The 57,671-nt window shown below is 60.0% G+C and carries 50 protein-coding genes (2 of these 50 cut by a window edge); 28 read left to right on the plus strand and 22 right to left on the minus strand.

The features are described 5' to 3' along the window. The 3 genes from ACYSTU_RS24895 to ACYSTU_RS24905 form a co-directional block, all read left to right on the plus strand. Positions 1-32, plus strand: the end of a protein-coding gene (locus tag ACYSTU_RS24895) for a hypothetical protein (RefSeq protein ID WP_499002204.1). 1,903 nt of this gene lie to the left of the window's left edge; the window shows 32 of its 1,935 coding nt (coding positions 1,904-1,935); its start codon lies beyond the left edge, outside the window; its stop codon occupies positions 30-32. A 101-nt stretch (positions 33-133) separates the two neighbouring features. Then, entirely contained in the window at positions 134-2,065 is a 1,932-nt protein-coding gene (locus ACYSTU_RS24900) for a hypothetical protein (protein WP_499002207.1), read from the plus strand. 178 nt (positions 2,066-2,243) lie between these two features. Continuing rightward, positions 2,244-4,529 (plus strand): autotransporter outer membrane beta-barrel domain-containing protein, encoded by a 2,286-nt coding sequence (locus ACYSTU_RS24905; protein ID WP_499002210.1) that lies wholly within the window; start codon positions 2,244-2,246, stop codon positions 4,527-4,529. Positions 4,530-4,715: 186 nt separating this feature from the next. Here the strand turns inward: ACYSTU_RS24905 and ACYSTU_RS24910 are convergent, their stop codons facing one another. The 3 genes from ACYSTU_RS24910 to ACYSTU_RS24920 all read right to left on the minus strand — a co-directional run bounded on the left by ACYSTU_RS24910 (position 4,716) and on the right by ACYSTU_RS24920 (position 10,614). Then, positions 4,716-9,278 (minus strand): immunoglobulin-like domain-containing protein, encoded by a 4,563-nt coding sequence (locus ACYSTU_RS24910; RefSeq protein ID WP_264364735.1) that lies wholly within the window; start codon positions 9,276-9,278, stop codon positions 4,716-4,718. A 342-nt stretch (positions 9,279-9,620) separates the two neighbouring features. Beyond that, on the minus strand, positions 9,621-10,016 hold the full coding sequence (locus ACYSTU_RS24915) for a YbaN family protein (RefSeq protein ID WP_071171392.1): 396 nt from the start codon (positions 10,014-10,016) through the stop codon (positions 9,621-9,623). Positions 10,017-10,026: 10 nt separating this feature from the next. Then, positions 10,027-10,614 carry a UPF0149 family protein gene (locus ACYSTU_RS24920; protein WP_016771143.1) on the minus strand — a complete coding sequence of 196 codons (588 nt, stop codon included), beginning with the start codon at positions 10,612-10,614 and terminating at the stop codon, positions 10,027-10,029. A gap of 405 nt (positions 10,615-11,019) precedes the next feature. Between ACYSTU_RS24920 and recQ the strand changes: the two genes are divergently transcribed. The 3 genes from recQ (at position 11,020) to ACYSTU_RS24935 (ending at position 15,652) form a co-directional block, all read left to right on the plus strand. Continuing rightward, on the plus strand, positions 11,020-13,149 hold the full coding sequence (gene recQ, locus ACYSTU_RS24925; RefSeq protein ID WP_336341647.1) for a DNA helicase RecQ: 2,130 nt from the start codon (positions 11,020-11,022) through the stop codon (positions 13,147-13,149). A 132-nt stretch (positions 13,150-13,281) separates the two neighbouring features. Further along, positions 13,282-13,716, plus strand: a complete 435-nt coding sequence (locus ACYSTU_RS24930; RefSeq protein ID WP_016771142.1) for a MarR family transcriptional regulator — start codon at positions 13,282-13,284, stop codon at positions 13,714-13,716. A gap of 127 nt (positions 13,717-13,843) precedes the next feature. Next, positions 13,844-15,652 carry a motility hub landmark protein FimV gene (locus tag ACYSTU_RS24935; protein WP_217879525.1) on the plus strand — a complete coding sequence of 603 codons (1,809 nt, stop codon included), beginning with the start codon at positions 13,844-13,846 and terminating at the stop codon, positions 15,650-15,652. A 103-nt stretch (positions 15,653-15,755) separates the two neighbouring features. Here the strand turns inward: ACYSTU_RS24935 and ACYSTU_RS24940 are convergent, their stop codons facing one another. Continuing rightward, complete coding sequence (locus ACYSTU_RS24940; protein ID WP_136492179.1) at positions 15,756-17,945, minus strand: patatin-like phospholipase family protein; 2,190 nt, start codon at positions 17,943-17,945, stop codon at positions 15,756-15,758. Positions 17,946-18,016: 71 nt separating this feature from the next. Between ACYSTU_RS24940 and ACYSTU_RS24945 the strand changes: the two genes are divergently transcribed. Continuing rightward, complete coding sequence (locus ACYSTU_RS24945) at positions 18,017-18,304, plus strand: Rdx family protein (protein WP_016771139.1); 288 nt, start codon at positions 18,017-18,019, stop codon at positions 18,302-18,304. Here ACYSTU_RS24945 and ACYSTU_RS24950 read toward each other — a convergent pair. Beyond that, positions 18,298-19,191, minus strand: coding sequence for a DMT family transporter (locus ACYSTU_RS24950; protein ID WP_016771138.1), 894 nt, complete (start codon positions 19,189-19,191; stop codon positions 18,298-18,300). The two genes, ACYSTU_RS24945 and ACYSTU_RS24950, sit on opposite strands and share 7 nt — an antisense overlap. 177 nt (positions 19,192-19,368) lie before the next feature. On the opposite strand from ACYSTU_RS24950, the gene ACYSTU_RS24955 reads away from it, so the two are divergent. Next, the gene (locus ACYSTU_RS24955) at positions 19,369-20,184 is read left to right on the plus strand and encodes a UDP-2,3-diacylglucosamine diphosphatase (RefSeq protein ID WP_499002217.1); all 816 of its coding nucleotides are present in this window, start codon (positions 19,369-19,371) and stop codon (positions 20,182-20,184) included. A gap of 110 nt (positions 20,185-20,294) precedes the next feature. On the opposite strand, the gene ACYSTU_RS24960 is transcribed toward ACYSTU_RS24955, so the two are convergent. Both ACYSTU_RS24960 and ACYSTU_RS24965 read right to left on the minus strand, forming a co-directional pair. After that, entirely contained in the window at positions 20,295-20,885 is a 591-nt protein-coding gene (locus ACYSTU_RS24960; RefSeq protein ID WP_264364738.1) for an HD domain-containing protein, read from the minus strand. 14 nt (positions 20,886-20,899) lie between these two features. Next, positions 20,900-21,211, minus strand: coding sequence for an Mpo1-like protein (locus ACYSTU_RS24965; RefSeq protein WP_122611674.1), 312 nt, complete (start codon positions 21,209-21,211; stop codon positions 20,900-20,902). 165 nt (positions 21,212-21,376) lie between these two features. Between ACYSTU_RS24965 and ACYSTU_RS24970 the strand changes: the two genes are divergently transcribed. Beyond that, positions 21,377-22,438 carry an AraC family transcriptional regulator gene (locus tag ACYSTU_RS24970; protein ID WP_205869270.1) on the plus strand — a complete coding sequence of 354 codons (1,062 nt, stop codon included), beginning with the start codon at positions 21,377-21,379 and terminating at the stop codon, positions 22,436-22,438. On the opposite strand, the gene ACYSTU_RS24975 is transcribed toward ACYSTU_RS24970, so the two are convergent. Further along, positions 22,395-23,849 carry a TrkH family potassium uptake protein gene (locus ACYSTU_RS24975; RefSeq protein ID WP_038363735.1) on the minus strand — a complete coding sequence of 485 codons (1,455 nt, stop codon included), beginning with the start codon at positions 23,847-23,849 and terminating at the stop codon, positions 22,395-22,397. The genes ACYSTU_RS24970 and ACYSTU_RS24975 overlap by 44 nt on opposite strands. A 121-nt stretch (positions 23,850-23,970) precedes the next feature. Between ACYSTU_RS24975 and ACYSTU_RS24980 the strand changes: the two genes are divergently transcribed. After that, positions 23,971-24,537, plus strand: coding sequence for a nitroreductase family protein (locus tag ACYSTU_RS24980; RefSeq protein ID WP_073472838.1), 567 nt, complete (start codon positions 23,971-23,973; stop codon positions 24,535-24,537). Positions 24,538-24,767: 230 nt separating this feature from the next. Here the strand turns inward: ACYSTU_RS24980 and ACYSTU_RS24985 are convergent, their stop codons facing one another. Next, positions 24,768-26,108, minus strand: coding sequence for a sensor histidine kinase (locus ACYSTU_RS24985; RefSeq protein WP_130901632.1), 1,341 nt, complete (start codon positions 26,106-26,108; stop codon positions 24,768-24,770). Between the two features lie 176 nt (positions 26,109-26,284). Next, on the minus strand, positions 26,285-26,737 hold the full coding sequence (locus ACYSTU_RS24990) for a Spy/CpxP family protein refolding chaperone (RefSeq protein WP_016771130.1): 453 nt from the start codon (positions 26,735-26,737) through the stop codon (positions 26,285-26,287). A 262-nt stretch (positions 26,738-26,999) separates the two neighbouring features. On the opposite strand from ACYSTU_RS24990, the gene ACYSTU_RS24995 reads away from it, so the two are divergent. Continuing rightward, positions 27,000-27,473 carry a hypothetical protein gene (locus ACYSTU_RS24995; RefSeq protein ID WP_499002225.1) on the plus strand — a complete coding sequence of 158 codons (474 nt, stop codon included), beginning with the start codon at positions 27,000-27,002 and terminating at the stop codon, positions 27,471-27,473. 149 nt (positions 27,474-27,622) lie between these two features. Here ACYSTU_RS24995 and ACYSTU_RS25000 read toward each other — a convergent pair whose 3' ends face one another. The 4 genes from ACYSTU_RS25000 to ACYSTU_RS25015 all read right to left on the minus strand — a co-directional run bounded on the left by ACYSTU_RS25000 (position 27,623) and on the right by ACYSTU_RS25015 (position 29,724). Then, on the minus strand, positions 27,623-28,300 hold the full coding sequence (locus ACYSTU_RS25000; protein ID WP_016771129.1) for a response regulator transcription factor: 678 nt from the start codon (positions 28,298-28,300) through the stop codon (positions 27,623-27,625). A 7-nt stretch (positions 28,301-28,307) separates the two neighbouring features. Further along, positions 28,308-28,718: an SH3 domain-containing protein gene (locus ACYSTU_RS25005; RefSeq protein WP_016771128.1), complete on the minus strand. Its 411-nt coding sequence runs from the start codon at positions 28,716-28,718 to the stop codon at positions 28,308-28,310. Between the two features lie 108 nt (positions 28,719-28,826). Then, complete coding sequence (locus tag ACYSTU_RS25010) at positions 28,827-29,126, minus strand: YciI family protein (protein WP_016987935.1); 300 nt, start codon at positions 29,124-29,126, stop codon at positions 28,827-28,829. Position 29,127: 1 nt separating this feature from the next. Next, on the minus strand, positions 29,128-29,724 hold the full coding sequence (locus tag ACYSTU_RS25015) for a septation protein A (RefSeq protein ID WP_016771126.1): 597 nt from the start codon (positions 29,722-29,724) through the stop codon (positions 29,128-29,130). 87 nt (positions 29,725-29,811) lie between these two features. On the opposite strand from ACYSTU_RS25015, the gene ACYSTU_RS25020 reads away from it, so the two are divergent. The 6 genes from ACYSTU_RS25020 to rluB all read left to right on the plus strand — a co-directional run bounded on the left by ACYSTU_RS25020 (position 29,812) and on the right by rluB (position 34,816). Then, positions 29,812-30,675: a PHP domain-containing protein gene (locus ACYSTU_RS25020; protein ID WP_499002231.1), complete on the plus strand. Its 864-nt coding sequence runs from the start codon at positions 29,812-29,814 to the stop codon at positions 30,673-30,675. Between the two features lie 13 nt (positions 30,676-30,688). Then, positions 30,689-31,318, plus strand: a complete 630-nt coding sequence (locus ACYSTU_RS25025; RefSeq protein WP_499002234.1) for an L-threonylcarbamoyladenylate synthase — start codon at positions 30,689-30,691, stop codon at positions 31,316-31,318. Further along, positions 31,319-32,140, plus strand: coding sequence for a segregation and condensation protein A (locus ACYSTU_RS25030; protein WP_024012074.1), 822 nt, complete (start codon positions 31,319-31,321; stop codon positions 32,138-32,140). It abuts the gene before it with no gap. An 11-nt stretch (positions 32,141-32,151) separates the two neighbouring features. Continuing rightward, complete coding sequence (scpB, locus tag ACYSTU_RS25035) at positions 32,152-33,117, plus strand: SMC-Scp complex subunit ScpB (RefSeq protein ID WP_499002238.1); 966 nt, start codon at positions 32,152-32,154, stop codon at positions 33,115-33,117. Positions 33,118-33,261: 144 nt separating this feature from the next. Then, positions 33,262-33,453, plus strand: a complete 192-nt coding sequence (locus tag ACYSTU_RS25040) for a DUF1289 domain-containing protein (protein ID WP_016771121.1) — start codon at positions 33,262-33,264, stop codon at positions 33,451-33,453. Between the two features lie 142 nt (positions 33,454-33,595). After that, the gene (rluB, locus tag ACYSTU_RS25045) at positions 33,596-34,816 is read left to right on the plus strand and encodes a 23S rRNA pseudouridine(2605) synthase RluB (RefSeq protein WP_499002241.1); all 1,221 of its coding nucleotides are present in this window, start codon (positions 33,596-33,598) and stop codon (positions 34,814-34,816) included. Between the two features lie 297 nt (positions 34,817-35,113). Here rluB and ACYSTU_RS25050 read toward each other — a convergent pair whose 3' ends face one another. Next, entirely contained in the window at positions 35,114-36,079 is a 966-nt protein-coding gene (locus ACYSTU_RS25050; RefSeq protein ID WP_125917820.1) for a M29 family metallopeptidase, read from the minus strand. Positions 36,080-36,150: 71 nt separating this feature from the next. Beyond that, complete coding sequence (locus ACYSTU_RS25055; protein WP_003222780.1) at positions 36,151-36,288, minus strand: hypothetical protein; 138 nt, start codon at positions 36,286-36,288, stop codon at positions 36,151-36,153. An 892-nt stretch (positions 36,289-37,180) separates the two neighbouring features. Here ACYSTU_RS25055 and ACYSTU_RS25060 point away from each other — a divergent pair. Further along, entirely contained in the window at positions 37,181-38,593 is a 1,413-nt protein-coding gene (locus tag ACYSTU_RS25060) for an amino acid permease (protein ID WP_056783743.1), read from the plus strand. Positions 38,594-38,818: 225 nt separating this feature from the next. After that, the gene (gene arfB / locus ACYSTU_RS25065) at positions 38,819-39,232 is read left to right on the plus strand and encodes an alternative ribosome rescue aminoacyl-tRNA hydrolase ArfB (RefSeq protein ID WP_016771119.1); all 414 of its coding nucleotides are present in this window, start codon (positions 38,819-38,821) and stop codon (positions 39,230-39,232) included. Here the strand turns inward: arfB and ACYSTU_RS25070 are convergent. The 6 genes from ACYSTU_RS25070 to phhA form a co-directional block, all read right to left on the minus strand. Then, a complete protein-coding gene (locus ACYSTU_RS25070; RefSeq protein WP_038861083.1) occupies positions 39,229-40,416 on the minus strand; it encodes an MFS transporter in 1,188 nt (395 codons plus the stop codon). The two genes, arfB and ACYSTU_RS25070, sit on opposite strands and share 4 nt — an antisense overlap. 112 nt (positions 40,417-40,528) lie before the next feature. Then, entirely contained in the window at positions 40,529-40,711 is a 183-nt protein-coding gene (locus ACYSTU_RS25075; protein WP_039761215.1) for a hypothetical protein, read from the minus strand. A gap of 70 nt (positions 40,712-40,781) precedes the next feature. Beyond that, positions 40,782-40,913 (minus strand): hypothetical protein, encoded by a 132-nt coding sequence (locus ACYSTU_RS25080; protein ID WP_016771117.1) that lies wholly within the window; start codon positions 40,911-40,913, stop codon positions 40,782-40,784. Positions 40,914-41,193: 280 nt separating this feature from the next. Beyond that, a complete protein-coding gene (locus tag ACYSTU_RS25085) occupies positions 41,194-42,387 on the minus strand; it encodes an amino acid aminotransferase (RefSeq protein ID WP_499002247.1) in 1,194 nt (397 codons plus the stop codon). Further along, positions 42,387-42,743 carry a 4a-hydroxytetrahydrobiopterin dehydratase gene (locus ACYSTU_RS25090; RefSeq protein ID WP_016771115.1) on the minus strand — a complete coding sequence of 119 codons (357 nt, stop codon included), beginning with the start codon at positions 42,741-42,743 and terminating at the stop codon, positions 42,387-42,389. Before ACYSTU_RS25090 ends, ACYSTU_RS25085 begins: the two co-directional genes overlap by 1 nt. Before the next feature lie 115 nt (positions 42,744-42,858). Continuing rightward, positions 42,859-43,650 (minus strand): phenylalanine 4-monooxygenase, encoded by a 792-nt coding sequence (gene phhA, locus ACYSTU_RS25095; RefSeq protein WP_016771114.1) that lies wholly within the window; start codon positions 43,648-43,650, stop codon positions 42,859-42,861. Positions 43,651-44,042: 392 nt separating this feature from the next. Here phhA and ACYSTU_RS25100 point away from each other — a divergent pair, with 392 nt between their 5' ends. From ACYSTU_RS25100 to ACYSTU_RS25140, 9 genes are all read left to right on the plus strand, one after another. Further along, complete coding sequence (locus ACYSTU_RS25100; RefSeq protein WP_122602226.1) at positions 44,043-45,605, plus strand: sigma-54-dependent transcriptional regulator; 1,563 nt, start codon at positions 44,043-44,045, stop codon at positions 45,603-45,605. A gap of 344 nt (positions 45,606-45,949) precedes the next feature. Next, positions 45,950-46,690: a flagellar basal body rod protein FlgF gene (locus ACYSTU_RS25105; RefSeq protein ID WP_016771112.1), complete on the plus strand. Its 741-nt coding sequence runs from the start codon at positions 45,950-45,952 to the stop codon at positions 46,688-46,690. 45 nt (positions 46,691-46,735) lie between these two features. Continuing rightward, a complete protein-coding gene (gene flgG, locus ACYSTU_RS25110) occupies positions 46,736-47,521 on the plus strand; it encodes a flagellar basal-body rod protein FlgG (protein ID WP_024012082.1) in 786 nt (261 codons plus the stop codon). A 51-nt stretch (positions 47,522-47,572) separates the two neighbouring features. Further along, positions 47,573-48,268 (plus strand): flagellar basal body L-ring protein FlgH, encoded by a 696-nt coding sequence (gene flgH, locus ACYSTU_RS25115; RefSeq protein ID WP_016771110.1) that lies wholly within the window; start codon positions 47,573-47,575, stop codon positions 48,266-48,268. Between the two features lie 27 nt (positions 48,269-48,295). Then, a complete protein-coding gene (locus tag ACYSTU_RS25120) occupies positions 48,296-49,384 on the plus strand; it encodes a flagellar basal body P-ring protein FlgI (RefSeq protein ID WP_052269122.1) in 1,089 nt (362 codons plus the stop codon). Positions 49,385-49,395: 11 nt separating this feature from the next. After that, positions 49,396-50,712: a flagellar assembly peptidoglycan hydrolase FlgJ gene (gene flgJ / locus ACYSTU_RS25125; RefSeq protein WP_123442866.1), complete on the plus strand. Its 1,317-nt coding sequence runs from the start codon at positions 49,396-49,398 to the stop codon at positions 50,710-50,712. Between the two features lie 25 nt (positions 50,713-50,737). Beyond that, positions 50,738-52,783, plus strand: coding sequence for a flagellar hook-associated protein FlgK (gene flgK / locus ACYSTU_RS25130; RefSeq protein WP_499002255.1), 2,046 nt, complete (start codon positions 50,738-50,740; stop codon positions 52,781-52,783). 13 nt (positions 52,784-52,796) lie between these two features. Continuing rightward, positions 52,797-54,365 (plus strand): flagellar hook-associated protein 3, encoded by a 1,569-nt coding sequence (locus ACYSTU_RS25135; protein ID WP_206420850.1) that lies wholly within the window; start codon positions 52,797-52,799, stop codon positions 54,363-54,365. 109 nt (positions 54,366-54,474) lie between these two features. Further along, on the plus strand, positions 54,475-57,671 hold the 5' portion of the coding sequence (locus ACYSTU_RS25140) for a glycosyltransferase (protein WP_499002258.1). It continues 397 nt past the right edge of the window; only the first 3,197 of its 3,594 coding nucleotides appear in the window; it begins with the start codon at positions 54,475-54,477; the stop codon falls past the right edge of the window.

Below are 57,671 nucleotides of genomic sequence, written 5' to 3' on the forward strand. Positions count from 1 at the left end.
CACCTACCAATGATTTGTGCGAAGAGAACTGAAGTATTAGCAAATTATGCAGTGTGGTTAATTGCCGGCATTTCTCTGGAAGTTTGTATTGGGGTTGGAGGGTCGGTGCGTTCATAAAACAGGAGAGCTTACAATGAGTAACTTGAAAGTACTGTCCAAGGCAGAGGCTGCCCGTAAAAAAGTTTTTGATTTGCGTCAAGCCCTGAGTACCCGTTCGGGTACTCCTCCTGAAGTTGAAGACTTGCTGCCGGCCCTGCCGGGTGACAATGTCAGGAAACTTCAGGCGGCGCGTCAGGGCACAGACTGCAAGGTGATAATTACCTCCATGGTAGTGCCGCCGGGCTCAGCCCCACGTGAAACATTTGTCGCATTGCAGAAAGATTCAGTAGTTGTTTCGAGGTGGGAAGAGGTTCCCATCCCCCCGCCTACAATTTTCGAAATAATTTTACCTGCAAAGGAAACCGCAACGCCGGGTCCTTTTCGCTTGACTTATATAGTTGATTACGGTGGCAACCAAAATACTTCTGATACCTTTGAGTTCTTCATCGACACTGTCGCGCCTAATCATGGTGCACCTGGAGGTAAAGCGGAACCGCCCGCAGAAATCATTGATGGTGTGTTGACCCGAGAAATTCTTGATGCGCTGGTTGATGTAACGATGACCATCCCGATGCCTAACGATGTCAAGCAGGGGGATATCTATACTGCGCACTATGGGAAAAGTGATCCAGCGCCATCCGTGGACAGTTTTATTGTCGATGAAGATTCGTCTGCGCCAATTGAACTTGTTATCAACAAAACCACTATCGAAGCGTCGGGAGAAGGAGCATTTATCTTTTACTGCAAATTTGCAGATCGCGTCGGTAACGTCGGGCCTTCTTCCGAACCTTTTCAGTTTGATGTTCGGCTGACACCGGCACCCAGTGGGTTGCAACCACCTGAAGTGCCGGAAAACGACGACGGTGTAGTAGATTTAAAAGATGCCTACCCTGATGTCGCCGTGGTCATTCCTGAATTTTCTAATGGTCAGCCGAACGATGTGGCCCGAGTCACCTTCAACGGAAAGGTGCAACCCGACAAGCCTACTGATGGCACCACTCCGGTCATTGTCGACGTACCGTTCAGGGACGTCGCAGACGGCGGTGATGGTCCGAAGGACGTGACGGTGAATTACGCGATCATTCGAAACGGCAACCCGTTTCCGGAAGCGACAGGGGCGACCATCAATGTCGATCTGTCGATCCCTGGTCCAGCCAATCCTGAGCCTGATCCGGACAAAGGTAATCCGAACCTGGTTGCTTTGGTAGTCAAGGGTTCCACAGGCGATAACACTTTGGTGGAGGCAGATGTTGGCAACTTGATCGACATTGAGTTGACTATTCCTGATCCCACGACGTTGGATGCCGGTGATGTTTTCGATTTGGAATACGACGGTAAAATAGTTCCGCCTCCAGAAGGTCGTTATACGGTCGTCGGCGGTGAGGCCGATGATTTCAAGATTCCATTCAAGCTACCGTCTGATGTTTTTGTGGCTGCAAAAAACGGGAAAAAGATAGCGCGCTACATCATCACCAATCCGGCAAATGGCAGCAATGCGAATCCATCAGTGCCGACTACGGTAGATGCTTATGTTATTCCAGTGACATTGCCGGACCCCGTTATTCAGAATCTTTATACAAATCCGGGTAATATTGTGTATCTCAACTGTTCTTCTCTTCGCGATATTCCTGTGGTAGGTAAGGCCGCAGTCGTCCGTGTTGCAGGAGGCGGTTCACTCGTTGCTGACTTGAAATTGGACTTCGTCTGGAAAGGTACACCGCTTTCAGGAGGGGACGATATTCCCGATTACCCGTTCAGCAAAACGTTGCAGGGCAATGAACATACGGCGGGATTCGAAGTTTACCTGCCCTTCAATGCTGCCCTCAGACCTATCAGGGATGGGCGCGGAGTCATTTCATATACAGCGGAGATTGATGGCCGTACTCATACCTCCGAGGATCACGACGTCAGAGTGGTCGTGGTTGATAATGCAGGGACATTCTGTCCCGGCACTCAGGATGCCTAATTAACGGTCAATGCAGGCGGGGACATATCCCCGCCTTCTTTTATTTGACATACACGGTAAAAATATCCATCGAAGAAAGGGATTTTTCCTACAGAGCGAAGTAATTAATGTCTGTACGGTGCGTGCGGACGAAACTTCTTTTGTTGAAATACATCCGCTAAATGTCGAAGGAGTACATATGGGCATCTGTACGGTTCTTTATCCATTGAAGGTATCAAAAACAAAGCTGGCTTGGTTCGCCCTGGCCCCAGTCCTTTCCTCAAGCCCGCTGGCCTTTGCCCTCACATCCATCGAAGCGGGTCAAACACTGACCATTGATAGTACAACCGCACAAGACAACTATCGCGCCCGCGATGGTGGTGTATTGAACGCCAATGATTCGAATACTTATGAAGTGTTGATCACCACCGGTTCGCAATTGAATGTGGTAGGAGGGACTTATGCCGGGCGTTCGGGCAACGCTGGGATTACCCTCGTCAATGCCCGTGCCGATGTGAGCGACGCCATTGTGACCGGTACCCGAATGGGGATGTCGATCGCCCGGGCGACGGGTACGACCACAGGTTCGACTGCCGTGATCAGTGGCAGCCGGATTACCGGGCAGACCTCCGGAATCGAAACCGGTGGCGGCGCTGACATCCAATTGACTGATACGCATCTGACCGGTACCGGCGCGAACAGCTTTGGCTTGAATTCGTTCGGTGCCGAAGTCAGGGCCAAGGGCGGTAGCATCACCGGCGGCATGAACGGTATTCGCTTGCGTCCCGACGGGGAGGGCGTCGGCAGCGGCGCCAATGTGACGCTGGACAATGTAGAGGTGCGAGGGGTAGCGGGTGCAGCCATTCTCGCCAATGGTGAGGGGACCGCACAGATCAATGTGCTGAATTTCACCCGTCTGCTTGCCGGCAACGGCGTACTGCTCGATGTGCAAGCCGCTTCCACCGCAACGATGACGGTGGCTGACAGCACCTTGGAAGGCAACATCAATGTTACCGGTAACAGCCTCGCCAATCTGACTTTCAATCACGGCCACATGGTGGGTGATGTCATTGTCGATGGCACCTCAACGGCGGATGTCACCTTGGAAAGTCATTCGCAGTTCACTGGCCGTCTCGATCAGGTCGACAGCGTGAACGTCAGCACCGATTCGAACTGGACACTGACCGGCAACGATTCGATCGGTGCACTGGGCATGAACGGTGGCACTGTCAGCTTTGGCGCTCCGGACGCCCCCGCTACGTATTACCAGTTGAATGTCGGCACGCTCTCCGGTAACGGGACATTTGCGATGAAGGGCGATTTCGCCAGCGGCGAGCATGATTTTCTCAATGTCGCCGGAGCGTCCTCGGGCGATTTCGCCCTGGCTGTCGCGGCCTCTGGTCTGGACGCGGCCTCGCCACAGCAGTTGACGCTGGTACGTACCGGCACCACCGACGCTGCGAATTTTGCCTTGGCCGGCGAGCAGAGGGTGGACGTCGGTACCTGGTCTTACGGTCTGGCCAGCCGGGAAATCGGGGGCGGCGCGAAGGAGTGGTTTCTCGACCCGACCACCGAGGTCATCAGCCCCGGCGCGCGCTCGGTTCTGGCCTTGTTCAATACTGCACCTACTGTCTGGTATGGCGAATTGGCGTCTCTGCGCGATCGCATGGGGGATCTGCGTTTGAACGGCGGCAAAGGCGGGGCGTGGAGTCGTGCTTACGGCAGCAAATACAACGTCGCCGATGGGTCAGGTGTCGGTTATCAGCAGACGCAACAGGGATTTTCCCTCGGCGCCGATACACGGGTGGGGGAGAGCGACGTGCTGATCGGGATCCTCGCCGGCACGAGCGAGTCCGACCTGAATCTCGATCGCGGCACCTCCGGCACGGTGAAAAGCTACTACGTGGCGCCCTATGTAACCTGGCTCGGTGACGACGGTTACTATGCCCACGGCACCTTCAAATGGAACCGCTTTCGCAACGAGTCCAAAGTCAACCTGAGTGACGGTACTCGCGCCAAAGGCGATTACGACAACTGGGGGCTGGGTGGGTCCGCAGAGTTCGGCCGGCAAATCAAACTGGCGGATGGCTATTTCATCGAGCCGTTTACGCAATGGTCGGCGGTGCAGATCCAGGGCAAGCGCTACACATTGGACAACGACATGCAAGCTGACGGTGATCGCATGCGCTCGCTGCTCGGCAAGGCCGGCGCAACGGTCGGTCGCAACATCGGCTTCGGCCACGGCGCAATCGCCCAACCTTATCTGCGCGCAGCCATCGTCCACGAATTCGCATCGAACAACGAGGTGAAGGTGAACGACAACGTTTTCAACAACGACTTGTCAGGCTCCCGCGCTGAGTTCGGCGCGGGGGTGGCGGTGGCAATGTCGGAGAAATGGCAGGTGCATGCGGGAGTGGCTTACTCGAAGGGGGAGCATATTGAACAGCCGTATGGGGTGAATATGGGGTTGACGGTTCGCTGGTAACTACTGCGTTGTAGATCAAGGTGTATCGTATTCAACATAACCTTCACGGCCGCTGTTCTGTCGAGGAACAGCGGCCTTGTCATTGCGGTTGATCAGTCTTGCCTGGTGTCGAAGCCACCGGCTATTCCGCAGCTCCGGCGCGGTTGTGCCTGCACCGACCCGCCAATCAACCGCTAACACATCAGGTTACAGGAATATTCCGGCTACGTTGTTAGTATAAAAATTGACTCCTCCGTCCTCACTACCGTGATTGAGATTTTTCCTCCACCAACGGTCGGAAGAGTGAATCTGATTGGACCAGAATGCACTGCTGACATCGGCAGAAGGCGAGGGCGACCAGCCAACGAAATAGCTGACTGAGGGTTGATGGCCTGCATAGGAGTCCCAGAACTGACGCAGTTCGTCCATTGAGGGCAGGCGCAGGCCGTGCGCTTTCAGGACATTGGGAGCGTGATACATATTGTAGTTACCGCCAGGACAAGCCCATACTCTGATACCCGAGACAGTCACCGTATGAGTGGCTGTTCGGCCTTTGCTGTCTCTAGCCGTCATGACTGCCTGCCCGTTCCCGACTGCCCCAACCCTACCGTTCTGATCAATCACGGCAACGTTGGTGTTGCTGGATGAATAGGTATAACCCGGCTCACCTCCCGTCGCTGTGCGTGTATAGGACGCAAAAGCTGGCGGATTCGTTGGCGGCCGCCCCCGGGCAACGTGGTAAGTCGGCAGGGAGAGAGAAACACTCTGCCCAAAGCTTAAAGGCGGAATAGGGGATTTCACTTCGAACGTCCACGCATTCGACACCGGATTACTGCCATAGAGCGCTTTGGCGGTAATGCTATGAGTCCCGACACCAACCGACATGCTGACTTCACCCCATCCACCGCTGCTATTGACCGGTGCGTTCTGTCTGGCAGAACCGTTATCGCGAACTTCGACGCTGGCATTTGATGACGCACTGCCACTGACAAACACGGTGGTTGCCGTGGTCGTGCTGCCGGGATAAATATTGTTACCCTGAGAATCTCTGACCCTCGTAACACTCGGCGTGACCTGCAGTAGCACAGTAAAGTCCCGCGCCGCCGACACTGGATTATTCTCATACAGACCTTTGACCGTGATGCTGTGCTCGTCAATCGCAAGACCACTAGCGGTACCTTTCCATTGCTTTTTGGCGTCGACCGTCACTGGTGAGCCAATGCTTGTCCCCTTGTCGTAAAGCTGGACTTGTTCGCGCGGGGTGCCGGTACCCACCAGATTCACCGTGGTGTCATAGGTGGTTTTGTCTTGAGCCACTTCCCCAAGGGAGTCCTTGACGGAAGTAATGGTCGGCGACACATGTGTCTCCACATTAAACACCCTTGGCGGATCGGACACTGGATTGCTGGCGTATTCCGCACGCGCAGTCAGGCTGTAGGCCTTCAGGCCAAGGCCGCTGAATGTGTACTGCCAATCGCCGCTCGCGGGAACATCTACCGGGTCGATAACGGTAGTGCTATCGAGCAGTGTGATCGTTTCGTTTGGGCTGGCCTTGCCAGTGAGCTCGACGCTGCGGTAATAGGTCGTCCCGCCCAGGGCGATCTCGCCGCGGATGTCACTGACACTGGAAATGGTCGGCGTTACAGCCTGTGCAACCTTGAAGGTTCTGGCGGGGCTCGATGGCGGGTCGACCTCGTATTTGGCAGTGGCGATGAGGCTGTAACTCCCAACCTTGAGGTTGTTGATGCGGTATTCCCAATGGCCATCGTCATCGACATCCAGGGTGATAATCGGTTGATTGCTTTCCCTCAACTCGATTTGCAGGTTTGGGGTGGCACTGCCAGTGACCAGGACGCTGTTGTCATAGGTGATAGCCCCAGGTTCAACCGGTCCGCGAGAGTCGGTTACCGCGAGGATTTCCGGCGTTTGCGTGAACTTGACGGTGAATGTTCTCGGTCCACTGGACACGGGGTCAGCGTCATACAAGGCTTTGGCGATAATGCTGTAGAGCTTTTCGGTGGGTGTGCTGATGGTGGCCCTCCACTTGCTGTCCTCCTTGACCGGAGCGGTTCCCTTCGATATGGAACCTGCGTCGAACAGTTCAATCGTCTCGCCCCTCGTTGCAGTACCCGAGATGATGACTTCATCGGCGCGGGTCTTGCCGCCTTCTTCGATCTCGCCTCGTACATCTTCCACCAGCGTAATGACAGGGGTTACATAGTCGTAGCGGGTTCTGACGGTCAATTGCCGACGAGGGAACTCGATAGCGCTGTCCTCGTTCCTGCTGCCGTCGAACGTGACCTTGCAGCCGACACTGGCGGGGGAGGAGTGCCGCAGCTTCATCAGTTCGCTTCTGAGCAACACTTCATCAAGGCCGGCATTGATCTGGGTCGGGGTTATTTCCACTCCGTCCAGAATGCGAATGCGATGGCTTTGTCCGGCAGTGGTCATACCGTCGACGAAGAACCAGATGCATTGCCCGGCAGCAATGAACGGCCACGTTTCGAGCAGCGCCTTGGCACCACCGGCAAATTCCATCAGGTCCAGGATGTCATCCTTTGCCTGCGGAATCTGTGGTCGTGGCAATTCGTTTTCAGGGTCCTGAAAGCCCGATACGTTCAGGTCAAATATCATTGATGGTGTGTTGATCGCATAGCGGGTGACCACGTAGTCGACGGACACCCTTTTTGCGATGTTGGCACCGACGACTGCGGGAGGCAGATGATATTGGACGGTACCGCTTGCGTGTCCCGGCAACTCCAGGTCATCGGAAGTACCTGCGCCGGGTGTGCCGAGCCACCTCAGACGGATTACGTCCCGATCCGGATGCATGCTCAGATAGCTGGCAGTTACATCGACACCGTTGAGCCCATCCATAGGGTTCAGTACTCCGTCGACTGCCTGAACCACATCGGGAGGTGGCAACTCACCTACCAGCTCTCCGATCAACAAGGCCAGTGTGGCCGAGTATTCATATCGCTGCGAAGCCGCACGCCACAGTACATAGCGCACATCAACATATTGCCCGATGTTCGCCGTGACATATTTCTTGTCGACCCTGAACCGCACAGGTTTGCCTGCGCTGACGGTGGTAATCGGCAGCCAGTCGCTGGTACTGGACAACGGGTCGAGACTGCGCCAGTAATAAGTCAGCACGTCCTTGTCCAGCGTATTCGCCTCGGCGATCACCACATGCACACTGTCGAATACTTTCGACGGATCAAGCACATCCCCCGGCGGTTCGGCCTCCTCGACCTCGGGTCTGGGCAAAGTCGCCCGGACCTTTTCGACTTTGGCCAGCAAGCGCTCGGATTCTCTGACGTCGAGAAGACCCGGTGCGTCGTTCGCCACTACATAGGAAAGATCGAGCGTGCCGTTGTCGAGCACAGCTATGTGCTTTGCTTCGATGTAGAACGTGACCAGACCTTCCTTGGCCTCGTTGTCGGTGACGATATGCGGAGTCTCATGCAGATACTCATCGCCATTGGCGCGGATACCCAGCCATCTGAGGCAGATCAGGTCACCGTTCTTCATGGCATAGCGGACTTCAACCGTGGCGAAGAGCAGATCCGGTTCGAGGGTATCGCCTATCAGCTCAAGAATGTTCGGCTCGGGCAGCATGTTGACGTCGCCCACTACCGTTGCGAACGCGCGCTTGGAGGACAGCGGGTCGCCACCGTCCTTTTTGTAAAGGATGTAGGAGACGTCGGCGCGGCCCAGAACGATAGCTCTGATCAAGTCATAGGGCACCTTGATTTCCATGACGGAGGGGACGTTGTTGACACCACGGGTTTCGCTGAAGATCGTGGGTTCAGCGTTATCCGGCGGCCTGCCGATGAAGGTCATTACCACTTCGTCGCCGAGACTGAAGTACTGGCTGCTGACATGGATCTGCACGGTGACCGGCTTCTTGTTCAAATCCCTGATAGTGATGACGCCATTGATGGCTTCCTTTATGAACGGAGGTTCCAGGTACCAGCCGCCGGCGTCGATATCGACATAAGTGCGTTTGGAGTGGCGATCGGCCCAGTTCCACACTTCGTCATTGATGTCGTACCTGATTTCCCGCTGAAAACCGTCTCCGGCACGGAGAATGTCTGCCTGTTCAATCAGGATTTCGATCGGTTGTCTGTTTTCGGCCTGCTCCTGCGTGACGATGTGAGCAGGAAGCTGATGATCGCCAATAACCGGGCGAACCTTGTCGTTACGGGTGCAATACACGTAGTGAGGGATGGTGGCCAACACGCCTTTTTTTGCCCATTCGGCATCGATCACGCCCTGTTCAACCAACTCAGGCGGCAATTGCACGATATTCAGTTCTGAATGGCCGTCGGGCAAATGCGGTTCTTTATCACGGTCTCCTGGCTTGTAAAGCTTGATCAGTATGCGCAAGGAGGCCGACGGCGGGTCGGCTTCGGTTTCACCCACTCGGGTCAGCACGTAATGGCAATCTTCGGCCCACCCGGACTCTGCAGGCGTCGGCAAATAGAAAAACACCCTTTGATTGACTTCGTCGGCCGTCACGAATCGTTCGAGTACTTTCTCGTTGTTCCACCAGATATCCAGCCTGTCACCTTCGCTCATCAGGGGCAGATAAGGATTGACCATGCACAACAAACCCTTGGGGTCTTCGGTTGCGACCTTGATGCCAATGCCGCCATCGCCGTCTTGCACCGGTTCGTGCATCCCCGGGATCAGTAGCGGGCGCAGTGCCAGTGTGGCGCTGTCTTGCTTGATGGGAGGGAAGCGGAAGTTCTTGTGAGTTGGCATCAGGCGAGTCCTCTGGACGAGCGTGGCGTTGTGTCGCGGCGTTCAATGCGGACGCAACTGCGACGACCCAGGGGGCTTGCAGACGCGGCAGATTTGGCAGGCATGGGCGTGCACTCCGGTCGGGTGATGGAGTGATTGAACCTGTGTTGATGGATTTGCACACCTGTCAAACCTGACAGGTGCCGACGGCTTCCAGATGAACGGTAGGCTTCAGGAATCGGGGCTGAATGTGTGTTTGATTGGCAAGCCGGGTTAGAGCACTCGGGCGCTACCTGGAACGGAGGCGTTCCCTGATGAACAGGCCGGCGGGAGGCTGTTTTTCAAGCGCAATCCAAGGACAGCTCAGGGCTTTTGAAGTGTCTTCTGCCGCACTATGTAAATCGTCACCAGCACCGCACTCGTCAGCATGAACCCACGTGCCCAAACCAGCGGCACCAGATAGCACGAGAACAGGATGCTCACCCACATCAGGCCGATCGCGTAGACCTTGCCTTTGAGCGGGATGCCGTTGCCTTCGAGGTAGTCGCGGATCCATGGCCCCAGCCGTGGATGTTCGACCAGCCAACGATAGAAGCGCGGAGAGCTGCGCGCGAAGCAGGCTGCGGCGAGCAGGAGGAAGGGGGTGGTGGGCAGGACCGGCAGGAAAATGCCGATCACCCCCAATGCGACGCTGAGCCAGCCGATGGCCAGCAGGACGTAGCGCAACATCAGGGGGCGGTTGCCTATGGGGTTGTCCATAGGCCGGGTCTTAGTGGTGACGAGGCTTGAGGATCGCCGGTTTTTCGTCGGGTGCCTGGCACAGCAGGTACAGCGCGGTCAGGGCTTCCGGGATCTGAACGATCATGTCGTCCATCAGGTTGGCGTCCTTGGCGATGTCTTCGAATTCAGGCTGCTCGTCGAACAGGCCGGAACCGACCATGATCGGCAGGAGCATTTCGCTGACTTCTTCTTCGGCGGTTTCGAACCAGGCCGCTTCGCGCAGGAACACGCCTTCCATGAAACCGATGCACCAGCCACGCAGTTCGGAGTCGTCCGGCTCTTCGCCCAGATCCAGTTCGCACGGCAATTCGAATTCTTCATCCGAGGCCAGTTGGCGAGCGATGTGCGCCTTGAGGCCGATCAGCGTGGCTTCGATTTCGGCACGCTGGGCTTCGTCGGTGTAATGCGGCTCCTCGGCGAACAGCGCGTCGATCCACTCGCGCTCCGGAACGTCTTCGGAGCAGATCGACAGCGCGGTCAGGTAACCGTGGGCGGCGACGTAATCCAGCGCCTCGTCGTGCAGCTCGTCGGCGTCGAGGAAGACTTGCAGGCGGGTCAGTTGCTCAGCGAAGGACATTACGGGGCTACCTTGGGGAATAAACAATGCGGGAATTCTAGGCCTTCTTGCGCGCTCTAGCCAGCCGCTTGGCAGATTTGCCCGAATTACCGGCCTCACTGGAAAGATGAATAACCCTGTGGGAGCGAGCCTGCTCGCGAAGGCGCTTTATCAGGCACTTTTCTATCGACTGACAGGTCGCTTTCGCGAGCAGGCTCGCTCCCACAGGGTTTTGTGTGTGGCAGGTTTATCAGTGTCTTCTCAGCGGCACCCTCTGCGGCGAAGGCCTCGGGTATACTGCCGCGTTTTGCGATCCCTGCCGGCGCTGCGCTGGTCATGCAATGTGTTCTTACGTTTTGTTTAAGCAGCCGAAGCTGCTCTGAACCAGCCTGAGCAGGGATGTATCGGTAGATTTTTGGAGTTTTTATGCTCGAACAGGCTCAACGCGTCCTCAAGGACATCTTCGGCTATGACAGCTTCCGTGGCCGTCAGGGTGCGATCATTGAGCGCGTGGCCAGCGGCGGTGATGCGCTGGTGCTGATGCCTACCGGTGGCGGCAAGTCGTTGTGCTTCCAGGTGCCAGCGCTGTTGCGTGAAGGTCTGGCGGTAGTGGTATCACCGTTGATCGCGTTGATGGACGATCAGGTCGCCACCCTTGAAGAACTGGGTGTGGCCGCCGCTGCGCTGAACTCCACGCTGAGTGCCGAGCAGCAGCGTGATCTCGCCCTGCGGATCAAGCGCGGCGAAGTGAAAATGCTCTATCTCGCACCGGAGCGTCTGGTGCAGCCGCGCATGCTGGCGTTCCTGCAAAGCCTGGAAATCGCCCTGTTCGCCATCGACGAAGCGCATTGCGTGTCGCAATGGGGCCACGACTTCCGCCGCGAATACCTGCAACTGGGTCAATTGGCAGAGCTGTTCCCCAACGTTCCGCGCATTGCCCTCACCGCGACCGCCGACAAGCGCACCCGCGAAGAAATTGTCGATCGCCTGCACCTGCAGAACGCCGAGCGCTTCCTGTCGAGTTTCGACCGCCCGAACATCTTCTATCGCATCGTGCCCAAGGAACAGCCGCGCAAACAGTTGCTGGCGTTCCTCGCCGAGCGGCGCAGCGATGCCGGCATCGTTTATTGCCTGTCGCGCAAGAAGGTCGAAGAAGTTGCGGCGTTTCTCAGCGAGCAGGGCTTCCCGGCGCTGCCGTATCACGCCGGTCTGCCCAACGATCTGCGCGCCTATCACCAGAAGCGCTTCCTCAATGAGGAAGGCCTGATCATGGTCGCCACCGTGGCGTTCGGCATGGGCATCGACAAGCCCAACGTACGCTTTGTCGCGCACCTCGATCTGCCGAAATCCCTTGAGGCGTATTACCAGGAAACCGGTCGCGGCGGCCGTGACGGTCTGCCGGCGGATGCGTGGATGGCCTACGGTCTGCAAGACGTGGTGATGCTCAAGCAGATGCTGCAGAACTCCGAAGGCGACGAGCGCCACAAGCGTCTGGAGCAGCACAAGCTCGACGCGATGCTGTCGCTGTGCGAAGAGACCCGCTGCCGCCGGCAGGCGTTGCTGGCCTATTTCGACGAAGACATGCCCGAACCGTGCGGGCATTGCGACAACTGTGTCGACGGCGTGCAGACCTGGGACGCCACCGAGCCTGCACGTCAGGCATTGTCGGCGATTTTCCGCACCGGCCAGCGCTATGGCGTCGGTCATCTGGTCGACGTGTTGCTGGGCAAGGACAACGAAAAGGTGCGCAGCTTCGGCCATCAGCATTTGTCGGTGTTCGGCGTTGGCAAGGCGTTGAGCGAGAGCGAGTGGCGCTCGCTGTTCCGCCAACTGGTGGCGCGTGGGTTGGCCGATGTCGACCACGAGGGTTATGGCGGTCTGCGCTTGAATGACAGTTGCCGGCCTTTGCTCAAAGGCGAAGTGAAACTGGAACTGCGCCGCGACCTGAAACCGCAAGTCACTGCCAAAACCGGCAGCAAGAGCCAGGCCAGCCAACTGGTGCGCGGCGAGGAACGCGAACAGTGGGAAGCCTTGCGCACACTGCGGCGCAAATTGGCCGAAGAACACGGCGTGCCGCCATATGTCATCTTCCCCGACTCGACGTTGCTGGAAATGCTCCGCAGCCAGCCGACGTCTCTGGCGGAAATGGCCCGGGTCAGCGGCGTCGGCGCGCGCAAGCTGGAACGTTACGGCGAAGCCTTCCTCGAAGTGCTCGGCGGCGAGGCGGAGGCGCCGAAGGTGGTCGCCGATGTCCGTCACGAGCTGATCACCCTGGCCCGCGCCGGCATGACCCCGCTGCAGATCGCCGGGCAGTTGCAGTGCTCGGAGAAGAACGTCTACGCCATGCTCGCGGAAGCCATCGGCAAGCAGCAATTGTCGCTGGAGCAGGCGCTGGACTTGCCTGAGGAATTGATGGGCGAAGTGCAGGACGCGTTTCTCGACGGGGAGGGCGAGTTGCCGTCCGTCGCTGAAGTGGCTGAGCTGTTTGCCGGGCGTGTGCCGGAAGGCGTGCTGTATTGCGTGCGGGCGGCTTTGCAGTCTGAATTCGAGATGTGAAACGACGTATGCGCCAAGCCCCGTGCAGTTGTAACGATTCAGTACAGAGCGACTCTTGCCTATAACTGCCGCCCATGCTTAGCTGACTAATAATTAGATTTTCCGTATTTTCAGTCTAACCGTGAGTGTTTTATGCCGTTAACCGATCAACATCGCTTTGGTATGCAACTGGCCCAGATGTCCCGTGGCTGGCGTGCCGAACTGGATCGTCGCCTCGCCGGGCTGGGCCTGTCGCAGGCGCGCTGGCTGGTGCTGCTGCATCTGGCGCGTTTTGAAGAGGCACCGACCCAACGCGAACTGGCGCAGAGTGTCGGCGTCGAAGGCCCGACCCTGGCGCGCTTGCTTGATAGTCTGGAAAACCAGGGACTGGTGCAACGCCAGTCAGTGATGGAAGACCGTCGGGCGAAAAAAATCGTGCTCTGCGCACCTGCCTTGCCTCTGATCGAACAAATCGAAACCATTGCCACGCAACTGCGCCACGAATTGTTCGAGGGCGTCGATGAGGCGGATTTGAAGGTGTGCATGCGCGTACACGGGCACATTCTGGCCAACCTGGAAAAATCTTGAGGCACATCCCGGTGGCGATTTTTTGAGAGATCGCGCTGAACCGACTATAAGAACTACTGGGCAATATCGTGTTCGTACCGGATGTGCGAACGCATAGAAACCGGTTTTGCTTATTTAAGGGATGCTCATGCTCGCAAGTCGGCACGTGCTGCGCGGGGGCGCCAAATGGCTGCTGCTCGCTGGCGTATTCAGCTACTCGACCTGGTCGATGGCGTTGGGGTTGGGCGAAATCACTGTTTACTCAGCCCTCAATCAGCCGTTCAAGGCCGACATCGCGCTGGTCGATGTCGGCACGTTGACGCAAAACGATCTCTCGGCCAGCCTGGCTTCGGCGGATGAATTCGGCCGGGCGGGCGTCGAGCGGGTGTTCTTTCTCAATGACCTCAAGTTCACCCCGATCCTGCGCGGCAGCCGCCAGATGATCCGGGTGACGTCCGGCAAACCGGTCAACGAACCTTTCCTGAATTTCCTCGTGCAGCTCGATCAGCCCAACGGCCGTCTGCTGCGCGAGTACACGGTGCTGATCGACCCGCCGGGTTCGCCGGGCATCGTGCCCGCCACCGACGAGCCGGATCCGCGCCCGCAATCCTCCGAATTTCCAACCGTCGAACCGGTTACCGCACCGCCCCAGGCTGCCCAGGGCAAACGCACTGCGGCGCCTGTGCCGCCAACGCCGGCGGCACCTGCCAACGATGCGCAGGCCGAGCAACTGGCCGCCAGCGTGCTGCTCACCCAGCAACTGCAAAAGACCCTCGACGAACAGAATCTCAGGCTGCAAGAGCAGCAAGTGCAAATAGCCGACGGCAAGAAGCAGATCGAGGAGTTGCAAACCCGTCTGGCCGAAGTGCAGAAAGCGCCGCCACCACCTGTGGTCGCGCCGGCTCCGGCCGCTGTTTCAGCCCCGGTCGAGGCGGCAGACGATGGCGTGAACTGGCCGCTGCTCGGCGGACTGATATTGCTGCTGGGCGTGCTGGCTGCGTTGCTCATACGTCGCCGTCAGCAACGTTCGACAGCAGACGGCACGCCGCTGCCGCTATTGCCCGTGAGCGCCGAAGAAGAAGTCGACGAGCCCGAGCTTCAACAATCTGTCGGTGCGCACGCGGCCGCTGACCATCGTGACGAGCCCGGTGCCGGCGACGTGCTGGAGGCCGTGGGCATCTATCTGGCCTACGGTCGACTCAGCGAAGCGGCCGGGCTGCTGCGCGATGCCTTGCACAAGGAGCCTGAACGCACTGATCTCGGTCTGCAGTTGCTGGAGGTTCTTGGGCGCCAGGGTGACAGCGGCGCTTTTGAACAGCAGGAAAACCGCCTGCGTGCGCTTGGCGTCGATGACCGTGAACTGATTGAAATCCGCGCTCGCCATCCAAAACTGGCAGGCGCCGCACCGGCGGCATTTGCAGCAACGCCAATCGCGCCCGAACTGCCCGTGGCCTCGGCAGCGACCGCAGCCGCGCCGCTTGCAGCGTCGCCCAGCGCTCTCGAGGATGATTTCGAATTGAATCTGGGCGAGCTGTCCATGGATTCAAATTGGGATCTGAACGACAGCCGCGCTGATGCCGCCGCACCGCCGATCGATGATCCAGAGCTGGGCACCAGCCTGTCGGTGTTACCTGTCGATTTCGAACTGCCACAGGCTGCATCTGCCGAAGAAGCTGAACTTGAGTGGATCCCCGAGCCCGACGCCCAGCCGCTCGACGATGACTTTCTCAATGAGTTCGGCGATCCCGAGCCGCCGCTGGTGCTGGAACCTCTGGATCTGCAATTACCCGAGTCCACCGACACTGACACCGAGGCCGCCGGCAAGCTCGAACAGGCACAAACCTGCATCGACGACGGCGACATCGACAGTGCAATCGCGCTGCTCAATGAATTGCTCAGGGAAGGGGATGAGCCGTTGAAGCAAACCGCGAGGACGTTGTTGGCGGGGATTCGCTGAGCGCCAACGGATTTCGTGTTCATCCGAGACCGCTTTCGCGAGCAGGCTCGCTCCCACAATGGAATGTGCTTTCCCTGTGGGAGCGAGCCTGCTCGCGAAGGCGTCAGAACGTCTGCCCTAGATTCAGATAAACCGCCTGCTCATCCGCATCATTCAACCCATACGTGAAGTTCAACGGCCCCAGTGGCGTGTCGAAGCCGATAAACACACTCGCGGCATTGATGTAGCCGCTGTCGAATTCATTGTCGTTGTTCCACGCCCGACCGCGTTCCACCGAGGCGCCGGCGTACAGCGGGAAGTCCAGCGGCAGGTACGAGCGCGGCGTCAGGCGGCGGTAGTACACCGCGCGCATCAGGCTGACGTTCTGCCCGGACAGCGCATCCTCACGGAACCCCGACAACTGCCGCGCGCCGCCGAGCAGGAAGCTTGAGGTCACCACATTGGCGTCGTCCAGCGTCCGACCGTAGCGCCCGCCCAGAATCAGCGTGTCGGGGCCATGGCTCATGGCCTTGTCGAAATTCAGTTCCCACTGGCGATAGCGATTGTCTGAACCCAGGCCCGGTTCGAACTGGGCAAACGTCAGGCTGACGTCCTTGCCTTCGTGCGGAAAGTAGACGTTGTCCAGCGAGTCGTAGGAATACTTCACGGAATAGAAGCCTTCGTTGAAACTCTCGCTCGGCAGATCCTGATCACCGATGCGCACATCAGCTTTGCCCCAGGCCTGGCCGACGCCGAGTCGCACTTCACCGTTGTTGCCGATCTGCCGCCCAAGGTTGAGGCCGAAGCCGTAGCGCTCGACCCGATACTGCGCGATCGGATCGTTATCCAGCACCGAATCAACGTTCTGCGCCTCGAACGACCCATAGGGCGCGACGAAGTAACGCGAGCCGACGTCCAGCGGCTGATAGAACTCGCTGTACAGCTCCTGCTTGTCGCCGATCTGCGCGCGGGTCAGCCATTCCGCGCCGAGGCGGTTGATGCCGTTGACGCGATAGCTCGCACCAAGGTTGAAAGCACTGTCGCCGCGCATGTCGTCCGACAGATTGAGGCCGACCCGCAAATAATCGGTACCGCTGCGCTTGCCGCTGGCGCTGATGACCAGTGTGTGATCCTGGCCTTTGTGCACGACGCGGTAACGCACTTGATCGAAGTAATCGAGGCCGTACAGCGTGCCCATGTCCGAATGCAGGCGGCCCAGGTCCAGCGGCGCGCCGATCGGTTGGCGGATGTAATAGCGAATCACGTCATCGTCAACTTTCGAATCGTTTTCGACGCGGATCGCCGTAATGATCGGCGTGCGCTGTCCCGGCTGGCGGGCGGCGTTCAGTTCCGCGTCCTGGGTTTCCGTCGGCTTGAGTTGCGCCAGCCGCGCATCGAGGATCCGCGTGGCGCGGTAACCGGCGTCGATCATCTCCTGAGCCTTGCCGAAATCGGTCACGCCGAACGCGGCCAGCGCAGGCTGGATCAATACGTCATTGGCATGCAGAGTCGCCAGTTGTTCTTCGGAGTTGCGCCGGGTCATCAAGGTGATCGACTGATTGAGCACGTCCACCACGGTAGTCAACTGCTTGCGGTTGCGCAGCGGTGTGCCGATGTCGACGACGATGGCAATGTCGACACCCATTTCCCGCGCGACATCCAGCGGGATGTTGTCGGTCATGCCGCCGTCCACCAACAACCGGCCATCAAGCTCGACCGGGGCGAACACTGCGGGGATGGACATGCTCGCGCGGATCACTTGCGGCAGGTGGCCTTTGCGGAACACCACTTTTTCACCATTGGCGATGTCGGTGGTCACGGCGCGAAACGGGATCGGCAGTTTGTCGAAGTCGCGGGTGTCGCTGGTGTGCGCCAACAGGCTTTCCAGCAACAGTGCGAGGTTCTGGCCCTGAATCACCCCCAATGGCAGGCCGAGACTGCCGTCGTCGCGGAAGCTGAGTTTCTGCTTCACCAGAAAATCGCGGTCGTCCTGCTTGCGGCGAAATGGCACGTCCTCACGCGGCGGCGCATCGGACAGCGCCGCTTGCCAGTCGATGCTCAGGGCGAGCTTTTCCAGTTCATCGATCTTGTAGCCCGAGGCGTACAGCCCACCGACCACCGCGCCCATGCTGGTGCCGGCAATCGCATCGATCCTGATGCCTTGTTCTTCCAGCGCCTTGAGCACGCCGATGTGCGCCAGCCCGCGCGCAGCACCGCCGGACAGCACCAGGCCGACTTTCGGTCGTGGCGCCTCACTGGCGAGAACCAGCAGGGGAAGGAAACCAAGCAGCAGGCAGAGCAGCAAACGGCGCATTGTGAGTCTCGGGGCAAGCGGTAAAGCCGGCTATTATAGCGGCGCCCTCTGTCTCAGGAGTTTCAGCGATCATGACCGTCGCCAAAGCCGAAGTTGTCATCACTTATTGCACCCAATGCCAGTGGCTGCTGCGCGCGGCGTGGCTGGCCCAGGAGCTGCTCAGCACTTTCGCTGACGACCTGGGCAAAGTGTCATTGGTGCCGGGCACCGGCGGGGTGTTTCACATCACTTGTGCGGGTGTGCAGATCTGGGAGCGCAAGGCCGACGGTGGTTTTCCCGAGGCCAAGGTATTGAAACAGCGAGTGCGCGATCAGATCGATCCTGACCGCGACCTCGGCCACAACGACCGCACTCAGTGAGAGGCGGCCTCGGCGGCGACGGTTTTCTTGTCGGCCGAGCCTGACATCCGCGCCGACACCACAATCGCGACGATGATCAACGCGCCACCGATGAGCATCCGCAGGGTCGGGGTTTCGCTGAACAGCAGCCAGGCGATGGTGATGCCGTAGACCGGCTCCATGGCGAACACCACTGCCGCCGTGCGTGCCTTGATCACCGCCAGACTGGCGACGAACAGGCTGTGCGCCACGCCCGTGCAGAACACTCCGAGCAGGGCGATCCACAACCAGTCCAGCGCTCGGACCTGACTCAACTGCGGCGCCGCGACCGGCAACAGACACAACGCCACGACGACGTTCTGGCACAACGCCGCCTGCACCGCCGGGATGCGCCCGGAACTGGCGCGGTTGGTCAGCGACAGCAGGGAAAACAGCAGGCCGGACAGTACGGCCCAAAGCAAGCCGACGGTGGCGCCGCTGCCCAGATCAAATGCGGGCGTCACCAGCACCAGACCGATGCTGACCAATACCACCAGGACGATTTCATTGGCACGGATGCGTTCGCGGAAAATCAGTCCTTCGAGAATCACCGTAAACGCCGGGAAACTGGCAAAGCCCAAGGTGGCGATGGCCACCCCGGCGATCTTCACCGATACGAAAAAACTCACCCAGTGCCCAGCCAGCAACACGCCGCTGAGGGCGAGGCGCCGCCAGTCCACGGCCTGAAGTTTCTGCCAACCATGCTGGCTGGCGAAACGGGCGAAAAATGCCAGGGCGAGCACGGCAAAAGCCGCACGTCCAAAGACGATCACAGCAGGGGATGCGGCAGCGAGTTTGCCGAACACACCGGTCAGGCCGAACATCAAAGCGCCTATATGCAGGGCGCCGAGGGCAGTACGCGGAGTCATTGCAATCCTTGAAAGACAGAACAATTGCGCGCCAGTCTAAAGCGGTGTCGCCGCCGCGTCTGTCATTCAAAGCCTCAAGTGGTGAACGATGTGCGCTGTCACACGACTGACTCACGCCTGTCACGGTCGATTAACCCGGCGCGCGCAAGCTGGCGAAAACATCGCAGAGGGTTGCCCATGACCAGCGCCGAGCTCGCCCGACCCAGTCGCAAACAACGGGTGCGAACCCTGTGGATCTCCGATGTGCACCTGGGCACGCGGGATTGTCAGGCCGAGCACTTGTCGCAATTTCTCAAGGGCTACCATGCCGACAAGGTTTATCTGGTCGGTGACATCATCGATGGCTGGAAACTGCGCAGCGGCATGTACTGGCCGCAAGCCCACACCAACGTCATCCGCCGCCTGCTGACCATGAGCAAGCGCGGCACTGAGGTGATCTACGTCACCGGCAACCATGACGAATTCCTGCGGCGCTATTCGAAGCTGATTCTGGGCAATATCCAGTTGGTCGACGAAGCGGTGCACGTTACGGCGGACGGCCGGCATTTGCTGGTGATTCACGGCGATCAGTTCGATGTGATCACCCGTTATCACCGCTGGCTGGCGTTTCTCGGTGACTCGGCCTATGAATTCACCCTGACCCTCAACCGCTGGCTCAATCACTGGCGTGCCCGCTATGGCTACGGCTACTGGTCGCTGTCGGCCTACCTGAAACACAAGGTCAAGACCGCCGTCAGTTTCATCAGCGACTTTGAAGAAGCCATCGCCCACGAGTGTGTGAAGCGCGAACTGCATGGCGTGGTTTGCGGGCATATTCACCGTGCCGAGATTCGCAAGGTGGGGGAGGTGGACTACCTCAATTGCGGCGACTGGGTCGAATCGTGCACAGCGCTGATCGAGCATTGGGACGGCACGATCGAGTTGTATCGATTGGCGGATGCCCAGGCGCGGGAGGCGGAATTGAAAGCTGCCAAAGTTGCCGAAATCGCCTGAGCGAAAAAGTACCCTGTGGGAGCGAGCCTGCTCGCGAAGGCGTAGCGTCAGACGAAACTTCTGTGCCTGATACCGCGCTTTCGCGAGCAGGCTCGCTCCCACATGTGTTCTCAGGCCGGGCTGTGTTCTTGCATCGCGGCTTTGTAAATCGAGTTCTTCGGTTGCGCAAACAGCCTTTCCATCATCGGCTCGAAGAAACTCAGCGGCAGCGTGTCGTACGCCGGATCAAACGCCGCCGCGTCGTACTTGGCGCAAAATTCGGCAGTGGCCTGGAACTGCGGATGGTCCTTGAATTGCTCGCGCAAATGCCGATCCATGCCCAGGTGATGAAAGAAGTAATAGCCCTGAAAGATGCCGTGCTTCTCCACCATCCACAGGTTTTCCGCACTCACGAACGGCTTGAGAATCGCTGCGGCGATGTCCGGATGGTTGTAGGAGCCGAGGGTGTCGCCAATGTCGTGCAACAGTGCACAGACCACGTATTCCTCGTCACGCCCGTCACGAAAGGCGCGGGTCGCGGTTTGCAACGAGTGGGTCAGGCGATCCACCGGGAAACCGCCGAAGTCGCCCTCAAGCAGCTTCAGATGCGCGAAAATCCTCGACGGCAGCTGTCTGGCATAGGCACTGAAATCGGCGGCGATAATCGCCCAGTCTTCCTCGGTGCCGTCCTTCATATGGGTGAAGCGAGCATGGGCATTCATTGGCAGACCCTCATTCAGAACGCCACGCGACCGAGAATCATGTCGCGGTACATGACGAAATCGCCGAGCAGGCTGTACAGCGGATGCTGAAACGTCGCCGGGCGGTTTTTCTCGAAAAAGAAATGGCCGATCCAGGCGAAGCTGTAACCGGCCACAGGCAATGCCAGCAACAGCAGCCAGGCGCCTTTGGCGATGCTCAGGGCGAGGATGAAGATGACCAGAGAAGTGCCGATGAAATGCAGACGACGGCAGGTGCTGTTGCTGTGCTCGGCGAGGTAATACGGATAGAACTCGGCGAAGCTGTTGAACTGCTTGATGTTTTCCACGACCGCGCTCTCTGTGGTGATTGTTCTGGCAACAAGTTGTTCGGCGGGGAGCTTATTTGAGTCTAGAGTGATCATTGGCGTGGGCCAGTGACAATCGGCGCCACTTTAGTATCCTTCGCAAATAGGGCGGTTATCTGCAGCCCGTCATGTAAAAGAATAACAACCATGAGCGAACGAACGACTTCTGCAAGCTGGGCGATGGGGATTGTCAAAGCACTGGAGATGGACGGCCTGGATTGCCGGGTACTGTTCAGGCAGCTGGGGCTGGATTTCAGCGCCCTTGAAGATCCGGATGCACGCTTCCCGCAAGACTCCATGACCCGGCTCTGGCAGCGCGCGGTCGAGGTTTCCGGCAACCCCGCGATTGGCCTGAACATGGGCAAAGTGGTGCGCCCGGCCTCATTTCATGTCGCCGGCTATGCGCTGATGTCGAGCAATACCCTGGCTGAAGGCTTCCAGCGTCTGGTGCGCTATCAACGCATCATTGCCGAAAGCGCTGACCTGAGCTTTCGCCTGCTCGAGGAAGGTTACGCGCTGATTCTTACCGTGCACGGCGATCATCTGCCGCCGACCCGGCAGAGCGCCGAAGCGTCACTGGCCTGCGCGTTGGCGCTGTGCGGCTGGCTGACCGGGCGCCCGCTGCACCCGGTCAAAGTGTTGGTTCAGGGCGATCAGCCGACAAACCTGCAACCCTATAAAGAAGCCTTTCACGCGCCGCTGGTGTTCAACGCGCCTTACGATGCGTTGATCTTCGAACGTGCCGATATGGAGGCGCCGCTGCCGACCGCCAACGAAGCCATGGCGCTGTTGCATGATCGCTTTGCCGGGGAATATCTGGCGCGGTTTTCCGAAAGTCGCGTGACGCACCGGGCACGTCAGGTGTTGTGTCGTTTGTTGCCCCAGGGCGAGCCCAAGCGCGACACCGTGGCGCAGACGTTGCACCTGTCGCAGCGCACTTTGCAGCGGCGCTTGCAGGAGGAGGGCACCAGTTTCCAGCAATTGCTCGACGACACCCGGCGTGAATTGGCCGAACAATATCTGGCGCAACCGAGCATGACCTTGCTGGAAATCGCCTACCTGCTGGGCTTTGCCGACCCGAGCAACTTCTTCCGCGCCTTCCGCCGCTGGTTCGACACCACGCCCGGCGAGTACCGCTTGCGCCTGACGCAGGTGCCGGACGCGGTCAATGACGCCAGAACGCCGGAATACACAGCACAAACACCGTAATGATCTCCAGTCGGCCGAGCAGCATGCCGAACGACAGAATCCACTTCGCCGCATCCGGCAGGGTGGCGAAGTTGCCGGCCGGGCCGATGGTTTCGCCCAGACCCGGGCCGACGCCGGACACGGTGCTGGCGGCACCGGTCAGTGCGGTCATCCAGTCGACTCCGAGCAGCGACAGCAGCAGGGCGATCACGCAGATGGTGATGGCGAAGAAGAACGAGAAGGTCAGGATCGAACGGACAATTTCTTCGTCGAGGCGGTGACCGTTGTACTTCTGCTTGATCACCGCGCGCGGGTGGATCAGCTGATTGAGGTTGGCCTTGAGCAGGATGTAGGCGACCTGGAAACGGAAAATCTTGATGCCGCCCGCCGTCGAACCTGAGCAACCGCCGACAAAGCCCAGATAGAAAAACAGCATCAGCGAGAAGTTGCCCCACAGGCTGTAGTCCCCGAGGGCGAAGCCGGTGGTAGTGACCACCGAGGTCACGTTCAGCGCCACATGCCGCAGCGCTTCCAGCCAATGCAGCTTGGTGGTCCACCAGTACCAGGTGCCGAGCACCAGCCAGGTCACCAGCAGCATCGCCAGCAAACCCTGCACCTGTTGATCCTTGATCAATGCTCGGCGGTTGCCGCGTAGCGTCGCCACGTACAGGGTGAACGGCAGGCTGCCGAGAATCATGATGACGATCGCCACCCAGTGCACCGCCGGTTGCGTCCACTTGGCCAGCGACTGGTCAGAGGTCGAGAAACCACCGGTGGAAATCGCCGACATCGCGTGGTTGATCGCATCGAACGGGCTCATTCCCGCCCACCAGAACGCCAGGCTGCCGAGAATGGTGATGCCGACGTAGGCCGCCACAATCAACCGCGCCACCATGTGCGAACGCGGCATGACCTTCTCCGAGCGGTCGGAGGATTCGGTCTGGAACAGACGCATGCCACCGATGCGCAGCAGCGGCAGAATCGCCACCGCCATGCCGATAAAGCCGATGCCGCCGATCCAGTGCAGCAGCGACCGCCACATCAGAATCCCCGGTGACATGTTGTCCAGGCCGTTGAGCACGGTGGAGCCGGTGGCGGTGATGCCGGACATGCTTTCGAAGAACGAGTCGGTGTAGCTGATGTGCTGGGTCAGCAGAAACGGCAGCGCGGCGAAAATGCACACCACCAGCCAGCTGCTGACCGTCAGCAGGTACATGTCGCGCGGGCGCAGGTGAATGTGTTCCGGTCTGCCGGGTATCACCAGGGCGAGGCCGGCGACAAAGGTGATCATGCTCGCCCAGAGGAACGACGGCAGATCGCTGGTGCGCTCGAAAATCACCAGCGTCGCCATCGGCACGACCATGGCCACAGCCAGCGTGATCAGGAAGATGCCGATGATAAAACCAATGATCCGTAAGGTCGGCAACGCCATGAAATCCGCTCGGGCTGGTGGGAGAAGGGCGCCATTCTACCTGTGGGGCAAGGCATGTAAACCGGCAGGCGCTGCGCAGATGAAGCTAGAATAGCCGCACATTTTTCAAAGGAGGTGGCCGATGCAGGCTCTCGACGCGTTGCTCAACCGTGTTTCCGTTCCCCGCCTGGTCGAACCGGCCCCCACTGCCGAGCAGCGCGAAGCCCTGTTCGGCGCGGCCTTGCGTGCCCCGGATCACGGGCACTTGCAGCCGTACCGCTTTTTGACCGTCGAAGGCGCAGCGCGTGAGCAAATGGGCGAGTTGCTGGCCGAGGCGGCCCGCCAGCAAGCCGGCGAAGTCACCGAAGCGATGATCGACAAGGCCCGCAACGGCCCACTGCGCGCGCCGCTGGTGGTTGTGGTCATCGCGAAATTGCAGGAACACGTGAAATACCCGAAGGCCGAGCAGTTGCTCACGGCGGGGTGTGCGGCTCACGGGATTCTGCTGGCGGCGTATGCGCAGGGAATTGGCGCGGTGTGGCGCACCGGGGATCTGGCGTACTCAAAGCATGTGGCCGAAGGCTTGGGGCTGGTGGAAGGCGAGGAGGTGATCGCGTTCCTCTACCTCGGCACACCGCAGAAAGAGCCGCGCGTGGCGGAGAAGGTTGATCTGGCTGAGTTCGTCAGCGCCTGGCCCGGTAAAGCCTGAAGATCAAAAGCCCCTCACCCTAACCCTCTCCCAGAGGGAGAGGGGACTGATTGGGGGATGCTTTGGAGTTACACCGACCTGAGCGACCTTCGCTGAATCCAGAGTCGGGATACCGGACGTGTTGTTTCTGCGAGTTCATAATCGACTCGGTCTTTCAGGTCGATGCACAACGGCAGACAACTCGGTCGGCCCCCTCTCCCTCCGGGAGAGGGTTGGGGTGAGGGGCTTTTTCAGGGCTGGACCACGACTCCCGGTACCAACGGCAATTCCAGACTCGCCACAAAGCCGCCTTGCGGATGATTGGCCAGCGTCAGCGTGCCGCCATGCCGTTCTGCCGCCCGTTTGGCAATCGCCAGCCCCAGGCCATGCCCGGCAGCGGTCTGCCCCGGCGCCCGGTAGAACGGCTCGCCCAACTGACTCAGATGTTCGGTCTGCACCCCCGGCCCGTGGTCGCGCACGCTGATGACAATCCGCTCAGCCTGCCGCGCAGCGTGCAATTCGATCGGCTGATCGCTCGGGTTGAAGCGCTGGGCGTTGCGCAGCAGATTATCTACCGCGCGTTCGATCATCGTCGGCCAGCCTTTGAGATTCAACTGCGGCTCGGCTTGCAGGCGCACGGGCTGCTCGGGGGAGCTGAGCTGCGCATCCTTTTGCAGCGTGGCGAGCAACGCATTCAGGTCCACTTCTTCAGCGCTGGCGTTGTCGGCATCGACTCGCGCCAGCACCAGAATTTCACTGATCAACGCCTCCAGCCGGTCGCATTCGCGGGTCAGGCGTGGCCAAAGTTTTTCGCGCTCTTCAGGGTTGGCACGCTCGGCCAAAGCCAACGCGATGCGCAGGCGCGCCAGTGGTGAGCGCAGTTCATGGGAGACATCGCGCAGCAATTGGCGCTGACTGCCGATCAGGCTTTGCAGGCGCGCGCCCATGCGGTTGAAATCGGTGGCCAGCACGCCGAATTCGTCACGGCGGTTGGCCAGTTTCGCCAGACTGTTCTGCTGATAAGTCGTCTGCCCCAGATCATGCACCGCGCCGCGCAAGCGACTCAGTGGGCGGGTGATGGAGAAAGTCACGAGCAAACTGAACAGGGTCAGCACCACCAGCGCGATGCCCAGCGCACTCAGCGGCCAGAGCAGGCTTTCGCGGTGCCAGGCGTCGAGTTCCGGGTGTGGGATGCGGTAGATGAACAGGTAGGTATCACCGGTTTTTTCACTGGTGATTTCGTCGGTCAGACGCCGCCACGGCAGGCGGCGGTCATCGTTGTTCTGCCGCGCTTCGAATGCTGCGGCGCGGCGCGGGAAGGTGCCGCGCACCACCGGATCGCCGGTTTCGTTGAGCACTTGAACGTCGATGTGATACTGACGTTTGCGTTGTTCGAGAATGTCCTGCGCGGCTTCTTCGCCCTGGGTTTCGTAAGTCTGCGTCCATTCCGCCGCCAGCGTGTTGAGGCCGGGATGGCGGCTGAGAATCCACGCGTCCTGATTGAGCATGTGCCCGAGCAGAATCGACAGCCCGGCTACCAGAGCGATGGCCAGCCAGAAGCTCGCAAGAATCCGCCAGAACAGTGAACGCACAGAAACTCCTCGAAAATCACACCGTTCAAATGTGGGAGCGAGCCTGCTCGCGAAGGCGTAGTGTCAGTCAAACCTTCGCTGGCTGACACACCGCCTTCGCGAGCAGGCTCGCTCCCACATTCGATTTGAATGGAACAGGCCCGACGAGGTAAGTCGTCGGGCCCAAGGTCAAGCCATTATTGCGCCTTTTGTGCCTGCTGCGCTTTCCAGGCCTTGAACTCGGCCCATTCGGCGCGGCGTTCGGCGCGTTTCTTCTGGATCTCGTCGAATTGCTTCTGTTGCTCAGGTTTCAGCAGTGCACGGACATCGGACTCGGCTTTCTTGTGGTTGGCCGCGATCTCGTCCTTCATGGCTTTCTGGTCGGCCGGCGAGAGTTTCTCCAGGTACTTGTCGACCACCTGCTTACGCTCGTGCATCTGCTCGCCCATGATCTTGCGAATCTGCTCGCGCTGTTCGCGGGTCAGATCGAGCTCGCTGTACGGGCCTTTGCCGTGCATGCCGCCGTGCATCTGACCGCCGTGGCGCGGGCCATCCAGCGGACCACCGAGCGGACCGCCATCTTGCGGCATGGCCATGGCCACGGTTGGCAGAGCGGCAGCGAACATCAGAGCGATAAGAGTCTTGCGCATGGTGTATCTCCTTGTCTCGTTCCCGGTACGTTCCGGATGAGTGCAGATTACGCAGATCAAGGTCAGCGGCGGTCAGCGCAGCGTAAAGCTTCGGTAAAGACGTTTCGTGCCCGGCCTTACACATATGCTGTGCAGGAGGTGCTGAAGGCTGCGATCTTTTGGATAATGCACGGGCCGAGGCTGTGATCGCTCATTTAGACGGTACTCGCTCAGCATAAGAGCAACGGCTGCGTGCCTTAACAAAGCAAATACCGAGATCCCCATGACAAATAAAACGTTTACCAGGCAAGTCGGCCAATGGCTGATGGCAGCTTTATCGGTCAATGCAATTTTTTTGGCATTCCTGATTTTTGATCATGATTCGCAGGGGCACGATATGAAGATGATCAAAACTAAAGAACCGTTGCTGATCGAGGGTCCAAACGGCGACGAGAATTACTACGTGCTGCCGCAGGGAGCTACGCTATATCACGATAAAAGCTTTCCTGAAGGGCATGATCGCTATGTGCTGTATCTCAACCATAAGGGTACGATTGCCCACGAAGAAGTACCGATGAAGCCTGAGTACGGCGGTTCTTTCATTGATCCGCTCTGGCTGGCAAATGTTGATGCGAATACTTTGCGAGAAATTTTCAAGCGTTTTCCACTTTCCAAAAAAGACATTGCCGCTGCCATTAAGGCCAACGAGATAACCAAGGACGATTTGGCCGACATTATTCGTTCGATGCCCGATTAACCACTGCAAAGCCACCGACGGCTGCATTCCCATAAAGAGCGTGGAAACGATCAGATGCCCTCTGGAGTAAGGCTGCTCGCGATGGCACAAGAGTGTGTTGACTGACACACCGCCATCGCGAGCAGGCTCACTTCTACACGGCGCAGGTCTTATAAACTGTAGTAGTAACCACGGCTACGCAGCGCGACGATGCGCGGGCGGCCGTCGGGGTGGGGGCCGATTTTTTTGCGCAGGTTGCTGACGTGCATGTCGAGGCTGCGGTCGTACAGGGTCAGCTTGCGGCCGAGGGCCAGTTGCGCCAGTTCCTGTTTGTCCAGCGGCTCGCCGGGCTGCTTGAGGAGGGCTTCGAGCAGGCGGCTTTCGGAGACGGTCAGGGTCAGTTCTTTTTCGTCGATGCTGACCACGCCGCGCACCGGGCTGAAACTCAGGTCGCCCAGCTCAAGTTGCGTTGACACAGCGGCGGGATGGCTGCGCCGCAACACGGCGCGCAGGCGCGCGGTCAGTTCGCGGGGGTCGCAGGGTTTGGCCAGGTAATCGTCGGCGCCCAGTTCGAGGCCGAGGATGCGGTCCAGCGGTTCGCCACGCGCTGACAGCATCAGCACCGGCAGGTCGGCGTGGTCGTTGCGCAATTGCTTGAGCAGTTCCAGACCGCTGCCGTCGGGCAGCATCACGTCCAGCACTACCGCCGCCGGGGCGGTTTCGGCCAACGCCTTGCGCGCGCTCTGGCCGTCGTGGCAGGCGCGCACCTGGAAGCCTTCCTGGCTCAACCAGCTACTCAGGAGTTCGCACAACTCCTGGTCATCATCAATCAGTAACAGCTCGCTCATGACTCACTCAATTTAGCCATTGCCGACGTTTTCGGCTTGCACCACTGGCAAAGATACCGCAGAGCAGCGCCAATAGCGCTACCCCGGCGCCAGTGACGAACCACTGCTGTTGATCGGTCAGCAAACGCGGCAGCGGGCTGGCCTGGGCTTCCTTGAGTTGCAGCTTCAGACGCTGGTTCTCCTGGCGCAGTCGGGCGAGCTGGGCGCTTTCACGGGTGTTGTCGGCATTTTGCAGTTGTTTGTTCAGTTCTTCGCGCTGCTGCTCACTGGCCTTGAGCCGCTGTTGCAGCTCGGTGATCTGGCTGCCGGCGCTCAATGACAATGGTGTGGAGCTGCCGCTTTCGGTGGTTTCCTCACCATGGGCGGGGGCCATGATCGACAACGTGAGCAACATCAGACACAACGGACCCTTGCGCATCGCGACACCTGTTTCCAAATGGATATTGGGCAGGTTGTCGGCAGGCAAACGAGAATAATGAGCGATTGAGAGCGCGATGAACCGAGAAGGTTCATCGCGTGGCAGGACTTAAGGCAGGACTTGCTTGAACGGTTTGACGATCACATTGGCGTAAACGCCGGCGGCAATGTACGGATCGGCATCGGCCCAGGCCTGTGCGGCGCTCAGGGAGTCGAACTCGGCGACGATCAGGCTGCCGGTGAAACCCGCTGCGCCCGGATCATTGCTGTCGACGGCCGGGTGCGGGCCGGCCAGCACGATGCGGCCTTCGCCCTTGAGCGCTTGCAGGCGTTCCAGATGAGCGGGGCGTGCGGCCAGGCGAGCTTCCAGCGAGTTGGCAACGTCGGTGGCAATGATGGCGTAGAGCATGTCAGTCCTCGGTTTTTGGCGTTGTGGTATCGGTGTCATGCAGATGGCGCGACAGGTAAACGCCCTGTGCGACAAGGAACAGCACGGTCATGCCCAGGCTGCCGAACACCTTGAAGTCGACCCAGATGCTCTGGAAGGTGAAGGCGACGAACAGGTTGGCCGCGCCGCAGAACAGGAAGAAGCCGATCCAGGCGATGTTCAGGCGCGTCCAGACCGGATCTGGCAAGGTCAGCGCGTGGCCCATGATGCGTTTGATCAGCAGGCGATCGCCGATGAAATGGCTGCCGATGAACGCCGCAGCGAACAACCAGTTGACCACCGGCGCTTTCCATTTCAGGAAGGTTTCGCTGTGGAAGGCCAGCGTCAGGCTGCCGAATACCAGGCAGGCGATCAGCGTCAGCCATTGGCTCTTTTCCAGCTTGCGCTGCTTGATGAACAGCGCGCCGTACACCACCAGCGAACTGATGATCAGCATCGCCGTGGCGCTGTAGATACCGCCTACGGTCACTTGCTGGCCGGCAATGTCGACGACCCGTGGATCAAGTTTGTAAACGATGAAGAACAGCAGAAGCGGGATGAAATCGATGAATTGTTTCACAGTGAGAGCCAGAAGCTGGATGTGGCGGCATAATAACAAACATATGGGCGCGCGATAGCGCCAGCTGATTTGAGGTTACAACTCCCCGTGAATGTTGATTTGCACTGCCACAGCACGGCCTCCGACGGCGCCCTAGCGCCTGCGGTTCTGGTTGCGCGAGCGTTCGAAAACGGCGTGCGAGTCCTGGCGTTGACCGACCACGACACTCTTGAGGGGCTCGCCGAGGCGCGTGCTGCCGCCACCGAGTTGGGCATGCAACTGGTCAACGGCGTCGAATTGTCCTGCACCTGGGGCGGGGCGACTATTCACGTATTGGGCTACGGTTTCGACGTCAACGCTGCGCCGTTAGTGGAAGCGATCGCCAAATTGCACGATGGCCGCTGGCTGCGGTCGGAAGAAATAAGCCGCAAGCTCGCACTCAAGGGGATGCCCGGTGCCCTCGACGGCGCCCGGCAGATCCAGCAGGAGCTGGGCGACAGCGGCAACGCGCCGGCCCGGCCGCATTTCGCCGACTGGATGGTGCGTGAAGGTTATGTAAAGGATCGCGCCGAGGCATTTCGCAAATGGCTCGGCGCCGGCAAGCTCGGCGACGTCAAGCTGCACTGGCCGACCCTGGAAGACACCGTCGCCACCCTGCGCGCCGCCGGTGCCTGGGTCAGCCTGGCGCATCCATGGCACTACGATTTCACCCGTAGCAAGCGCCGAAAGCTGATTGCCGACTATATTCAAGCAGGCGGGCATGCTATCGAGGTGGTCAATGGCCATCAGCCCGCAGAACAGGTGGGCAGCCTGGCGATCCTTGCCCGTGAGTTCGGTCTGCTGGTCAGCGCCGGCAGTGACTTCCATGGCCCTGGCGGCTGGTCCGAGATCGGCCAGTACCGGCCGGTTCCCGAGGACCTTCCACCCCTGTGGTGTCGGTTCAAACATGACACAGATATTGCCGCCGTCTGAACAGGTAGAGAATGTGAGTCAATTTTTCCAGATACATCCGGAAAACCCGCAAGCGCGCCTGATCAAACAGGCGGTCGAGATCATCCGCAAGGGCGGGGTGGTGATTTATCCCACGGACTCGTCCTACGCCATTGGTTGCCAGATCGGCGACAAGACCGCCATCGAGCGTGTGCGACGTCTGCGTCAGCTCGATGAAAAGCACAACTTCGCGCTGATCTGCAGCGACCTGTCGCAACTGGGCAATTACGCCAAGATCGACACCGGCACCTTCCGCATTCTCAAGGCGCACCTGCCGGGGCCTTACACCTTTATTCTCAACGCCACCCGCGAAGTGCCGCGCCTGTTGCTGCATCCGAAGAAGCGCACCATCGGCCTGCGCGTGCCGAGCCATCCGATCGCGCTGGCGCTGTTGGCCGAACTCGGCGAGCCGCTGATGAGCGTGACGCTGATCATGCCCGGCGAAGAAGACCCACTCAGCGATCCTTACGAAATGCGCCAGTTGCTTGAGCATCAGGTCGATCTGATCATCGACGGCGGCTTTGGCGGCATCAAGGCCTCAACGGTGATTGACCTGACCGGCGACGACCCGGAAGTGGTCCGCGTCGGTTGCGGCGATCCGACGCCGTTCATGGTCGAGGCCTGAATGTCCGCAGTGGAAACCGTGGTCGATCCCCAGGCCGGCGCCCAGCAGGAACTGCCGTTCGCGATGGTCTATGGTCAGGCGGTCATGGAAATGCCGCTGGACCTGTACATCCCGCCGGATGCGCTGGAAGTCTTTCTTGAAGCCTTCGAAGGCCCGCTCGACCTGCTGCTGTACCTGATCCGCAAACAGAACATCAACATCCTCGACATCCCGGTGGCGGAAATCACCCGCCAGTACATGGGCTACGTCGAGTTGATGCAGTCGGTGCGTCTGGAGCTGGCCGCCGAGTATCTGGTGATGGCGGCGATGCTCGCCGAGATCAAATCGCGCATGCTTCTGCCGCGCGCCGAAACCGTTGAAGATGAAGAAGACGACCCGCGCGCTGAACTGATCCGCCGCTTGCAGGAATACGAGCGCTTCAAGGCCGCTGCCGAAGGCATCGACGGTCTGAGTCGGGTCGGTCGCGATGTGATCGTGCCCAAGCTCGACGCACCGGAAGCGCGGGCGCGCAAGCTGTTGCCGGACGTCGCGCTGGAAGAGATTCTGATGTGCATGGCCGAAGTCCTGCGCCGTGGCGACATGTTCGAAAGCCACCAGGTCAGCCGTGAAGCGCTGTCCACCCGCGAGCGCATGAGTGATGTGCTGGAACGGCTCAAGGGCGGCGGTTTTGTGCCGTTTGTCGAGCTGTTCACCGCTGAAGAAGGTCGCCTGGGTGTGGTGGTGACCTTCATGGCGATCCTTGAACTGGTCAAGGAATCCTTGGTCGAGCTGGTGCAGAATGAGCCGTTCGCCGCGATCCACGTGCGAGCCCGAGCCGAATAACGAGTCCCTGTATGAACCTGACTGAACCCCGCGAGCTGGCGTCCCTGCTTGAAGCCTTTCTGTTGGCCTCGGGAAAGCCGCAATCCCTTGAGCGCCTGTATGAACTGTTTGAAGAAGGCGAGCGGCCGGAGCCGGCGGTCTTCAAGAAAGCCCTGACCCTGCTCGGCAAATCCTGCGAGGGCCGTGCCTTCGAGCTCAAGGAAGTCTCGTCGGGCTATCGCTTGCAGATCCGCGAGAAGTTCTCGCCGTGGGTCGGCCGTCTCTGGGAAGAGCGCCCGCAGCGCTATTCCCGCGCCTTGCTGGAAACCATCGCGTTGATCGCCTATCGCCAGCCGATCACCCGGGGCGAAATCGAAGACGTGCGTGGCGTGGCGGTCAACAGCAACATCGTCAAGACCTTGCTCGAGCGTGAGTGGATCCGCGTCGTCGGTTATCGCGACGTGCCGGGCAAACCGGCGATGTTCGCCACGACCAAGGCGTTTCTCGACCACTTCAACCTGAAAAACCTCGAAGACCTGCCGCCGCTAGCCGAACTGCGCGAGATGGAAGCCGAACCGGTGCTCGACTTCGACGACGCGCCGGTGCCGCAGAGTCTGCAGGACCTGGCCGACGCCAGCGCCGAGCCGGAGGAGGAGAAGGAAGAAACCAGTTTCCATTCCCTGTTGCTGGAGCTGGACAGCATGGAAGAGGGGATCAAGACCGACTTCGACGACTTGCTGCGCGATGCGGCGGATGGCGAAGCGCCGGTGCCCGAGCCTGAGATCATCGAGCCGGTTGTTGAAGCTGAAGTTGAACTTGAAGCGGCGCCTGACGCCGAACCGGAAGAAGACATTCTCGGTGTCGCCGAAGCCCGCGAGAAGCTCCTGGCCGCTGTCGCCGCCCTCGAACAGCCGGAACCGGAACTCAGCGAAGAAGAAGCCGAAGCCCGCGCACTGGCCGAGGCAATCGAAGCCGAACGGCGCGAGTTCGAAGACTGACGCCTATTGAGAAACCAGTGAAGACCCTTGTGGGAGCGAGCCTGCTCGCGAAGGCGGTGTGTCAGATACATCAATACTGAATGACACTGCGCCTTCGCGAGCAGGCTCGCTCCCACAGGGTGAAATGTCGTTCTGGAGATTGCGATGAGCTCAACCAAAGACCCCTGCATCAGCCTCTGCAAATTCTCCGACGACATCTGCCTCGGTTGCGGTCGCAGCAAGCGCGAGATCAAGGCCTGGAAGAAGCTCGACAAGGACGACAAACGCACGGTGCTGGCCGAAGCCGCGCTGCGCCTGATCAAACTCGGTGGTGCCGGTCGGCGGAAAAAGAAATAACCGGCAATCGATCAGCTAGTCTCTGATGCGCGATGGCGCACATCCGCGTATGATTCGCGACCCTTCGCCGATCCCTTCGGCCTGGACCCAGTTTTCAATACTTCAGGCGCCGCCTGAACAGACCACACCGGGAGGTGCCCAGATGAGTGACATCAATCAGAAAGACGACCAGGAAATCGGCCCAGCAGGCGAAAAGCTGCAGAAGGTCCTCGCCCGTATCGGCGTCGGCTCGCGCCGTGACGTGGAATCCTGGATCAGCCAGGGCCGGATCAAGGTCAATGGCAAAGACGCCACCCTCGGCCTGCGCGTCGACATGCACGACGCCATTACCATCGATGGCAAGGTGATCAAACGCGAAGAGGCCGCCGAATCGGTGCGCCGCGTGATCATGTACAACAAGCCCGACGGCGAAATCTGCACCCGTGACGACCCGGAAGGCCGTCCGACCGTGTTCGACAAGCTGCCGCGTCCGAAAGAAGGCCGCTGGATCAACATCGGCCGTCTCGACATCAACACCACCGGTCTGCTGATGTTCACCACTGACGGTGAGCTGGCCAACCGTCTGATGCACCCGTCCTACGAGATGGACCGCGAGTACGCCGTGCGTGTACGCGGTGAAGTCGATGACGAGATGATCGAACGCCTCAGGGCCGGCGTGGTGCTGGAAGACGGTCCGGCGCGTTTCACCGACATTCAACAGGCGCCGGGCGGTGAAGGCTTCAACCATTGGTACCACTGCGTGGTCATGGAAGGGCGCAACCGTGAGGTTCGTCGTCTGTGGGAATCGCAGGGTCTGGTGGTCAGCCGTCTGAAGCGCGTGCGTTTCGGTCCGGTGTTCCTCAACTCCGACCTGCCGATGGGCCGCTGGCGCGAAATGAGCCAGTACGAAGTCGACGTGCTCAGCGCCGAAGTCGGCCTGACCCCGGTGGCGATGCCGCAGCTGAACGCCAAGAGCAAGGACAAGCTCGAACGCATGCAGCGCAAATCGTCGCGGCCGATGGCCAAGACCGAGCGCGTACGCACCCTGCGTCCAGCCGCCGGCGCGCCGACCGCGCCGCGCCAGAGCCGTGAGCCGCAGATCGAAGGCGAGCGTCCAGGTCGCAAGCCAGTCGCCCGTGACGGCGAGCGCGCACCGCGTCCGGCCAATGGCCGTACTGAGCGTGGCGAAGGTCGTACACCGGCCGGTCGCGGTACGCCAGTGGCGGATCGTCCAGCCGACACCAGCAACAAACGCCCGGCCAAACCGGCGCCGAAGCGTCCGGGGATCAAACTGGTCGACGGCGACAAGCCCTCGGGCAAGCGTCGCGGCGCACCGGCTGGTTCCGGTCAGCGCCCGGGTTTTGGACGCAAGAAACCGGAATAAGGCAGCTGTGAGTTACTAGCTGCAAGCTACAAGCTACAAGCTACAAGCTACAAGCTACAAGCTGAAGCAAAAACGCCAACCTCAGGGTTGGCGTTTTTTTGTCTGGGCGAAAGTCTGTGCTGACACCGATCGTTCCCACGCTCTGCGTGGGAATGCCTCAACGGACGCTCCGCGTTCGGCTTTTGAAGGGACGCGGAGCGTCCCGGGCTGCATTCCCACGCGGAGCGTGGGAACGATCATCTGCGGCTTACATAAAGCCCCTGTGGGAGCGAGCCTGCTCGCGAAGGGGCCAGTCGCTTAAAACACGAATCGTCCGTCGAAGACTGGTTTGTCATCCAGCGCCAACACCCCGCCAGAAAAGATCAGATCCAGGTGATGACTGCCCTTGGCGCCACCGCCCAGTCCGAGATGCAGCCCACAGTGCCGCTCCTCAAACCCGGCATTACGCGCATACAGATCCTTGACGCCTTCATTGGTGCCAATCCCCAACTCCTCAATTCGCCGGTTCGACGGGTTGGCATCCAGGTACTTGTTGAAATCATGTTCCAGCCCCGGCACGTCGGTGGCGATGCGGCTGATGGTCGAGTTCTCGATCCACAATTCCAGCGGCGATTCCAGCACGCCGTACTTGCGCGCGAACGGGATGGTGCTGAGGAAGGTGCCCTTGAATTTCACATGGCCATTGATGGCTTCGCTGTGGGTGGCGATTTCGCCCGGCGCCAAGTCGAAATTGCCCACGCCGTTGATGTCGGTCCACTTCTTGATGCTGCTCATCGGCGTTTCGAACCATGAGCCGTGATCGTCCTTGAAACTCAGCGTGGTCGCCTGGGACATGCGCTGGATCAGGTGACTGTTGAGCCCGGCGATGCGTTGCGGGGTGATGCTGAAGGTGTCGTAGAAATAGTCGCCGTAGTCCTTGAACAGCAGCGACTTCTTCCAGTTTTCCGCCATGACCGCTTGCAGCGCGCGGACGAACTCCGGGCCATCGGGGCGTGGGTTGGGCAGTGTGGAAGAGTCGTAGAAGAAAATGTACAGATCGCTGTCGGCAATTGCTTCGGACAGCGCTGCGGTGCTTTCCAGGTCCAGGCGCCGGGCGCTGAACTGGAAGCGCGGATATTCACCGGCCTGTTCGGCAATGGCGCCGGTCAGGGCTTCGTAGTCGGCAGTATGGCCGAGCATGACCTTCGCCGAGTCGAGGCCGGCGAGGGCTGGGTGATGTTCGAGGTAGTAAAGGAAATGCGAGATGGCGCGGGGCTTGTCCATGAATCCTCCCTGACTGACCGGGGAATGAAGCGGCAGGCACGACCGGCCGGACCGTGCCTGCCCGGGATGTCTTACAGAGGCCACATCGCCGTGCCGAACGGAACCACCGCGTCGGCTTGCATCATTTCCACAGCGGCCTCATGGGTTGGCGCTTCAAACCATTCGTCCAGTTGCAGTTCGGTATCCAAGTCTTTTTCCAGTGCTTGCATGGTCGATCTCCTAGAGAATTTCACGGTTTATGACTGACCGGTCGTGGTGGCCGGTGAGACGTGAAGAACCTAGTTGAGCGTTTTTGTGAATGCAAAAATTTATCCATTTAATTTTTAAATAGACTTTTTGTTCTGTTTTTCGCGATGAATTTTCTTATTTGAAAACAAAAAACTAGGTCGGCGAAATTGATAGCAAGCTAGCGACCGTCAATATGCAGACGTCCTACAGAAATTTCTGATTCGGAAAATATCCGTTACGCGTTGTAAAGAAAACCTGACGATATTGGCCCGCCAACCCGGTGATTTCCCGTCTCGCCCTCCGTTGTAAGGAAAAGCTTCCGTAAGCCGACGCAGCGTGCGCCACGCAGGGCTCTGGCGCGCTTGTTTCCAGCCTTCAGGCAGGGTGTGATGCGCCCCATGCCTGTCGTGCAGGCGAATAACAAGAAGGAGGCGCAATGTACGCCGCGACTGATTTCCACTTCTCCCCGTGGGACGGTTTTTTCCTCGTCCCCGTCGATGGCCTGCAAAGGCCTGACTCACATTTTGCACCCGCTCGAGACTGTCGAGGCGGACACATGCAATCCCGGCAACCGACACGCTGATCAGGCGGGTCTGGCAGCAGGGGGTTAGCGGTGTACAATGCGCCGCGTTTTAACTGTGACCCTCTGCGTAATCGCAAAAATCTCGAGGCTATCCGCCTTGTTCACTCCGCCGCGCCACAAGCGTGCCGGGTTCGATTTCGTCACAGATAAAAACAAACAGGTGACGCATGACCGTTGTAAATGAGCTGAACTCCTGGTGCCTGCGCTGGGGTTTGATCGGGGCTGCCTGAAATCGCAACCTTGCAGCAACGTCTACTGAACATCATCAAACCTTGCGTGAGACCTTTTTCATGAGTGGACAACCCTCGCAATCAGGCGAGCTTAAGCGCGGCCTGAAAAATCGCCATATTCAACTGATCGCCCTCGGTGGCGCGATCGGTACCGGATTGTTCCTCGGTTCTGCCGGGGTACTGAAATCCGCCGGCCCGTCGATGATCCTCGGCTACGCCATTTGCGGCTTCATCGCCTTCATGATCATGCGCCAGCTCGGCGAAATGATCGTCGAAGAGCCGGTGGCCGGCTCCTTCAGCCATTTCGCGCACAAATACTGGGGCGGTTTCGCCGGGTTCCTGTCTGGCTGGAACTGCTGGATTCTGTACATTCTGGTGGGCATGTCCGAGCTGACAGCGGTTGGCAAGTACATCCATTACTGGGCGCCGGACATCCCGACCTGGGTCTCCGCTGCTGCATTCTTCGTGCTGATCAACGCGATCAACCTGGCCAACGTCAAAGTCTTCGGTGAAGCCGAATTCTGGTTTGCGATCATCAAGGTTGTGGCCATCGTTGGCATGATCGCCTTGGGCAGCTACCTGCTGGTCAGCGGCCACGGCGGCCCGCAGGCGTCGGTGAGCAACCTGTGGTCCCACGGCGGTTTCTTTCCCAACGGGGTGAGCGGTCTGGTGATGGCCATGGCGATCATCATGTTCTCCTTCGGCGGTCTGGAAATGCTCGGTTTCACCGCCGCTGAAGCCGACAAGCCAAAAACCGTGATCCCGAAAGCGATCAACCAGGTGATCTACCGCATCCTGATTTTCTACATCGGTGCGCTGGTGATCCTGCTGTCGCTGACCCCGTGGGACAGCCTGCTGGAAACCCTCAATGCGTCGGGCGATTCCTACAGCGGCAGTCCGTTCGTCCAGGTGTTCTCGATGCTCGGCAGCAATACCGCCGCGCACATCCTCAACTTCGTCGTGCTGACCGCTGCGCTGTCGGTATACAACAGCGGCACCTACTGCAACAGCCGCATGCTGCTGGGCATGGCCGAGCAGGGCGATGCGCCGAAAGGTCTGGCGAAGATCGACAAGCGCGGCGTGCCGGTGCGTTCGATTCTGGCGTCGGCGGCAGTGACGCTGGTTGCCGTGTTGCTCAACTATCTGATCCCGCAACATGCGCTGGAACTGCTGATGTCGCTGGTGGTTGCGACGCTGGTGATCAACTGGGCGATGATCAGCTACTCGCACTTCAAGTTCCGCCAGCACATGAACCAGACCAAACAGACGCCATTGTTCAAGGCGCTGTGGTACCCGTACGGCAACTTCGTCTGCCTGGCGTTCGTGGTGTTCATCCTCGGCGTGATGCTGCTGATCCCGGGGATTCAGATCTCGGTGTATGCGATTCCGGTTTGGGTGGTGTTCATGTGGGTCTGCTACCTGATCAAGAACAAGCGCAGTGCCCAGCAGGCGCTGCCAGTGATCGCCAAGTAACCGCTCAAGCAAAAACAGCAGACCCGGCCAAGTGCCGGGTTTGTTGTTTTGAAATGGAAAAATCTGGCATCACACCGAACCCTGTGGGAGCGAGCCTGCTCGCGAAAGCGGTCCATCAGAAACATCTGCATCGACTGACACACCGCCTTCGCGAGCAGGCTCGCTCCCACAGAGGTTGAGTGAATCAGGTTATCCTGCACCCTCTGATTACGGACGCTTTTTTCCATGCTGGTGATTTCCAACAATGTGCATCTGCCCGATGCCGAGATCGAATTGACCGCCATCCGCGCGCAAGGCGCCGGTGGACAGAACGTCAACAAGGTCTCCAGCGCCATGCACTTGCGCTTCGACATTCCCAACTCGTCATTGCCGGAGTTCTACAAGGAACGCCTGCTGGCGCTGCGCGACAGTCGTATCACCAGCGACGGCGTGCTGATCATCAAGGCGCAGCAATATCGCACCCAGGAAGCCAACCGCGCCGATGCGCTGGAGCGGCTGGTCGAGCTGATTCTCAGCGCCACCAAAGTCGAAAAGAAACGCCGCCCGACCAAGCCGACCCTCGGTTCGAAGAAGCGTCGGCTGGAGTCGAAAACCAAGCGCGGCAGCATCAAGGCCGGGCGCGGCAAGGTGGACTTCTAAACCTCGCGATACTTCGCCGTGTGCTTGTACAGATAGACACTCAAGCCAAGGCCGCTCAACGCTGCAAATGCGGCGAACAAGAAGATCGAAGCAAAACCGAATCCTGCTGCGATCGCCCCGGCCAGCGGCCCGGTGATCCCCAGCGACAAATCAATGAACAGCGAATAGGCGCCGACCGCCGCGCCACGGCTTGAGGCCGGCACCAGATTCACCGCCTCCACGCCCAGCGCCGGGAACACCAGCGAGAAGCCGAAACCGCTCAGCGCCGCACCGGCCAGTGCCCAATGCGCATCCGGAGCAATCCACAACAGCAACAGCCCCAACGTTTCCACCGACAGGCAGGCAATCGCCACGCGGAAGCCGCCGAGGCGGTTGATCAGGTTGCCGAACAGCAGCCGCGCGCCGATGAAGCTGGCACCGAACAGGCTCAGGCATAGCACGGCGTTGTCCCAGTGCTGGGTCGCGTAATACAGGGTGATGAAAGTGGCGATGGTGCCGAAGCCGATCGAGCCCAGCGCGAGCCCGCAGCCGTGGGGGAAGACTTTGCCCAGCACATGCATGAACGGCAGGCGTTCACCGGCAACAATTGGCGCCGCAGTCTTCGGCCATGCCAGCGCCAGACCGAGCAGGGCGAGAAGGATGATGCTCACGCCCATGCTCCACAGCCCCAGCCTGCTTACCAGCCAGACACCGAACGGCGCGCCGATCGCCAGGGCGCCGTAACTGGCGATGCCGTTCCAGGAAATCACTTTCGCCGTATTCGCAGCGCCGACCCGGCCGATGCCCCAGCCAATCGAACCGGAACCGACCAGGCTTTCCGCACTGCCCAATACCAGACGGCCGATCAACAGGCTGATCAGGCTCAGCAGTGGCAGGTTCGGTGTCCACGCGGAAATCAGCATGAACACACCGCTCAAGCCGCAACCAGCGAGGCCGATCATCACTGCGCGTTTGCTGCCCTGGTTGTCGATGATCTTGCCCGCGTACGGGCGGCTGAGCAGGGTGGCGAGATATTGCACGCTGATCACCAGCCCGGCGATCACCGCACCGAAACCCAGGTCACTGTGGACGTAGCCCGGCAGCACGGCCAGCGGGATGCCGATGTTCAGGTAACCAATGAAGGTGAAAAGGACGATGGAGACTACTTGCAGCGTAACCGTCAGCGGACGCTGGGGCTCGGGTATAGACGACATGGGTAACGATCCACGGGAGCAGCAGATTAGATAGGCTGCTCATGATACCGGCGTGAACCGCTCAAGGGCGGGGAAAAGTAAAACTATTTGCCGGGTGGCGCTTTCAGGATTTCGCCGGAGCGACAAGTTGCGTGGTGACGAGGGCGGCGAGGGCGTTTTCTTCGCTGCCGAAACGCTCGAGCAGGGCGGCCTGTTTCTCGGGCGAGAGGCGATTCCAGATCTCGATCATTTTCTCGGTGGCGCCGATCAGCACGGCAGCTTGGCTTTCGGAAAATTCATCGGTCATGGCGGGCTCGGGTTTCAGGCAGTGTGGAAAGCGCATGTTAGCGCTTTCCACACGGTCTGTACGGCGGGTCTTACTCTTCGCTGTCAGCTTTGCGGCTGTCAGCGGCTTCTTGCGGCTCGGGCTTTTCAGCGCCGGCGTGTTGCGGGGTCGTCTGCTCAGGTACGTGCAGGCTTGGGAAGGGGAGATTGGGAATCTCGTGCATGGTTGCGCTCCTCGCTAAGTCTGTTGATAGATCAGGTGCTCCGCGCTTTACAAAGCCTGCGCAGGATACAGCAGGAAAAATGACAATCAGACTTTTAATTCAAATTAATGCGACAGATGGCCGCAGGGCGCGAGATCAACCGAAAACTAAATGTTGCTGATCGTTCCCACGCTCTGCGTGGGAATGCCTCAATGGACGCTCTGCGTCCGCTGTTGGGACGCGGAGCGTCCCGGGCTGCATTCCCACGCAGAGCGTGGGAACGATCAGTCGGGCGGGGGGATTATTTGCAGGCGTCAGCGATCGCGTCCGCAAGCGATGCGAGGCGGGTGGCGTCAATGCCGGCGACGTTGGCCCGGCCCGAGCTGACCATGTACACGCTGTGCCGCTCGCGCAGGGTTTTCACCTGTTCCGGCGACAGGCCGGTGTAGGAGAACATCCCGCGTTGCACGCCGATGTGCGCGAAACGCTCACGCAAACCGTGGGGTTCCAGCGCTTCGACCAGACCGCTGCGCAACTGCGCGATACGCAAGCGCATCGCTTCCACTTCATCGGCCCAGCGCGCTTTCAGCTCTGGATCGGCGAGGATGGTCGCGACCACCGCCGCGCCGTGATCCGGCGGCGTCGACCACAGATTGCGGGCGATATTGGCCAGTTGGCTGCGGATGTCGATGAGCTTGTCGGCGCTGGTCGCGCAGACGATCAGCGCACCGGTACGGTCGCGATACAGGCCGAAGTTCTTCGAGCAGGAACTGGTGATCAGCAGCTCCGGCACTTGCGCCGCGAACAACCGGGTCGACCAGGCGTCCTGCTCCAGGCCATCGCCAAAACCCTGATAAGCGAAGTCGATCAGCGGCAGCAGATCGCGGCTGCGCACCACTTCAAGCACGCGCTTCCAGTCGTCATGGCTCAGGTCGAAACCGGTCGGGTTGTGGCAGCACGCATGCAGCAACACCACGTCGCCCTTTGGCACTTCCCTGAGCACGGCGAGCATCGCTTCGACGTCGAGGCGGTTGTCACTGCCGACGTACGGGTAGTGGCTGACCTTGACCTTGGCGGCGGCGAAAATGGTTTCGTGGATCGGCCAGGTCGGGTTGCTCAACCACACGCCTTTACCCGGCAGGCATTGCGCAATGAAGTCTGCCGCCAGCCGCAAGGCACCGGTACCGCCCGGGGTCTGGGTGGCGCCGGCGCGTTGTTCGGTGATCAGTTGCGAGTCGGCACCGAGTACCAGCTCATTGATGACCTTGCCGAACAGCGGATTGCCGTGGCCACCGATGTAGGTCTTGGTGTCCTGGCTTTCGACCAGTCGCGCCTCGGCGATTTTCACCGCTTCGGGAATCGGCGTCCGGCCCTGGGCATCCTTGTAGACGCCAACGCCAAGGTCGAACTTGCGCGGATTGGCATCCTGCGCATAGGCCTCCATCAAACCGAGAATCGGGTCGCCGGGGACCCGGCCGATGGCGTCGAAGTGCATTACTTGCGTCCTTCTGCGGTCTTGGCCACTTCGTCAGTGCGCGCAGCCATGATGAAGTCGTTGCGGTGCAGGCCTTTGATCGAATGGCTCCACCAGGTCACGGTGACTTTGCCCCACTCGGTCAGCAGGCCCGGGTGGTGACCTTCGGCCTCGGAGATCTCGCCGACGGCGTTGGTGAACGCCAGCGCGTGTTTGAAGTTCTTGAACAGGAAAACTTTTTCCAGCTGCATGATGCCGTCGCGTACTTCGATGTTCCAGTCAGGGATCTGCTTGATCAGGATCGGCAGTTCTTCATCGCTGACTTGTGGCGCATCGGCGCGGCAGGCTTCGCAGTGGGCTTGGTTCAAAGTCGACATGGTGGATTCCTGAAAACGAGTGTGTTTTTTATTAAAGCGCGTGTGCCGCCAATGCCGTCACGCTAAAGCAAAGTGGCGGCGACGGACAGACGCAATTGTCAGCAAAAGTCGCGGTTCAGGCGGCTTTGGGTTTCGGCGGAAATTTCGGCGCGTGCAAGCCCAGCTGCATGCCTTGGCGAACCATGGCCATGATGTCTTCATGGGCCACATCGAACAGGCGCTTGAGATTGGGCAGGACGAAGTACAGCGGTTGCAGGATGTCGATGCGATACGGCGTGCGCATGGCTTCCAGCGGATCGAAGAGCTGATGCTCGGGCTCGTCCGACAGGCAGTAAACGGTTTCTTTCGGCGAGGACAGAATCCCGCCACCGTAGATGCGCTTGCCCTGCGGGGTGTCGACCAGACCGAATTCGATGGTCATCCAGTACAGCCGCGCCAGATACACGCGCTCTTCCTTGGTCGCTTGCAGGCCGAGCTTGCCGTAGGTGTGGGTGAATTCAGCGAAGTACGGGTTGGTCAGCAACGGGCAATGACCAAAGATCTCGTGAAAGATGTCCGGCTCTTGCAGGTAGTCGAGTTCTTCGCGGGTACGAATGAAGGTGGCGACGGGGAATTGCTTGCTGGCAAGCAACTCGAAAAACGTCTGGAAGGGAATCAGCGCTGGCACCCGGGCAACCTGCCAGCCGGTGGTCTCGCCGAGCACTTTGTTGATCTCGGCCAGTTGCGGGATGCGGTCGTGGGGCAGACCGAGTTTTTCGATACCGTCCAGGTATTCCTGGCACGCGCGACCTTCGATCACCTTCAACTGGCGAGTGATCAGCGTGTTCCACACCGCGTGTTCTTCGGCGGGGTAGTCGATAAAACCTTGCGCATCGGGCTCGCGAGCCACGTATTGCGTCTGCTTCATGCTGCTCTCCTGCTAGGAAATTCGTTTTTGTTATGTCCAGCGATGGCTAAAGGAATACCCCAGAGCGCGAAGCTGCGCAGCACGTTGAGCCGCGCATGCGTAGGAAATTTCGTCGAGTTTCGTAAAGTTATCGTTACGCATTGTCGGATAATCAGCAATTACGGTGATTGGCGGGTTTGAAAAGGGCAGGGGCTGTCACATAATCTTGACAACTATCTGCGTGCCTCGACAGAAACTCTGCCTCGGGCGCGCCACCAAACCCTGTGGGAGCGAGCCTGCTCGCGAAAGCGGTCTGTATGACACATCGATACTGGATGTGCTGGCGCCTTCGCGAGCAGGCTCGCTCCCACAAGGACATGTGTTTACCTCTCAAACCTGTCGGGCCTTTTTCTATGCGCATCAAAGTCCACTGCCAGAACCGCATCGGCATCCTGCGCGACATTCTCAATCTGCTGGTGGCGTACGGGATCAACGTTGCCCGCGGTGAAGTTGGCGGTGAGCATGGCAATGCGATCTACCTGCACTGCCCGAACCTGATCAACATCCAGTTCCAGGCGTTGCGCCCCAAGTTCGAGGCGATCGGCGGGGTGTTCGGGGTCAAGCGCGTCGGGCTGATGCCCAGTGAACGCCGGCACATGGAATTGAACGCACTGCTTGGCGCGCTGGAGTTTCCGGTGCTGTCGATCGACATGGGCGGCTCGATCGTTGCGGCCAACCGCGCGGCGGCGCAGTTGCTCGGCGTGCGCGTCGATGAGGTGCCGGGGATTCCGCTGTCGCGCTACGCCGAGGATTTCGACCTGCCCGAACTGGTGCGCGCCAACAAATCGCGGATCAACGGCATGCGCGTCAAGGTCAAGGGCGACATCTTTCTCGCCGACATCGCGCCGCTGCAATCGGAGCACGATGACAGCGAGGCCATGGCCGGCGCCGTATTGACTCTGCACCGCGCCGATCGGGTCGGCGAGCGCATCTACAATGTGCGCAAGCAAGAGCTGCGCGGTTTCGACAGTATTTTCCAGAGCTCGAAAGTCATGGCCGCTGTGGTCCGCGAAGCGCGACGCATGGCGCCGCTGGATGCGCCGCTATTAATAGAAGGCGAAACCGGCACCGGCAAGGAACTGCTCGCGCGCGCCTGTCACCTCGCCAGCCCGCGTGGACAGTCACCGTTGATGGCGCTCAACTGCGCCGGACTGCCGGAGTCGATGGCCGAGACCGAACTGTTCGGCTACGGCCCCGGCGCTTTCGAAGGCGCTCGCGCTGAGGGCAAGCTTGGCCTGCTGGAGTTGACCGCTGGCGGCACGCTGTTTCTCGATGGCGTCGGCGAGATGAGCCCGCGCTTGCAGGTCAAATTGCTGCGCTTTCTTCAGGATGGTTGCTTCCGTCGCGTCGGCAGTGATGAAGAGGTCTATCTGGACGTGCGGGTGATCTGCGCGACGCAGGTGGACTTGTCCGAATTGTGCGCGCGCGGCGAGTTTCGCCAGGATCTCTATCACCGCTTGAACGTACTGTCGCTGCACATCCCGCCGCTGCGCGAATGCCTCGACGGTCTGACGCCGCTGGTTGAGCACTTTCTCGACCAGGCCAGTCGGCAGATCGGCTGTCCGCTGCCGAAGCTGGCCCCGGCGGCGATGGATCGTCTCAGCCATTACCACTGGCCGGGCAACGTGCGGCAGCTGGAGAACGTACTGTTCCAGGCGGTTTCCCTGTGCGACGGCGGCACGGTCAAGGCCGAACATATTCGCCTGCCGGATTACGGCGTGCGTCAGCCGCTTGGCGATTTTTCCCTCGACGGAAATCTCGACGAGATCGTCGGGCGTTTCGAGAAAGCGGTGCTGGAACGCTTGTATTCCGAGCATCCGAGCAGTCGGCAGTTGGGCAAGCGGCTGGGTGTTTCGCACACGACGATTGCCAACAAGTTGCGTGAGTATGAGGTTGGCAAAACCTCCGAAAGCTAAATAGAGCCTTTGTGGCGAGGGGATTTATCCCCGATGGGCGGCGAAGCCGCCCCGCTTTTCCTTCCCAGCGACCTCATTTGCAGGCTTGGCGACTGCTGCGCAGCCGAACGGGGATAAATCCCCTCGCCACAGGATCGCCATCCCCCGCCGAACTCAGGATTGCCACTAACCGGCATGACACCGCCGGTTTTTCGTCTTCGACCCATTTCAGATTCCCCCTCCGATCCCCTCAAGTCCCCTGTTTGCCGGGCCTTCGCCCGCCAATAAAAAGTTGGTCTGCAAATTGCTTATGGCTGAGCAGTACAGCGGTGGGCGGCAAACGTCCGGCATGCAGAGGAAACACAGTGGACAAGTACCTTTATGTGGCAATGACCGGCGCCAGCCAGAACGCACTGGCGCAGCGGGCGCATGCCAACAACCTGGCGAACATCTCCACCAACGGCTTCCAGCGCGACCTCGAGCAGGCGCGTTCGATGCCGGTGTTCGGTGACAGCTTTCCGGCGCGCGCGTTTGCCATGAGCGAACGTCCCGCCACCGACTTCACGCCGGGCTCGCTGGTGCAGACCGGGCGTGAACTCGACGTCGCGGTATCCGGCAACGGTTTCATCGCCGTGCAAAACCCCAGCGGTGGTGAAAGCTACGTGCGCACCGGCAGCCTCAACATCGACGCCCTCGGCGTATTGCGCGCCGGCAACGGCATGCCGGTGATCGGTAATGGCGGCCCGATCGCCGTGCCGCCCGAGCAGCAGGTCGAAGTCGGTGAAGACGGCACCATCAGCATTCGCGCAATGGGCGAAGGTCCGCGCGTCATGGCCGAAGTCGACCGGATCAAGCTGGTCAATCCGGACATCAAGAACATGAACAAAGGCCTCGACGGTTCGATTTACACCAAGGACGGCCAGCCGGCGCAAGCCGACGCCAACGTCAAACTGGTCTCGGGTTTCCTCGAGTCGAGCAACGTCAATGCCGTGGAAGAAATGACTTCGGTGCTGGCGCTGGCCAAGCAGTTCGAGTTGCACGTCAAGATGATGAACACCGCCAAAGACGACGACCAGGCCATGGCTCGGGTCTTGCAGATCAGCTAATTATCAGAACGTCGCGCCGTAAAACAGGCGCACGAGGAGAATCGAATGCTTCCGGCTCTATGGGTTGCCAAAACCGGTCTGTCCGCCCAGGACACCAACCTGACCACCATTTCCAACAACCTGGCGAACGTTTCGACCACGGGTTTCAAACGTGACCGTGCCGAGTTCCAGGACCTGCTCTATCAGATCAAGCGTCAGCCAGGCGCCCAGTCGACCCAGGACAGCGAACTGCCGTCGGGTCTGCAAGTGGGTACCGGTGTGCGCATTGTCGGCACCCAGAAAAACTTCACCGCTGGCAGCCTGCAAACCACTGAGCAGCCGCTGGACATGGCCATCGACGGTCGCGGTTTCTTCCAGATCCTGCAGCCGGACGGCACCACGTCCTACACCCGTGACGGTACTTTCCACCTCGACTCCAATGGCCAGATCGTCAACGCCAGCGGTTTCGCGCTGGAGCCGGCGATCATCATTCCTAACGATGCGCAGACCTTCACTGTCGGCCGTGACGGCACCGTGTCGATCACCATCGCCGGCAATCCGGCCTCGCAAGTGATCGGCAACCTGCAGACCGCTGACTTCATCAACCCGGCCGGCCTGCAAGCCGTGGGCAACAACCTGTTCCTGGAAACCGCGGCTTCCGGCGCGCCGCAGGTCGGCACCCCGGGCCTGAACGGTTTCGGTACCACGCTGCAGAACACCCTGGAAACCTCGAACGTCAGCACCGTTGAAGAGATGGTCAACATGATCACCACTCAACGCGCCTACGAGATGAACTCCAAGGTGATCTCCACCGCCGACCAGATGCTCTCGTTCGTAACGCAGAATCTGTAATCCAGTCTTTGGGGCGGCCTGAGGTCGCCAGCAACACCGTGAGGTAGGGTCATGAAGCGCTTTGTATCTGTTCTGGCATTGAGTGGGGTCGTCTCGCTCGCGGGCTGCGTCGCCCCGACGCCCAAGCCCAATGACCCTTACTACGCCCCGGTGTTGCCGCGCACACCGTTGCCGGCGGCGGCCAACAACGGCTCGATCTATCAGGCCGGCTTCGAGCAGAACCTGTACAGCGACCGCAAGGCGTTCCGGGTCGGTGACATCATCACCATCACCCTGAACGAGCGCACGCAGGCAAGCAAGAACGCCAACTCGCAGATGGACAAGAACAGCGATAACTCGATCGGCCTGACCTCGTTGTTCGGCTCCAGCCTGACCACCAACAACCCGATTGGTGGCGGTGACCTGAGCCTCAACGCCGGCTACAGCGCCGACCGTTCGACCAAGGGCGACGCCAAGTCCGGGCAGAGCAACAGCCTGACCGGCTCGATCACCGTGACCGTGGCCGACGTGCTGCCCAACGGCATCATTGCCGTGCGTGGCGAGAAGTGGCTGACGCTCAATACCGGTGACGAGCTGGTGCGCATCGCCGGCATGGTCCGCGCCGATGACATCGCGACCGACAACACTGTGTCGTCGACCCGTGTCGCCGATGCGCGCATCACCTATTCGGGTACCGGCGCGTTTGCCGACACGAGTCAGCCAGGCTGGTTCGACCGCTTCTTCCTCAGCCCGCTGTTCCCTTTCTAGGTGGCTACGTTGAATCTGAAAAGCCTCATGCTGGCCGCGTTGTTGTTGCCGGTTGCCTTCACTGCACATGCCGAGCGGCTGAAAGACATCGCCAGCATTTCCGGCGTGCGCTCCAACCAGTTGATCGGTTACGGCCTGGTGGTCGGGCTTAACGGTACCGGCGACCAGACGACGCAGACCCCGTTCACCCTGCAGACTTTCAACAACATGCTCTCGCAGTTCGGCATCAAGGTGCCGCCGGGATCGGGCAACGTGCAGTTGAAGAACGTCGCGGCGGTGTCGGTGAGTGCTGATCTGCCAGCGTTTGCCAAACCGGGTCAGCAGGTCGACATCACCGTTTCGTCGATCGGTAACTCCAAGAGCCTGCGCGGCGGCACTTTGTTGCTGACGCCACTCAAGGGTATCGACGGCAACGTCTATGCAATCGCTCAGGGCAACCTCGTGGTTGGCGGTTTCGACGCTGAAGGCCGTGACGGTTCGAAGATTACCGTCAACGTTCCGTCGGCCGGGCGCATCCCTGGCGGTGCCTCGGTTGAGCGTTCGGTGCCGAGCGGTTTCAACCAGGGCAACAGTCTGACGCTGAACCTCAACCGCTCCGACTTCACCACCGCCAAGCGCATCGTCGACAAGATCAACGACATGCTCGGCCCTGGCGTCGCACAAGCCATTGATGGCGGTTCGATCCGTGTGACTGCACCGCTCGATCCGAGCCAGCGTGTCGACTACCTGTCGATCCTGGAAAACCTTGAAGTCGATCCGGGCCAGGCCGTCGCCAAAGTCATCATCAACTCGCGTACCGGCACCATCGTCATCGGCCAGAACGTGAAAGTGTCGCCAGCCGCCGTGACCCACGGCAGCCTGACCGTGACCATCACCGAAGACCCGATCGTCAGCCAGCCTGGCCCGCTGTCCAACGGCCAGACCGCCGTCGTACCGCGCTCGCGGGTGAATGCCGAACAGGAAGCCAAACCGATGTTCAAGTTCGGCCCGGGCACCACCCTCGACGAGATCGTCCGTGCGGTGAACCAGGTCGGCGCGGCACCAGGTGACCTGATGGCAATTCTCGAAGCTCTGAAGCAGGCCGGCGCATTGCAAGCCGACCTGATCGTGATCTGAGGCCGGCCCCCATGGATATGCGCAAAAGCGGTCTGGTCAGCAGCAGCGATTCGGGTTCCTACTCCGACCTCAATCGTCTGAACCAGCTCAAGGTCGGCGACAAGAACAGCGACGAGAACATGCGCAAGGTTGCGCAGGAATTCGAGTCGCTGTTCCTCGGCGAAATGCTCAAGTCGATGCGCTCGGCCACCGAAGCGCTTGGTCAGGACAACCCGCTGAACACGCCGGCGGCCAAGCAGTATCAGGAAATGTACGACCAGCAACTGGCGGTTTCCATGTCCCGCGAGGGCGGTGGTATTGGCCTGGCCGACGTGCTGATCCGCCAGATGTCGAAGAACAAGCCGATGGCGCCGGGCGAGGCTGCGGCTGCGTCCGCCGCCAAGCAGCAGGAAGCGCTGGCCAAGGCCGCCGCCGTGCCGACGCCGATTGCCGCTGGCACCGTCGCCACCGGTCCGCTGTCCCGCGTCAACGGCGAGCGTCCGTTGTGGGCATCGCGCTCGGTGCATGCGCCGAACAACACCGATATTTCCCATCGCAACGACATGGCGCTGATCAACCAGCGGCGTCTGGCATTGCCGCCGAAACTGGCCGACCGCTTGCTCGCTGGTCTGGTGCCGTCGGCGCCGAGCGTGGCCACTGCCAGCACTGCGGCCGCAGCGACCAACGCCTTGCCGCAACGGGCTGCGACTAACGCCGTCACAGGCTCCGGTGCGTTGTACAACGGCGACTGGCTGGCCCGTGCCGAAGAGCAGAAAGCCGCTGGCGGCCAGATGCAGGTCTACGGCCGCGCCATGGCGCAGATTCCGCTGGCACCGGCGAAAAAGGCCTTCAGTTCCGCCGACGAATTCGTCAACACCATGCTGCCGATGGCCAAGGAAGCTGCCGACCGCATCGGCGTCGATCCGCGTTATCTGGTGGCGCAAGCGGCACTGGAAACCGGTTGGGGCAAATCGGTCATGCGCGCCCAGGACGGCAGCAGCAGCCACAACCTGTTCGGCATCAAGGCGAGCAGCAACTGGAAGGGCGATTCGGCCCGCGCGATCACCAGCGAGTTCCGCAATGGCGCGATGGTCAAGGAGACGGCCGAGTTCCGTTCCTACGCCTCGTACAAGGACAGCTTCCACGATCTGGTGACGTTGCTGCAGAGCAACAATCGCTATCAAGAAGTGCTGAAGTCGGCCGATAACCCAGAACAGTTTGTACGCGAGTTGCAGAAGGCCGGTTACGCCACTGACCCGAACTACGCGACGAAGATTTCGCAAATTGCCAAGCAGATGAACAGTTTTGAAAACTACGCTGCGGCGGGTGTCTCCACCACGCCTTTATAAGGCACCAGGTAATAAGGTCTGAACCATGAGTTTGCTCAATATCGGGATGTCGGGACTGTCGGCCAGCCAGTCCTCTCTGGCTACGACAGGCAACAACATTGCCAACGTCGACACCGCCGGTTATTCACGTCAGCAAACCGTGCAGGGCACCAAGTCCTCGCAGCAGTACGGCAGCGTTTTCATCGGCACGGGCACGACCCTGGCTGACGTGCGCCGGGTGTACAACTCGTACCTGGAATCGCAGCTGCACACCGCGACTTCGCTGGACAGCGAGTCGGCCGCGTTTCTCAAGCAGGCGACGCCGCTGGACGCCATGCTCTCGGACACCAACACCGGCCTGACCGGTGTGCTGCAGAAATTCTTCACCTCGATGCAGGGCGTATCGACGTCGGCCACCGATGACACTTCGCGTCAGTCGGTGCTGACCGGTGCGCAGGCGCTGACCAGCCGTTTCAATACCCTGGCCAAGCAGCTCAACGATCAGAACACCACGATCAACGGCAGCCTCGGCGACATGACCGCCCAGGTGAACAAACTCGCCACGGCGATCGCCAATCTCAACCAGAAGATCGGCGAAATCTCCACCAGTGGCGGAGCGCCGAACGACCTGCTCGACAGCCGTAACGAAGCCGTGCGTCAGCTCTCCGAACTGACCGGTGCCCAGGTCGTCGAACGCGGCACCAGCTTCGACATTTATGTCGGCAGCGGCCAGCCGCTGGTCATCGGCAACACCACCAACAGCCTGAGCATGGTCGCGAGCAAGACCGACCCGTCGCGCATGTCGATCCAGATGGATCGCGGTTCGAGCACCATCGACATCACTTCGGTGATCAGCGGTGGCGAAATCGGCGGTCTGCTGACCTATCGCAAGGAAGTCCTCGACCCGTCGCTCAACGAGCTCGGTCGCGTCGCTCTGGTGATTGCCGATCAGATCAACAGCCAGCAAGCCCAGGGCATCGACAAGAACGGTGACTTCGGCGCGGCGATTTTCAACAACATCAATAGTGCCGCCCTGATCAGTCAGCGCAGCATTGCGAAGGATGGCAACAGCGCCGGTTCGGGCAACCTCGATGTGACCATCAAGGACACCGGCAAGCTGACCACCAGCGACTATCAGGTGACCTTCACCAGCGCCACCGATTACACCGTCAAGCGTTCCGACGGCACCGATCTGGGCGCATTCAGCACTACGACCAATCCGCCGCCAGTGATCGACGGTTTCACCCTGGCCTTGAATGGCGGCGCGCTGAGCGCGGGTGACTCGTTCAAAATCACGCCGACCCGCAACGCGGCGGCGAGCATTCAGACGGTCCTGACCGATCCGAAGAAAGTCGCTGCGGCCGGTCCGCTGACCGGCGTCGCCAGCGCCAACGGTCTGGGCACTTACACCCAGCCGACGCTCAGCGACAAGATCGACATCTACAACCCGACCGCCCAGGCTGACATGCAGGCAGCGTTGAAGAATTCGACGCCGGTCAAACTGGTGTTCGGCGCAGCCAGCGGCGGCAGCCAATCGTACAACCTGGTCGACGCCAAGGGCGCGACCATTGGCACCGGTACCATCGTGCCCGGCCAGTCGAACACGCTGAATCTGAAGGTCGGCATCGTCGACGCCAGCGGCAACCCGGTGATGGACACTACGGTCACGCCGAACGTGCAGAAGACCTTCACCGTGCAGACCACCGTGGGCGGCACGCCGAAAACCGGCGAGACCTTCACCATGAACCTGACCGGCGCGGCGTCTTCGGACAACCGCAACGCCCAGGCACTGGTCGCATTGCAAACCAAACAGACCGTGGACACTGGTTCGGCGAGCAAGGGCATCAGCCTGACTGACGCCTATAACACCCTGGTGACCAACGTCGGTACCAAGACCGCCCAAGGCAAGTCCGACAGCGCCGCAACCACGGCGATTCTGGAGAACGCCAAGGGTGCCCGCGATTCGCTTTCCGGGGTCAACCTGGACGAAGAAACCGGCAACCTGGTCAAGTACCAGCAGTACTACACAGCGTCTTCGCAGATCATCAAAGCTGCGCAGGAAACTTTCGCCACGCTGATCAACAGCCTTTAAGGAGTCGTAATTCATGCGCATTTCCACCGCCCAGTATTACGGAACGCAAGCTTCGGATTATCAGCGTAACTTCAACAAGGCTGTCGCCACCGCGAGCGAGGCGAGCAGCCTGCAACGCATCAACACCGCCGCCGATGATCCGATCGGTGCCGGGCGCTTGCTGCAATTGGGCCAGCAGGCAGCGATGCTCGATCAGTACAAGACCAACGTCAACACCACCAAAAGTGCGTTGACCGTGCAGGAGTCCACGCTGGATTCGATCACCACGGCGTTGGCACGGGCCAAGGAACTTGCGCTGGCCGCGAACAACGGCACGATCACCGACAAGGACCGCCAGGCTTACGCCTCGGAACTGGGTGAGATCCAACAGCAAGTGCTGGGCCTGATGAACGCCAAGGATGCCAACGGCAACTACCTGTTCTCCGGTTCGAAAACCGATACCGCGCCGTACTCGAAGAATTCTGACGGCACGTTCAGCTACAACGGCGACCAGACCACCATCGATCTGGGCATCGGCGACGGCATGACCGTGGGTACCAACACCACCGGTTGGGACGCGTTCCAGCAGACCATCAACACCGGCCGCACCAACACCAAAATGACTGCGCCAGCTGTGGATGACGGCCGTGTCGTGCTGTCCAACGGCACCGTCGGCACTGTTGCCACCTACGATGCCAAGTTCACTGCCGGGCAGCCGTACACCGTCGATTTCGTCAGCAGCACCCAGCTGAAGATCACCGATGCGCTGGGCAACGATGTGACCGCCGAGGCGAGCCAGAATGGCCTGATCAGCAACAGCAGCGGCGCCAATCAGACCGTCAGTTTCCGCGGCGTCGACCTCAAGCTGAACGTCAATCTGAAGGCCGGCGATACCAATCCGGACGCCGTTATCGCAGGGCACAGTTTTCAGTTGTCGGCCTCGCCGGACTCGTTCACCACCACGCGTAATCCGGGTAACCCGTCGACCAGCGTGATCACTGGTTCGACCATCACCGATCAGGCAGCCTACACCGCAGCGTTTCCGCAGGGCGGCGCAGTGCTCAAGTTCACCAGCGCCACCGATTTCGATCTGTATGCCGCGCCGGTGACGGCCGACAGCAAGCCGGTTTCCTCGGGCACGGTTGCCGGTGGTAACGCCACCGCTGCCGGTGTGACATTCGCGCTGGGCAGCGCGCCGGCCGCTGGTGATCAGTTCTCGATCCAGCCGAACAATCACCAGACCCAGAACGTGCTCGACACTCTGGGCCAGATGATCACCGCGCTGAACACGCCAGTCGATGGCGATCCGGTTGCCAAGCAGAAATTGCAGGGCGCGATGGAGGCAGGCCTCGGCAACATCGATGCCGCTTCCAACCAGATCGGCACCGCAGTCACCACCATTGGTGCGCGCGGCCAGGCGCTGGACATGCAGACCATCACCAACGACAGCCTGACCACGGCGAACAGCACGACCCAGGGTTCGATTCGTGATTCCGATCCGGCTGAAGTCATGACCCGTCTGACGCTGCAACAGACCATGCTGCAAGCCGCGCAACTGGCGTTCAGCAAGATCAGTCAGTTGGGTCTGTTCAACAAGATCTGATGATTGGCGGGTGCGTGAGCGCCCGCCAACTTTGTGCCTCTGTTAATGATTTTTTGCGGTATCAAGGGCTCGTTTTTGCGAGCGGGCTCGTACCGCCTGTGAGCCCGCCGTGAATTCACTTCCTCTCGTCAGCATTGCCATCCCTGCGTTCAATCCGCGCTTTTTCGAGCGGGCATTGAACAGCGCCGTCAGCCAGACATACGCGCCTCTTGAGATCATTGTCTGCGACGACAGTCGTGGTCATGAGATCGAAGGGATTGTCAGTGCTGTGGCCGAGCGCTCGGGTGTTGCCGTGCGCTATGTGCGCAACCCGCGCACACTGGGCCTGGTCGGCAATCTCAAGGCGTGCCTTGATCAGGCGCAGGGTGAATTCGTCAAGTTCATGTGTGACGACGACCATCTCTATGCCGCCTGCATCGAGCAGCAGGCGCACGAGATGTTGCGTGAGGAAGTCAGCCTGGTGCTGGCTCAGCGGCTGTTCTGGGACGCCGACGACATCATTCTGCCGGCGCGCCTTGAAAACACTTCGTTGTCACCGGCCAGCGGTCTGTTCAAGGGTGATGACCTGCTGGGCATCTTCGAAAAATTTCCGGTCAATGTGCTGGGCGGTTTCTCCAGCGCCTTGTTCCGTCGTTCGGACCTCGTCGACTTGTTGCCGGCGCTGACTCAGGACGGCCACTGCTTTGTCGCCACCCTGGATTTCGCCTTGTACGTATGCCTGCTGCGGCGCGGCAATCTGGCGATGTCGAACACCGTGCTCAGTGCCGAGCGGCTGTATCCGGAGCGCTTGAGCGCTCAGCAGCCGATGAAAGACGCGGTCGAGGTCGAGCGCGAGTGGATTCTGCAAATGCTCAAGGCGCGCAGCGGCGAGTCGGCGCCAGCGCCGGGTTGGGTGCGCTATGTCCCGCTGACCAAGGCTGACGTAATGCCGCGCGTCTGGGAAGAGCTGCCCCTGAGCCGAACGCTGGGTACCAAGCAGAGTCGCCAGGAGTGGTGCGTCGGCATCGATAGCTGGAGCTTCGCCGAACTCTACGCGCACTGGCTACAGTGCCGCAGTCTCACTGAAGGGCAGCGCAAGTTACTGCCGGAAACTCTGGCCGCCTGGCCACAACAGCCGCGAATAGTGCCGATCGTCATTGATGCCCAGGGCAGTCGCGATGGAGTCGAGCGCACGCTTGAGGCGCTTGCTCGGCAGGACTATGCCCCTGAACTGATTCTGGTGCTGTCCGCTTCCTGTAACGAGGCGACGCTGGATGGGCGCGTGTTCCACATGCCACTGGAAGGTGACGGGCTGGGTCAGATCAACGCGTTGTTGCCCCAACTGGAGGGCGCCGACTGGTTTTACCTGTTGCAGGCCGGTGACCGGCTGATGGTGCCGGCCTTGCTGGTCATGGCTGACCGGATTGCGCACTCGCCGTCGCTCGGTTGCGTGTACAGCGATGAAGGCGGTCTGCGCGATGGTGAGTCCGTGGAACCCGCCTTCAAACCCGATTTCAACCTTGATCTGATGCGCAGCTACCCGTATGTCGGGCGCGCCTTGGCGTTCAAGCGCGAACGCTTTCTGGCGCTGGGTGGTTTTGACACGACGTTCACCGAACTGGCTCCTCACGACATGCTGTGGCGCATGGTCGAAAGCGACGGCACCCAGGTGATCGGGCATGTCGCCGAAGTTCTGCTGGAGTCGCCATTCGATCTGTCGCGGTGGTTGGCCGAGCCAGGCGTCATCGAACAGAACCCTCGTGTGCTCGAAGCGCATCTGCAACGCATTGGCGTTGCCCATGAAATCCGCCGTGGCAGTTGCCAATTGCTCAATCGTGTCGACTATCGGCACGCGCGCCGTCCGCTTGTGTCGATCATCATCGTCACCCGGGATCAGACCGCTGCCTTGCAGCGGTGTGTCGAGACCGTGCTGGAAAAAACCGCCTACGCCGACTACGAACTGCTGCTGGTCGACAACGGCAGCGAAACCGCTGAGGCCAGAGCATGGCTGGACGGCATCGCGCAATTGGGTGGTGACCGAATCCGCGTGCTGACGTACCCGCAGCCGGACAACATGGCTGCCCTGCACAATTTTGCCGTGACCAAGGCCCGTGGCGAATATGTGCTGCTGCTCAATACCTTTGCAGTGATCACCCACGCCGACTGGCTGGACGAACTGCTCAATCATGCGCAGCGCCCGGAAGTCGGCGTGGTCGGCGCCAAGTTGTTCAACCCGGATGGTTATGTGCTGCATGCCGGCATGATTCTGGGGATGCAGGGCGCGGTCGGGCTGCCATTTTATGGACAGTCGCTGCAGTCGGACGGTTATATGTTCCGGCTGCAGGCCACCCACGATCTGAGTGCAGTCGGCGGTGATTGCCTGATGGTGCGCAAGACGGTTTTCGAGGCGGTGGCAGGGCTTGACGAAGAGGATTTGAAGCAGGCGCTGAACGTGGTGGATCTGTGCCTGCGCATCGGCCAGGAAGGCTACCTGGTAGTGTGGACGCCTTATGCCTTGCTGGCTCAGGGCGTGCGCCCGACTGTCGAGTCGACAACTGAGCAAGGCCAGCAACATTTGCACGAGCAAGAGACCTTCTACAAGCGCTGGCTGCCGCGCATTGCCCGCGATCCGGCCTTCAACGTCAACCTGTCACTGCAGGGCGTCGGAGCGACCAGTTTCAGCCTTGAGCCGGGCCTGCGTACGGGGTGGACTGCTTTTTCCAGGCCGCAATTGCCCAACGTACTCGCCGTGCCGATCAATGCCTCAGCCATTGGCCATTACCGCATGAGTCAGCCGCTGATAGAGCTGGAAGCGGCGAACCGCGCCGAAGGGTGTATTCGTTACGGCTTGCCGTCGATCATTGAAATCGAGCGTCAGTCGCCGGATGTCATCGTCCTGCAAGGGCGCTATTCCCAGGGCGCGATCGATGAAATCCCGCCGCTGAAAAAGTTCTGCCATGCCCGGCGCATCTTCGAGCTGGATGACTATGTGATCGATGTTCCGCATCGCAATGCGCATATCCGCAACATGCCCAGCAAGCAGGAAATGGAACGGATGGTGCGCCAGGCGATCAGCCTGTGCGACCGCGTGGTGGTCTCGACTCAACCACTGGCCAATGCGCTGTCGGACATGCACCACGACATTCGCGTAGTCCCCAACATGCTCGCGCAAAACCTCTGGACCGGTTTGCGGGGTCAGCGCCGCACCTCGAAAAAACCTCGCGTGGGTTGGGGCGGAGGCACCAGCCACCATGGCGATCTGGCGGTGATTGCCGATGTCGTGCGTGAATTGGCCAACGAAGTTGACTGGGTATTCTTTGGCATGTG

It is taken from the genome of Pseudomonas glycinis (assembly GCF_054871425.1).

Coding starts and splice junctions, on each gene's coding strand:
- ACYSTU_RS25030 (WP_024012074.1), top strand. CDS start 31,319: ATGTCCGCAGTGGAAACCGTGGTCGATCCCCAGGCCGGCGCCCAGCAG.
- ACYSTU_RS25040 (WP_016771121.1), top strand. CDS start 33,262: ATGAGCTCAACCAAAGACCCCTGCATCAGCCTCTGCAAATTCTCCGAC.
- ACYSTU_RS25100 (WP_122602226.1), top strand. CDS start 44,043: ATGCGCATCAAAGTCCACTGCCAGAACCGCATCGGCATCCTGCGCGAC.
- ACYSTU_RS24930 (WP_016771142.1), top strand. CDS start 13,282: ATGCCGTTAACCGATCAACATCGCTTTGGTATGCAACTGGCCCAGATG.
- ACYSTU_RS24990 (WP_016771130.1), bottom strand. CDS start 26,737: ATGCGCAAGACTCTTATCGCTCTGATGTTCGCTGCCGCTCTGCCAACC.
- ACYSTU_RS24970 (WP_205869270.1), top strand. CDS start 21,377: ATGAGCGAACGAACGACTTCTGCAAGCTGGGCGATGGGGATTGTCAAA.
- ACYSTU_RS25120 (WP_052269122.1), top strand. CDS start 48,296: ATGCTGGCCGCGTTGTTGTTGCCGGTTGCCTTCACTGCACATGCCGAG.
- ACYSTU_RS24980 (WP_073472838.1), top strand. CDS start 23,971: ATGCAGGCTCTCGACGCGTTGCTCAACCGTGTTTCCGTTCCCCGCCTG.
- ACYSTU_RS24960 (WP_264364738.1), bottom strand. CDS start 20,885: ATGAATGCCCATGCTCGCTTCACCCATATGAAGGACGGCACCGAGGAA.
- scpB (WP_499002238.1), top strand. CDS start 32,152: ATGAACCTGACTGAACCCCGCGAGCTGGCGTCCCTGCTTGAAGCCTTT.
- flgK (WP_499002255.1), top strand. CDS start 50,738: ATGAGTTTGCTCAATATCGGGATGTCGGGACTGTCGGCCAGCCAGTCC.
- ACYSTU_RS24920 (WP_016771143.1), bottom strand. CDS start 10,614: ATGTCCTTCGCTGAGCAACTGACCCGCCTGCAAGTCTTCCTCGACGCC.
- ACYSTU_RS25075 (WP_039761215.1), bottom strand. CDS start 40,711: ATGACCGATGAATTTTCCGAAAGCCAAGCTGCCGTGCTGATCGGCGCC.
- flgH (WP_016771110.1), top strand. CDS start 47,573: ATGAAGCGCTTTGTATCTGTTCTGGCATTGAGTGGGGTCGTCTCGCTC.
- ACYSTU_RS24905 (WP_499002210.1), top strand. CDS start 2,244: ATGGGCATCTGTACGGTTCTTTATCCATTGAAGGTATCAAAAACAAAG.
- ACYSTU_RS24975 (WP_038363735.1), bottom strand. CDS start 23,849: ATGGCGTTGCCGACCTTACGGATCATTGGTTTTATCATCGGCATCTTC.
- ACYSTU_RS24955 (WP_499002217.1), top strand. CDS start 19,369: ATGACCAGCGCCGAGCTCGCCCGACCCAGTCGCAAACAACGGGTGCGA.
- ACYSTU_RS24900 (WP_499002207.1), top strand. CDS start 134: ATGAGTAACTTGAAAGTACTGTCCAAGGCAGAGGCTGCCCGTAAAAAA.
- ACYSTU_RS24995 (WP_499002225.1), top strand. CDS start 27,000: ATGACAAATAAAACGTTTACCAGGCAAGTCGGCCAATGGCTGATGGCA.
- arfB (WP_016771119.1), top strand. CDS start 38,819: ATGCTGGTGATTTCCAACAATGTGCATCTGCCCGATGCCGAGATCGAA.
- rluB (WP_499002241.1), top strand. CDS start 33,596: ATGAGTGACATCAATCAGAAAGACGACCAGGAAATCGGCCCAGCAGGC.
- ACYSTU_RS24950 (WP_016771138.1), bottom strand. CDS start 19,191: ATGACTCCGCGTACTGCCCTCGGCGCCCTGCATATAGGCGCTTTGATG.
- ACYSTU_RS24940 (WP_136492179.1), bottom strand. CDS start 17,945: ATGCGCCGTTTGCTGCTCTGCCTGCTGCTTGGTTTCCTTCCCCTGCTG.
- ACYSTU_RS25055 (WP_003222780.1), bottom strand. CDS start 36,288: ATGCAAGCACTGGAAAAAGACTTGGATACCGAACTGCAACTGGACGAA.
- recQ (WP_336341647.1), top strand. CDS start 11,020: ATGCTCGAACAGGCTCAACGCGTCCTCAAGGACATCTTCGGCTATGAC.
- phhA (WP_016771114.1), bottom strand. CDS start 43,650: ATGAAGCAGACGCAATACGTGGCTCGCGAGCCCGATGCGCAAGGTTTT.
- ACYSTU_RS25135 (WP_206420850.1), top strand. CDS start 52,797: ATGCGCATTTCCACCGCCCAGTATTACGGAACGCAAGCTTCGGATTAT.
- ACYSTU_RS25085 (WP_499002247.1), bottom strand. CDS start 42,387: ATGCACTTCGACGCCATCGGCCGGGTCCCCGGCGACCCGATTCTCGGT.
- flgJ (WP_123442866.1), top strand. CDS start 49,396: ATGGATATGCGCAAAAGCGGTCTGGTCAGCAGCAGCGATTCGGGTTCC.
- ACYSTU_RS25050 (WP_125917820.1), bottom strand. CDS start 36,079: ATGGACAAGCCCCGCGCCATCTCGCATTTCCTTTACTACCTCGAACAT.
- ACYSTU_RS24935 (WP_217879525.1), top strand. CDS start 13,844: ATGCTCGCAAGTCGGCACGTGCTGCGCGGGGGCGCCAAATGGCTGCTG.
- ACYSTU_RS25005 (WP_016771128.1), bottom strand. CDS start 28,718: ATGCGCAAGGGTCCGTTGTGTCTGATGTTGCTCACGTTGTCGATCATG.
- flgG (WP_024012082.1), top strand. CDS start 46,736: ATGCTTCCGGCTCTATGGGTTGCCAAAACCGGTCTGTCCGCCCAGGAC.
- ACYSTU_RS24945 (WP_016771139.1), top strand. CDS start 18,017: ATGACCGTCGCCAAAGCCGAAGTTGTCATCACTTATTGCACCCAATGC.
- ACYSTU_RS25090 (WP_016771115.1), bottom strand. CDS start 42,743: ATGTCGACTTTGAACCAAGCCCACTGCGAAGCCTGCCGCGCCGATGCG.
- ACYSTU_RS25010 (WP_016987935.1), bottom strand. CDS start 29,126: ATGCTCTACGCCATCATTGCCACCGACGTTGCCAACTCGCTGGAAGCT.
- ACYSTU_RS25060 (WP_056783743.1), top strand. CDS start 37,181: ATGAGTGGACAACCCTCGCAATCAGGCGAGCTTAAGCGCGGCCTGAAA.
- ACYSTU_RS25080 (WP_016771117.1), bottom strand. CDS start 40,913: ATGCACGAGATTCCCAATCTCCCCTTCCCAAGCCTGCACGTACCTGAG.
- ACYSTU_RS24910 (WP_264364735.1), bottom strand. CDS start 9,278: ATGCCAACTCACAAGAACTTCCGCTTCCCTCCCATCAAGCAAGACAGC.
- ACYSTU_RS25000 (WP_016771129.1), bottom strand. CDS start 28,300: ATGAGCGAGCTGTTACTGATTGATGATGACCAGGAGTTGTGCGAACTC.
- ACYSTU_RS24915 (WP_071171392.1), bottom strand. CDS start 10,016: ATGGACAACCCCATAGGCAACCGCCCCCTGATGTTGCGCTACGTCCTG.